A 41844-nucleotide genomic window follows, 5' to 3' on the forward strand; every position below is an offset into this window, starting at 1 on the left:
GCCTTCATAGATAGGTAGGATTCGAGCATCACGAGCATGTTGGGCAACCCCCGTCTCTTCAATAAAGCCCATGCCACCGTGCACCTGAATCGCTAATGAGGTAATTTCTTGAGCTTGCTCAGTGATCCAGCCTTTTACAATGGGCGTGTAAAGTGCGGTGCGAGCCATGGCCTTTGCTTTTACTTCATCATTAGCGAGATGAGATAAGTCATTCTCTATTGCCGCCACATAAATTAATGAACGCATGGCATCAATTTGTGACTTCATTGTCATCAGCATACGCAATACATCTGGGTGCTCAATAATGAAGGCTTTGCCCGAACCATCTGCTTTCATGCCTTGCTTGCGTTCTTTGGCATAAGCCAATGCTTGCTGATAAGCCCGCTCCGCGATGGCAAGTCCCTGTAAACCAACCCCTTGTCGAGCGTTATTCATCATAGTAAACATGGCTTTTAAGCCCTGATGCTTTTCACCCACTAGGTAACCCAACGCTCCTTCTTTTTCACCAAAACTCATCACACAGGTGGGCGATGCATGAATCCCCAGCTTGTGCTCCACAGAAACCACTTGCACATCGTTACGCTGTGAAGGCTCTCCGGCATCGTCTAATAAGAATTTTGGTGCTAGGAACAGAGAAATCCCTTTAACCCCCTCAGGCGCGTTAGGAAGACGAGCTAACACCAAATGAATGATGTTGTCACTCATTTGATGATCACCCCAGGTAATGTAGATTTTTTGCCCCTTGATACGGTAAGCATCACCATCCGGTGTGGCTTTACAAGCAATCGCAGCAAGATCAGAGCCTGCGGAAGGCTCGGTTAGGTTCATGGTGCCAGCCCATTCTCCACTGAGCATTTTGGGAAGGTATTGTGCTTTTAATTCAGTACTTGCATGATGGCTAATGGCTTCGATTGCACCATGACTTAACAAAGGGCACAGAGAAAATGCTAAGTTTGCAGATTGAACGCCTTCATTAATGGCTGTGGCAATGAAAGAAGGTAAGCCTTGGCCACCGTATTGCGGATCACCAGAAAGACCTACCCAACCACCCTCAGCGTAAGCTTTGAATGCTTCTTTAAAGCCCTTGGCTTCATGAACTTGGCCATTTTCAACCCGTGATCCTTCACTGTCACCACTGGCATTGATAGGCGCAATCACTTGCTCTGCCAATTTACCAGCTTCACCCAGAATGGCTTCTAACAGCTCCTGATCAATCGGTTCATCAAGGTAAGGCGCCAGCTTATTCATGTTAGCAACAGAAAGTAAGCTGAATAAAATATCGTTAACAGGATATTGGTAGTCGCTCATTTTTTATTCTCCGGTATAGGTTATCCGAGCGGATGTATACCTATAGAATGGAAAAAGAAAGCCAATTCCTCAATAACATTTCTAACCTATATTTCTAACAATTCCAATCAGCCGCTTTGACAACAGGATATCAGTGCCTGTTATCTGGGCGCTTCATCTCCTTACCAAACTTTAAATATTCCTCACTTTTTCGGTATTCACCGGGTGTCATTCCAGTCCATTTTTTAAACGAACGGAAAAACGCACTGGGTTCATCAAAGCCCATTAAGGCGGCAATATCATTGATACTGAGCTGCGGAGCATTCATATAAGTGATAGCAGCCTCTTTGCGACACTCGTCTTTTATTTGTTGGTAGGAGGTCTGTTCATCGTTCAAACGACGACGTAAGGTTGAGACACTCATATTTAATGCACTGGCCACTTCATCCGCACTGGGCATTTCGCGCGAAAAGTCTTTACCTAACATGGCCATGACTTGCGATTTTAAGCTGTTGTCATTCTCTACCATAACCAACAGCTGATAAGGCGCGGTTTTTAAAAAACCGCGTAAGCTGTCTTCTGTCTGTACGATTGGCATATCCAAATAGCTGGCCGGAAATACCAAGGCATTGGCATGCTGGTTAAATTTCACTTCCGATTGAAAAAGGGTTTTGTAATATTCCACATCGTCTGGTCTTTCGTTGGTAAAATACGCAGCCTTTAGATGCAAACGACGGCCAATTAACCAGCAAATAAAGTGATGCCACATAGACAAGGTGGTTCTTAGTTGTTCGTTGGATTCAGGTGTCACTAAGCTTTCAATATTTTGGTCAGACGAACTCAATGGACCAAATGTCACCAAGGCAAAACGCCCTTTTTTGATCAACACAGGTTTTATGGTAGGGCCACGACAAATTTCATAAAAGTCACTGCAACGATATAAAGCATGTGCCAAACTGCGAGCATGAATAATGGATAAGCACATCATACGAAATGCGCCATTCGGAATTTTACCACCACTTAGCATGCCAAACGACTCGTCTTGCATCAGCCACATGAGTTTTTGATACAAGATGCCAAATCGGTAAGCAGAAAAAGTATCCTTGTTCTCTAACTCGTCTGGCGTAATTTCAAGACTCTCTAAAACCGCCTCCCGATCAAGTCCTTGCTTCTCCACTGCTTTTAAAAGATAGCGGACACTCGACATAGGAACAGTAGCTTTCAATCTTATCACCTTAGTAATTTGTAAATGGTAGTCAGTGTGTTGTTAAGTATACGGACAAAACATAAAAAAAGGCTGCGCTGCAGCCTTATTTTATTTTACATGCTTTTGCTTAATTTTCTTCTGTAAATGCAGACAACAACTCATCAACGGACAAGTCCTCACTGTCAGAGTCGATGGCGGTATTAAACGCTTTGTTGTCTTGTGGCTTCTCACTATCCGGTTTTACGAAAACAAAACGACGAGGGCGAACAGTTTGTACGGCCTCTTCTTTCTCTGGCAAAAGCCCTAAACGCTCTAATTTTTTATGCGCTTGTTCTTTACGCTGCTTTGCTTTTTTGGTGGTAAATCGGCGCACAGACGATGCTTTACGAGCCTTATTTTGCTCTTTCATCATCTCTTTTGAACCCGTTTTACCCAGTTTTCCACGCATGGAGCGTGATTTTTTAACTCGAGCCATAATTTCCTCTCTTTAACGCGCGCATTGTAACAGCGAATAAAGCTTAGGTCATCCGTGGCTTAACAACTGCCTTTAAAGGCCCTATGACCCGTCTTACGATGCTGCCCCATTTCCCCCAATAACTGACGAATCGAAGAAGTGTCGTTTGCCGCTAAGGCCGCGCCTAAATCGTCTAAGGTTTTAAGGGTTTCATCAATCAAAGCAACATATTCTTGAGAGGCATCGTGAAGAGCTTGCCCTTTGAGACCTTCCATTTCAAATTGATGAGGTCGCACATCACGTGATTTTTCAAAAGCCGAAATCAAACCCTCAAGGTATTGTGAGGCCGCTTGATTATCGCCCGCTTTTACTTCACTCGACAAACCACGTAAATCGTTTTTTATGTCCTGCATATAACCATGTAATGCCGTATCATCACAGCTACCATGCGCGTATGTCGCTGAAGAAAACAAAACAGTAAAAAGTGCACCGGCCAGCAAACTTTTTTTCATGATAAATACCCTTTTATTCACTCGTTGATTAATAATATAGTTTAGCAAGGTGCGAACAAGCTCACTGATTTCAGTATTAAAGGCTGATGCGTACCTTCCTTAGATTCCCACAATGATTAACATAGCATTGATCCATTGATAGACACTAGTATTTCTATTGAGTTCAATAATGTATCTAGAGGTGAGTCTGAATACTGGTCGAAAAAAGCGTAAGCTAGAGGGAGAGTGAAAAGGTTGAAATTATTTCTAGGGTTGCTGGTTGTTTTCAGCAGTTCATTCAGTTTGGCGGAATGCACAGATCGAGATGCAAAAGCGGCCTCAGATGAAGCCGCTCAAAAATACGTTGCCGGAAAAACCTTCAAGCGCGCCATGGTACTTAAAAGGCATTTACCCAGTAAACGCAAAGAAGTCGCCAGTTACCTATACGTAAAATCTGACGATCTCTATTACACTGTTTTTTCATTGGTGAATTCTAAATGCGAAGCTCAAGTCATTAAGCGCACAAATGGTAAACATTAATGCATTAAACCTTCTCTGATAAAGGTTTCTTGCTGTCACTTTGTGACTTAGCCTCATCATCTTCTTCTTCGTCTTCGTCATCACCTAGTTTAGAAATTTCTTCTAATCGTTCGATTACCCTATAAGACAAAGTCTCTTCAGGGTAATTGCCATTTTCATCCGCCACGCCGGGTTCAATGCCGGTCAGCAAGTGCAAAGCCTGATCAGCGGTTTCAATGGCGTAAATATGGAACAAGCCCTGTTTCACAGCATCAATAATGTCATCATTCAGCATAAGATTATTGGCATTGGATTTGGGAATGATCACACCTTGTTGGCCGGTCAATTCACGGGCCCGACAAACGTTGAAAAAACCTTCGATCTTTTCGTTCACACCACCAATGGCTTGTATTTCACCATACTGATTGAGCGAGCCCGTAATGGCCAAATCTTGGCGTAAAGGCACTTGGATTAATGCTGACAGCAAGCAACATAACTCGGCAGTAGAGGCACTGTCACCATCGACATAACCATAACTTTGCTCCATAGCGATGGAAGCGGAAATTTCCAAGGGGAAGCGTTGCGCGTATTTGTTACCTAGGTAACCAGATAAGATCAGCACGCCTTTTGAGTGGATGTTTTGCCCTAGATTGGATTCCCGCTCAATATCAATAATGCCTTTTCCGCCCGGATACACAGTGGTGGAAATACGCGCAGGCGCACCAAAACTACTGTCACCAATTTGCATCACAGTCAAACCATTAATCTTACCCACAGCATAACCGTCACTTTCTAATAAGACAGTGCCTTCGATAATCTCTTCAATGATTTTTTCACTGACTCGGCCGGTACGATGTTTTTTGGCTTTCAGAGCGCGCTGTACGTGTTCTGCGGTAATAATGTCATCCTTCGCCATTTGACGAACAAAATCGGCTTCACCCAGTAATTCAAACACATCTCCAATTTTGGCTGCCATTTCCCGCTGATGTTCTGCCAAACGGCTGCTGTATTCAATCAGAGCCGCCACCCCATCACGGGTAACATTGGCGTACTCTTCCTTTTCGATGCGATCTTTCATCAGACGCGCAAAAGCCAACTCAGAATCTTTGTTGCGTTTTAAGCTGTCATCAAAATCAACCAGCACCCGGAACATCTCTTGGAAATCCGGGTCCGCATCTTGTAGCAAATAATATATATCTCGCGAGCCAATCAGCACCACTTTCACTTGTAATGGCAAATCCTGTGGAGACAAAGTGGTGGTGTTCATCAAGCCAATATCCGAATAAGGGTGCTCGATTTTTAAGGTTTTACTTTTTAACGCTCGCTTTAAGGCTTCCCATAAATAATGGTCAGTTAGTAATTTTTCAGCATCCAGTATCAAGTATCCACCGTTCGCTGCGTGCAAGCTGCCAGAGCGAATCAAGCGGTAGCTGGTAATCAGCATACCTTGATCACTACTGTGTTCTACCTGACCAAACAAATTACGATAAGTAGGATGCGACTCGTAAATGACGGGCTGACCACCATCGACTTTATGGGTGACCGCAATATTAGGCAGATACAAATCTTCGTACATCTGACGCCGCCCGACCTCATCACGATTGTCCGTTGCTTTGTCATCTGTCACTTGATCTATGATGACTTTATCCAAATCCGCACGTAACGCTGTCAAATACTCTGTAACGGCCTCATTTTGTTGGTATTTTTCCAGCAAAGGTTGCAGTAATGGATCGAGGGCTTCTTTTACCGTATCCAGATTCAATTGACGCAATAAATCATAGGTTTCACGTTTCCATTGAGGCAGGCCGAGTAGCTCTTCGTTTAGTAAGCCTTCTAAAGTGGAAACCCCTTCCTGAAAAGCATCACGTTCTTCATCGGTCAAGGCAGCGAATTCATTTTCTTCCAGCGCCTTGCCATCCTTCATAGGTGCGAAGCTAACGGATGAGGCATCACGGAACATGGCGACACCAATCTTACCAGACACTCGCTCTACTCGGTTGATAGCCGCTTCGTATCTGTCATTGAAAGCACGATCGATGACGCTTTTTTGTTGCTGGTACGATGGGTTTTCAAATGCCGCAGGAAATGTTGCCATCAAACCATCGATTAAGCCCCGTATTTCTTTTTCAAATTCAGATGCCATACCTGGCTCAAACTCAATGGCTTTGGGACGGTGGCTTTCGGTGAAATTATTTATGTAGGCCCACTCATTCGGCGCTGAGCGTCGTTTCGCTTCACTTTTCAAATAGCTCATGACATAGGATGAACGTCCTGTGCCTGAGTCACCCATGGCATAAATATTATAGCCGGGACGCTGCATGGCAACTCCGAATTGAATAGCCTCCACCGCTCGCTCTTGACCCAAAATACCACTGAGAGGCTCAATATCTTGTAAGGTGTTAAACGCTAGATGATCAGCAGGTACTTTTGCTGCTAAAGCTTCATATGGTAAAGCATTAACCAGGTTTGACATGAAGGAGTATCCTTATCAGAAAACAAGCAATGGTCAGCTTGCCAGACATTAAGTCTGTTGGTAATCAATAATTTACACTAATATTTGAGCGTTCAATCAACATTATGCACTAAGCTGCAACTGATTATCGACTGATGTTCGCTTAAAGACTCGGTGAAAGTTAGCTGCCGTTGCTTCGAGCAAAGCTTCATAGCGAATGCCTTTTAAATCGGCCACATATTGAGCCACTTCAGCAACGTATTTTGGTTCATTTTTCTTGCCACGATACGGTACTGGGGCCAAATAAGGGGAGTCCGTTTCAACAATCAAGGACTCAAGAGGCAATTTTCGAACTGTGTCTTTGAGGTCTTGCGCGGTTTTGAAGGTCACTATTCCAGAAATCGAAATTAGGTAATTTTCATCTACAGCAGCCTTTGCCATATCGTAGTCTTCAGTAAAACAGTGCAACACCCCTGCAGAGTTAGGATTGCCATGCTGACGTATCAAAGACAGGGTATCTTGCTTGGCTTCACGGGTATGTATGATCACAGGTAAGTCTAACTCACCTGCGGCAATCAAATGCTGTTTGAAGCTTTCCTGCTGAGCCAAATGAACTGCTTCTGACTTTTCATAGAAGTAATCCAGGCCGGTTTCTCCTAAGGCAATCACTTTAGGGTGTTGAGCAAGCTCAATAAGTTGTATTTTATTAGTCAGTAAGCCGTCAGTTTGTAAGGGATGCACGCCACAACTGGCGTAGACACCCGAACGCTTGGTAAAGGCCAGAATAGTCTCTATTTTTTTCAAATCCACCGAGATACTCAGCATTTGACGCACACCTTGTTGATGTGCGGCATCCATTGCGCCATCTAAGTTATTATCGTATGGCGTTAGGTCCAACATATCCAAGTGACAATGAGTGTCGATCAACATAATTTGCTTACCACTGATTTAATTCTTTTGTTAACTGCATACTGGGGTTTAAATTGGTTTTTTGAAGGTCTGCCTTTAAATTTTGTAGGGCTTGATATCTTTCCATTAAAGGGTAAATCCCCATTCTCGCCAGCAAATGACCATAAATTTCTTGCAAGGCAGGATGTAATGGCGCTCCCGCTGAATGGCATAAACATTGGTGTAAGATAGCAGCCAAACCATTGCAATAATCCATTATATTTTGTGCATCTACTCCCTTTAATAGGTCCGAAATAGAGGATCCTTGTTGCAACAATGACACCAATTTCGCTGGCATTTCAGAATACAATTCCGCCTTAGATTGTTTATCAATGGCCATCAAACGAAAAGGTTGTGTGGTTAACCAAAAGAGTTCTTTTAAGGCTTGTTTATCCGGCTGCTCATTTAACCAAGCTTCGACAATTTGCTGATTGGGAGTTGGCACACTGACCAATAAACAACGACTACGAATCGTTGCTAATAAACTGGTAGATTGTGAACTGGTTAGCAAAAAATAGGTTCTTTCGGCAGGTTCTTCAAGGGCTTTTAACACGGCATTGGCGGCATTTATGTTCATTGCTTGAGCATGACTGATAAGCACTACTTTCGTCTGCCCTACTTGCGGCTTTTGGGTGATTTTCTGGATCAAACTGCGAATTTGATCCACTTTAATCACCCCTTCTTCTCCGTCTAGCACACGAAAGTCAGGATGGGTTTCCGCCGCCATTAATTGACAAGAGTGACATTGACCACAAGCGCTGGCTTGCTGACTTTCACACATTAAATCCTTTGCCATAGCATAAGCCAAAGACTCTTGCCCTACTCCTTCAGCGCCGGTAATTAACAAAGCATGAGACAAGCTGCCAGCGAGCTTTAGCTGCTGAACCTGTTGCTGATTATCCACTAACCAAGGGGCGATGGTCATTGTACACTACCTATTTGCCAAGCAATGGCAAGTTGATCAAGCTGAGTAGCTATATCATTTTTTACAGCGTCAATAGACTGGCTCGCGTCGATGATTTTAACTCGGTTGGGTTCTTGCTTTGCACGAGCTAAAAAACCTTGGCGGACTTTTTCATGAAAGGCTAAGGATTCTTTATCCAATCTGTCTTGCTGTTGGCGTTGTACCACGCGCTGCTGACCAACTTCTACTGAGACATCCAATAGCAAGGTCACATCAGGTTGGCTTTCTGCTACCACCCATGACGCCAAAGTGTCTATCATGGTTTTATCTCCACCACGAGCATTACCTTGATAAACATAAGACGAATCCAAAAAACGATCACTAATGACCCACAATCCATTTGCTAAAGCAGGTTGTATCTTCTCTGCTATATGTTGGGCCCGTGCAGCAAAGACAAGAAGCAATTCTGTCAGGTCACTCACTCTTTCTTCACGACTATGCAAAATTAGCTGACGAATGTCTTCTGCCAAAGGTGTACCACCTGGTTCACGAGTCATTATGTAAGATATTTCGCGCGCCTCTAGCCAAGCTTGAATGGATTCTATGGCAGTTGATTTACCGCTGCCTTCGCCACCTTCTAATGTGATAAACCTGCCTTTCATTGTATCGCCTTTATTCTGCTTCTTGTGGTGTGGAACGGTAATCTTCACGGCGTTTATATTGATATTGACGCACTGCCCGATTGTGTTCTTTTAAGGTATTTGAAAAGGCGTGAGAACCATCCCCCTTAGCCACAAAATACAAAGCCTTAGTTTGACCTGGGTTTAAAGCCGCTTCAATGGCCGCACGGCCAACATTAGCGATCGGCGTCGGCGGCAAACCAAACACTCGATAGGTATTGTAGGGAGAAGATGACCTCAAGCCTTTGCGAGTTAAATTACCATCGTATTCATCACCAAGACCATAAATCACCGTAGGGTCTGTTTGTAATCGCATGCGTTTCTGTAAACGACTAATAAAGACCCTTGCAATTAACGGTCGCTCTGCAGGAACGGCTGTCTCTTTCTCAATGATAGACGCCATTATTAAGGCTTCGTAAGGCGTTTTATATGGCAAACCTTCTGCTTTGGACTGCCATAATACATCCAGGGTATTCACCAAAAGTCCATTGGCGTGTTTTAGAATGCTCACATCCGTATCACCATCATGATAACGGTAGGTATTGGCGAAAAATTGTCCTTCAGGATGAGGCACAGATAAATTCAGTTTTTGGGCTATTTCTTCGTTCGACAAGCCCAGCAAGGTCATCTTGATATTGCCTTTTTCACGCATTGTTTGAAGATAATCTTGCGTGGTTTTCCCTTCCAGTAATGTGATGTCATAAAAAATCGATTCACCAGAATCGAACAATGCCATCACTTCCATCAAAGATGAACCGGGTTGAATGGCATATTCTCCAACTTTAGGTACCCATGCAGGTTGCAGCTTGGCAGCAATCCTGGTCCAGTAGGCTTCAGGTATGATGTCAGCTTGTGCCAGTCTTTGCCCCAAACTGTGCGCGCTGTCACCCTTAACGACTTCAAATTTGGTTTCTGAGTCTATGTTGACAGGGCTGGTTACTCCCGAATACAGATAAACAGCAGCAACTGCTAGTAGAGTAACCGCTAAAAAAGCCACTCTATATAACCACTTAACGTATGCCATGCATTTCCTTAACTTGCATTAATCTTTGTAAATTCAATGTATTCACTCCAATAGCAAAATGACTTTGTTGAACTCTGATAACAGGAACAATTTTCATCAAACTGCTAGTGAGAAAAATTTCATCTGCCTTGAGTAAATCCTTTAATTCGTAACAACCTTCATTTATGACATGGAGTCCATTGGACGTAACAAGATCCAATATGCCTTGCCGAAAAGTACCTTTCACACCACTTTGCTCAATAGCAGGTGTAAAGAGCTGCCCCTCTTTAAACCAAAATACATTACTTTGAATGGCTTCAATCACCTTGCCAGTCGTATTTAACATCAAAGCCTCAAAAAAATCGCTCTGTAGATGTTGTTTTGCTAACACTTGTTCAAGTCGATTCAAATGCTTTATACCCGCAAAAAAAGCATTCTCGCTTAAAGGAACGGGCGATACGCTAATGGCTACACCTTGATTCTGTATGCTTTGGTAATCCGGAAAATCCAACACCCCAATAGCGACTGTATGTGACGCTTGCTCGGGCGGTAAATAGCCACGCCCTCCCTCACCTCTTGATACTAGTATCTTTACTACCTGATCTTGTTTTATGAGTGGTAAAATTCGCTGCTGAAGAAACCCTTCTAAACGGTTTTTATCATTGTTATCAAACGCCATACCAAGCCGTTCTAAACCAAGATATAAGCGTGCTAAATGATTGGATAGATTACAAAAATGCTTAGGCTTAGCATGAATGGTTTCAAACACACCGTCACCATAGGCCAGACCTCGATCTGCAGGTGAAATGGACATATCAGATGTGTAATTTACAAACCAAGTCATGGCTAATTAGCTCAATAATAAAGTCAGCTATGATAGCGCAAAAATAGATGGCGTCCCATAGGGGGTTCGAACCCCTGTTACCGCCGTGAAAGGGCGGTGTCCTAGGCCTCTAGACGAATGGGACACAATGCACTTTTATGAAAAAGTGACGAAATGGAGCGGGAAACGAGGCTCGAACTCGCGACCCCAACCTTGGCAAGGTTGTGCTCTACCACTGAGCTATTCCCGCAAATCAACACCCTACTCATTATAGGGTGAATAAAGTGGCGTCCCATAGGGGGTTCGAACCCCTGTTACCGCCGTGAAAGGGCGGTGTCCTAGGCCTCTAGACGAATGGGACACAAGCAGTTACACCCTACTCATTATAGGATGAGTAAAGTGGCGTCCCATAGGGGGTTCGAACCCCTGTTACCGCCGTGAAAGGGCGGTGTCCTAGGCCTCTAGACGAATGGGACACAATACACTTTTACGAAAGTGTGAAAATGGAGCGGGAAACGAGGCTCGAACTCGCGACCCCAACCTTGGCAAGGTTGTGCTCTACCACTGAGCTATTCCCGCTTATCGATTGCCTTTCAGCAATCACTGCCCTGCTCTAATGGCATTGCAGTTAAATTCAGTAATGGCGTCCCATAGGGGGTTCGAACCCCTGTTACCGCCGTGAAAGGGCGGTGTCCTAGGCCTCTAGACGAATGGGACACAATACACTTTTACAAAAGTGTGAAAATGGAGCGGGAAACGAGGCTCGAACTCGCGACCCCAACCTTGGCAAGGTTGTGCTCTACCACTGAGCTATTCCCGCTTATCGATTGCCTTTCAGCAATCACTGCCCTGCTCTAATGGCATTGCAGTTAAATTCAGTAATGGCGTCCCATAGGGGGTTCGAACCCCTGTTACCGCCGTGAAAGGGCGGTGTCCTAGGCCTCTAGACGAATGGGACACAATACACTTTTACGAAAGTGTGAAAATGGAGCGGGAAACGAGGCTCGAACTCGCGACCCCAACCTTGGCAAGGTTGTGCTCTACCACTGAGCTATTCCCGCATACTTACACTAATTTGCGTTTAACCTTCGACCGATAAACGCTAGACTATGTCACAACCTACTAAAAAGATTGGCGTCCCATAGGGGGTTCGAACCCCTGTTACCGCCGTGAAAGGGCGGTGTCCTAGGCCTCTAGACGAATGGGACAAGAATATAATCTTGCTGTGTGAGCGGGTGCGTATATTACTGTTACTAATCTTAAAATCAACAGTTTTTTTCATTAATTTAGGCCTTATAGAGAAAAACCTCTTTAAAAATCAATATTAAGGAAACATGTATGCTGACCAAATCCAATATCTTAGCTCTTTGTGTGTCGACTTTACTGTTAACTGGCTGCACCACAACACACTATATAAGTGTGGAGCCAGTCGCTGAGATCGAAGTCAACAACCTAACCAATGACCGCGTCATTAAGGTATCAACTAGCACCAAACTGACGAATTCTGTTGGATCAATTACCACAGGTTTAAATGAACGCGCGGATATATACACAACGAATGATGTTAAAGACAGCGTACAACAAAGCATTGTTAACGGTCTCAAAGAAATGGGGTTCACACCGGATCAAGGTGTTTTGCCAGCCGCCGATTTAAAAGTAAATATTACTAAGATGAGTTATCAGACCAAAGTCAAAACGTTAAAAACCATCGCCACCTTAGACTTTGAATTGAATCTCGTGCTAACCGCCAAAGGTCAGACCTATAAAGCCAACTATGGCTCACAGAAAGTGCGTGAGTATGGCACCATGCCTTATCAAGAGGACATTCAAAAGAACATGAATGAGTTGGCTAGTCAAACTGTGACCCGCCTATTAAAAGATCAAAACGTCATTACTCTACTTAAGCAGTAGCTTCTGTTTAAGTAGCTGAAAGAAAGCTTGATTAACTAAAAAATGGGCAAGCCAATGATTTGCCCATTGTATTTTGATACTAGCGAAGCAGGCAGCAAATTGGTCAGTTATAACTCGTCATCGTCCTTCTCTATAAAGGATAAGGACGCTGAATTTACACAGTAACGCAAGCCAGTTGGCTGCGGTCCATCTTCAAAGACGTGTCCCAAATGCGCATCACATTGCTGACAAACAATTTCGGTACGACGCATCATCCAAGACACATCTTCAACCTCGCCAATGTTATTTGTGTTGCCATCGTAAAAGCTTGGCCAACCTGATCCTGAATCATATTTGGTGTCTGAAGTAAAAAGCAGCGCACCACAACAACGGCAATGGTACTCCCCTTTCTCGTAAAACTTTTCATACTTACCGGTAAAAGCGCGTTCGGTGCCTTTTTTTCTTACTATGTTAAACACCTCTTCGGGTAATTCCTGCTGCCACTCTTGTTCCGTCTTTACTATTTTTTTACCTCTATCTGACTCAGTCATCTTGAATGCTCCCAAGTTAGGTGTAAAGTTATAGCCTTAGCTGTAACTAAGGACAATTTGGTGCAAATTCGTAAATCCAACAAACTCGCAAATATCTGTTATGAAATTCGTGGTCCCGTTCTCAAAGAGGCCATGCGAATGGAAGAAGAAGGCCAACGAATTTTAAAACTCAACATTGGCAACCCAGCGCCCTTTGGTTTTGAAGCACCAGATGAAATCCTAGTCGACGTCATTCGTAATTTACCGACTTCACAAGGCTACTCTGAATCAAAAGGCTTATTTTCTGCGCGCAAAGCCGTTATGCAAAAATATCAAGCCATGGGCATAAAATCCGCTGACGTTAACCAGGTATGGATGGGCAACGGTGTAAGCGAACTCATTGTCATGGCCATGCAAGCCCTGTTAAACGACGGTGATGAAATTCTCATTCCAGCCCCTGACTACCCTCTTTGGACCGCTGCCGCCACACTATCAGGCGGTTACGTTAGACACTATATGTGCGATCCTGGTTCCGGTTGGCAACCAGATATTAAAGACATACGCGCCAAGATCTCCAATAAGACCAAAGCCATTGTCATTATTAATCCTAACAACCCAACGGGCGCAGTGTATGAAAAAAGTGTCTTGCAAGCCATTGTGGATCTGGCAGATGAACACAATTTACTTATTTTCTCTGATGAAATTTATGACAAAATACTTTATGACGAAGCACAACATATCCCCACAGCAAGCTTAACCGAAGGCAGAATGCCTTGCGTTACCTTTAGTGGTCTCTCTAAAGTATATCGTACCGCTGGTTTTCGTTCTGGCTGGATGACCATCACTGGAGATTGCAGCAAAATTGGTGATTTTATCGATGGTATAGATATCTTAAGCTCAATGCGTTTGTGTGCCAACGTACCTGCGCAACATGCCGTGCAAACCGCACTGGGCGGTTATCAGAGTATTAATGAGCTCATTATACCGGGTGGCCGCCTCTATGAACAAAGGCAAGTTGCATTTGATGTTTTAGACTCAATTCCCGGTGTGAATTGTTATAAGCCACAAGGTGCCTTGTATCTGTTTCCACAACTCGACCCTAAAGTGTACGACATTAAGAATGATATGGATTTGGTGCTGCAGTTCCTCAAAGAAGAAAAGGTTCTTATTGTACAAGGCACAGGCTTTAATTGGCCGACACCGGATCATGTGCGCTTTGTGTTTCTTCCTCATATTGAAGAACTGACTCCCGCAATGGAGAGATTCGCCGCTTTCTTGCATAGATTAAGACGTTAAAATCCTTAATCTGGTGTCTTGAAATAATCCATCAAACCCCTACTATGCTCCTTACCAGTCTTTTTAGGAGCATAGTAAAATGCGTATCATTCTTTTCCTTTTGACCAACCTAGCTGTCCTAGTCGTGGCAGGCATAGTGTTAAGTCTATTAGGCGTAAATGGCTACATGAGTAGCAATGGATTAAATCTTTCGTCCTTGCTGATTTTCTGTGCAGTCTTTGGTTTTACCGGTAGTTTTATTTCACTATTTTTATCCAAATTCATGGCCAAAAGAGGCTCTGGTGCAGTGGTTATTGAACAACCACGAAACCACAAAGAAGTTTGGTTATTGGATACAGTGAAAGAACTGTCTAATACAGCTGGCATTAAGATGCCAGAAGTTGCCATCTTTCCATCTCACGATGCTAACGCTTTCGCTACCGGCTGGAATAAAAACGACGCTTTGGTCGCTGTATCCAGCGGCATGCTAGAGCGCTTTCCACCCGATGAAATCAAAGCCGTTTTAGGACATGAAATTGGTCACGTAGCAAATGGCGATATGGTGACATTATCTCTTATTCAAGGGGTGGTGAACACTTTCGTTATGTTCTTTGCCCGGATCGCAGCTTACGCGGTGGATCAATTCCTGCGCCGAAACGACAGCAGTAACTCTGTTGGTTTTGGTTACTACATTGCAACATTTGTGTTTGAGATTGTATTTGGCATCTTGGCGTCCATGATCGTTATGTGGTTCTCACGTTTCCGTGAATTTCGTGCCGATGAGGCAGGTGCTAAGTTGGCAGGCAAAGGCGCTATGATCGCTGCCTTGGCACGCTTACAGCAAGAACATGAAGAATCACACATGCCAGACTCTATGTTGGCGTTTGGCATTCGTCAGGGTAAGCGCCCAAGTTTAGGCGAGTTATTCTCAAGCCATCCGCCTATTCGTGATCGTATCCAGGCTTTGCAAGCCCTATAAAATCAAGATCCAAAAACCAAAACGCCAGCAAATTTGCTGGCGTTTTTCATGGTTATTCATCACTATTTTTTATTCTGCAATGTCTCTAATATATAGGCTATTAAAGGAATGCCACCTTCTTTAGGCGGATTGCGAAAACGTATACCGTAGACATAAAAATATTCCACTCCCATACGTGTTAAAAATTCATTATCCACCATGCTGGCCTGTACTTGCTCTAGCATTTGAATTTCCTGAGATCGAATCTCACAATCCAATTTCAACAAATGTGAATAGCTGCCAATTTTTACATTGCAAGCCATTTTCATGGTCTGATTTACCGAACCAAAATCTTCTTTGGAAATCAGCTTAGCGCCACCATAACTCAAGTCTGTAATAATGGCCGATGACACGTCATTAATAGAGGTATTACTGCCATCCCCTTCCACATTACAAATTAAGCGTGTCTCAACCCGCACTGCCTGACGCACTTCAGAAACTTCAACGTAACTTGGGTAAGCTATGTGTAAATGTGCCGCAGGTTCCAAATAGCTTTTTGCTACTTTACTGGAAAAAGCACATACATGAGTACTTAACATTAAGCGTATATTGACAACTTGGCTGTCGCGTACAAGAATGTTTTTCCCATTCAATCTTGGGCAAGAAAGAATCAAAGAAGCACCCGGTATATTACCTAACACTTTCACCATATGCCGTCCTGGCGGTGAAATAAATTCCAACTGCACACTGGTGCCAATCGGTACATCAAGGTCACCTAAATCGACCTGCATCACTCCAGCCATGTTTTACCTATTTTCTTTGATTATTTTTGATTGAAGCCAACGGCTTTTAGCATAGCTTGCTCAGAATCATGGTGCACTTGACAAGTATTAAATTCATCCCGCTCAACATAGTTCTTCCTGAGCCAATCAAATGTGGACTCTTTTGTGTTGATGCGATACTGAAATCGTAAACGAGCATCATCTCTTGCCACATCATAAATGGCATGCATACTTCTCGCCAGTATTTCTTCTTTACACAAGTGTGTATTAAGCTGAATAGATTGCAAATTTCCTGGCGTCACCGCGTCTTCCATACTGAATTGTGCGTCTAAACCAAAGCATTTGCACAAGGCCTGATAAACCATCCAGGTGCCCTTTTCACGTCCTTGCCGACTGTAGCCAGCTATGTGTGGTGTCGCAATATCCGTAATGTTTACCAGTTGTTGTGAAATATTAGGCTCGTCATGCCAGACATCCAACACTAGATTAAGGTCACCAGAAAGCTCTTTATAACGTGACAGCAAAGCGTCTTCATTGATAACACCGCCTCGGCCCGCTGAAATAATACTGCTACCCGCCTTAATCTGAGCAAGCTCATTTTCGGACAACATATTCAAGGTAGGGTATGGTCCAGACTGAGTCATTGGCGAATGCAAACAGATCACATCGCACGTCAATACGTCTGCCAATTCAACGAAATTAGCCTCTCGGCTCAGCATGGGATCATCTGCCAGTTTCAGCGGATCGTAAACGCACACCTGACAGCCCAAAGCGGCAAAACGCTTATAAACAGTGCGCCCCACATTGCCATAACCGATTACAGCTACTTTTGCAGACAACCACTTAATGCCTTTATTGAGATAAAGATGTCCTAACGCACTAAAAACATAATCCGCAACCGCTTCAGCATTACAGCCAGGAGCACTGGAAAAAGCAATATTTTGCGCACGTAAATATGCTTCATCTATGTGATCAACACCAATAGTGGCGCTGCCAACAAATTTCACTTTACTGCCCGTTAATAAATTCTCATTCACCTTAGTAACCGACCTTACCAAAAGCGCATCTGCGTCTTTCACTTGCTGGGCCGAGAGATCTCTTCCACTTACTAAGGTCACCTCTCCTAAATGGGAGAAAAGCCGTTTTACATTCGGCATATTTTCATCAGCAACGATTTTCATATTCGTGTTTTAAAAACTCATTAAAATCAACATCAGGATGGCGTTTCGCCAATAAAAATCGTGCATAAATCTCTGCCCTGTAAGGCAGGTTTTTATTCTCGATATAGGATTCTACTTGCTGCATGACTGCCTTACGAAAAGGTGAAGCATCGTAATCAGGATAAGCTAAATTATCGACACTGACATTAAAAGGCATACCAGCTGACCAGTGTAAAATGCATTCAACTGCTTGCGGTTTCACTTCAACTTGTTCAAATTCTGCCTGCTGCGTTAAGTTTCGGCTGTCGGTTTCATACCAATAACCATAATCTTCAAGCTGCCTTCGTTTCGCGCCGGCAATACACCAGTGGCTTACCTCATGCAAAGCGCTAGAAGCGTAATCAAGACGAAACAATATCTTTGCGGGCTGATCGTCCTTAGCAGGCAAATACAAAGGCTCATCAGAATTCCCAACCAAGCAGGTCTGATAGGAATGCAAAAAACACTGATTAAAAGCCAATACTATTTGGTCAACAAGAGCCAAGAGTCTAGTCTCCAAAAAGTGGCGATTATCACACAAAATAGCGCCATGTAGAATGTCTACATGGCGCTATTAAATGTCACACTGCATCTTCTAACAATAATTAACCGCGATAATAATTCGCCGCAACAAAAGGCATTTTGACTTGGGTTAATGAAATCTTTTTACCTCGCATCTGGGCAAATATAGGCTCTTCAGTGGCCAACACGCTGGCATCAACATAACCCATCAAGATAGGTTTTTCCAAACTCGGTGAGAAACCGCCACTGGTCACCTTGCCAACCAAACCTCCTGCTTGGTTTACCAGCTCAACACCTTCACGAATAGGGGCGCGTCCTTCGGCAATAAAACCAACACGTTTTTTACTTGGCTTATCAGTAAACTGCGGCAAAATCACATCCGCACCCAAGAAACCACCAGCACGCTCTCCTTCGGTACGACGAACTTTTTGAATGGCCCAGTTTAACGATGCTTCCACTGGCGTTGTTTCGGTATCTATATCATGCCCATACAAGCACAAGCCAGCCTCAAGGCGCAGAGAATCACGCGCTCCCAAACCAATCCACTCCACTTCAGATTCAGCCAACAAAGCCTTTGCCAAAGTATCCGCCTGCTCATTTGCAACAGAGATTTCGTAACCATCTTCCCCTGTATAGCCAGAGCAACTCACCCATAATTCAATCCCTTGCCAAATAAACTTACTGCTTTGCATGAAAATCATGTTGGCGGCCTCCGGCACCATGCGAGCAAATACTTCGCGAGCCTTCGGACCTTGCAAAGCAAGCAATGCCCTATCTTCTAGAACCACCACATCAGAAGTGACTAGGCTTTTCTGCAAATGCTCAATGTCTTGATCTTTACAAGCCGCATTCACCACCATGTATATTTCATCACCCCAGTTAGCGAACATCAAATCATCAGAAATACCGCCTTTTTCTGTGGTAAACATGCCGTAACGCTGCAAGCCTTGCGGCAAATCAATCACATCAACAGGTAAAATAGCCTCTAACTCTTGCTTAACTTGCTCGCCTTTTAGCAGCACTTGCCCCATATGAGACACATCAAATAAACCAGCCTGCTGACGCGTCCACAAATGTTCTTTTTTTACCCCAAGTGGGTACTGAACTGGCATTTCATAGCCGGCAAATTCAACCATTCTGGCACTGCTAGCAAGGTGCTGCTCATATAAGGCGGTACGTTTCATTTTATTACCTGCAAGATTCTTGTTTAAAAAAGTTTCCAATAGGAAACAGATTACCGAAAATATAAGTGCATTGACAAGTCTCCCTTAGATTTATTTAAACCAATTGACACACTACAACGTACGAGAAAGATAATAAATCAAACCATTTGGTCAACTTAAGTTTCACTACATTTTTTTAAAACAAGTGGGTTTTTCATGTTTCCAATTGGAAACTTTTTGATTATGATAAGCGCAAATTGACGTGAACAGGACAATGACTGACGCTCTAAGAAAGATGATCTTTTTTCATCACCTTAGACTGCCAAAGTGTTATTATAGTTAAGACTCATTGTCTTATGGGCATACATGTTTATTTAAGAGGATATTTTTCATGGCCAACACCGAAGCCTTTTTCAGCCAAGCGCTTGCTGAGCGTGATCCTGAGCTTTATGCAACCATTACTGAAGAGCAAGAACGTCAGGAGACTGGCATTGAATTGATCGCTTCTGAAAACATCACTTCTAAAGCCGTATTAGAAGCGCAAGGCTCTGTGCTGACCAACAAATACGCTGAAGGTTACCCTAATCGTCGTTACTATGGTGGCTGTGAAGCCGTTGACGTTACTGAACAATTAGCTATTGATCGCGCTAAGCAACTTTTTAACTGTGAATTCGTTAACGTACAGCCGCACTCTGGTGCTCAGGCCAATGGTGCTGTCATGTTAGCTTTACTTCAACCAGGCGACACCATTATGGGCATGTCTCTTGACGCTGGCGGTCACTTAACTCACGGAGCGCCACCAGCACAATCAGGTAAGTGGTTTAATGCCGTTCAATATCAAGTAAACCCAGACACTCTACTGATAGATTACGATGCAATCGAAGCACAAGCGTTAGAATGCAAACCTAAAATGATCATCGCCGGTGGTTCCGCTATCCCTCGCGTCATCGATTTTAAACGTTTCCGCGAAATCGCAGATAAGGTTGGGGCTTACTTGTTCGTTGACATGGCGCACATTGCCGGTTTGGTTGCGACTGGTGCCCACCCTTCTCCACTTCCATATGCGCACGTTGTGACAACGACAACGCACAAAACATTGCGTGGTCCTCGTGGTGGTATGATCTTGTCTAATGATTTGGATTTGGGTAAGAAAATCAACTCAGCAGTATTCCCTGGCTACCAAGGTGGCCCATTAATGCACGTTATTGCGGGTAAAGCTGTTGCTTTTGGCGAAGCCTTGAAGCCTGAGTTTAAAACTTACATAGATCAAGTGGTTAGTAACGCCAAAGTACTTGCTGAAGTCATGATTGAACGCGGTTGTGATGTGGTAACGGGCGGTACAGATAACCACCTAATGCTGGTTGACCTTCGTCCAAAAGGCATCAAAGGTAATATGGCTGACAAAGCCCTTGAACGTGCTGGGATTACCTGTAATAAAAATGGCATTCCATTTGATACCGAAAAACCTATGATTACCTCTGGTATTCGCCTTGGTACACCAGCGGCGACATCTCGTGGTTTTGGCGAGGAAGAATTCCGTAAAGTCGGTCACTTAATTAGTGACGTAATCGACGGTCTTGTGGAAATGCCTGAAGGCAACCCAGAAGTCGAAGCGCGCGTACTGTCTGAAGTTAAAGAGCTTTGCAAGCGTTTCCCACTTTACCGCTAATAACACCATACCCAAGTGTCTGTTCACTTGGGTATTTTTTTATGAGGCTAACAACATATGAGCACTATCCCAGAAAACTTAAAATACGCTGATTCTCATGAATGGGTTTTGGATAACGGTGATGGCACAGCAACGGTTGGCATTACTGACCATGCACAAGACTTACTTGGTGATGTTGTTTATGTTGAATTACCAGAGGTTGGTGCATCAGTAACAGCAACTGAACAGTTCTCTTTGATTGAATCCGTAAAGGCTGCGTCTGATATCTACGCGCCAATTAATGGTGAGATTATTGAAGTGAACCAAGACTTAGAAGATGCTCCAGAGTTAATCAACGAAGCGCCTTATGAAGGTGCCTGGATTGCTAAAATCAAGATGAGCGACGCAGCTGATCTTGACAAATTACTGGATGCTGCCGGCTACGCTGAATCCATCGAGTAATCTTCTCAAAACGCACTACCTGCGCTCTTTATTTACTCTAATACAGGGCGCACATTCTCTACTCTCTTCTATAACAGGTGATAGAACTATGACATCGTGCATCCGCGATTTGTTGAACCATGACGAATTTATCGCTCGCCACATTGGCCCTGACGCCAATGAAAAAGCGAAAATGCTAAATAGTATTGGCGTTGACAGTCTCGAACAATTGATTGAAAAAACGGTTCCCGAAGCGATTCGTTTGGCCAATCTAGACATGAGCGAACAAGCCATTAGCGAACAGGATGCCTTGGTTGAATTAAAAGCCATTGCCCAGCAAAACAAAATTGCCCGCTCTTTTATCGGCATGGGGTATCACGACACCTATGTTCCCTCACCTGTTTTGCGCAACTTGCTCGAAAACCCTGGTTGGTACACAGCTTATACTCCTTACCAGCCTGAAATTTCACAAGGTCGCTTGGAAGCCTTACTTAACTTCCAACAAGTCATCATCGACCTCACTGGTATGGAAATCTCTAACGCCTCCCTGTTAGACGAAGCAACCGCTGCTGCGGAAGCCATGACCTTGATGAAACGTTCTAATCGCAAGAAGAGCAATTTACTCTTTGTGGCCGATCACTGCTTACCACAAACCATTGATGTGGTGAAAACTCGTGCTGAGCTGCTGGGCATTGATTTGGTCATAGACAATGTTGACAAACTGGCTGAGCATGATGTCTTCGGTGCTATCGTCCAATATCCAGGCTTGGACGGCGAAGTAAAAGATCTTGCACCAATGATAGAAAGTGCCCATCAACAGCAAGCTTTGGTCAGTGTGGCAGTAGATCTATTGTCACTTGTGCTACTTAAATCTCCAGGTGCAATGGGTGCGGACATTGTTTTTGGTAGCGCACAGCGCTTTGGCGTACCAATGGGCTTTGGTGGACCACACGCTGCTTTCTTAGCGACAAAAGATACTTACAAACGTTCTATGCCTGGCCGAGTCATTGGTGTTTCTAAGGACAGCCATGATCAAGCTGCGTTGCGTATGGCCATGCAAACTCGCGAACAACATATTCGTCGTGAAAAGGCCACCTCCAATATCTGTACCGCTCAAGCCTTGCTGGCCATGATGGCCAGCTTTTATGCGGTTTATCACGGCCCGCAAGGTTTAAAGAAAATCGCTTCCCGGGTTGCTGGCTTAACGCATTTTCTTGCCCGTCAATTGCAAGCAAGCGGCTTTGCTGTCAATGCAAGCCACTTTGACACCCTAGTAATACAAACAGGCGATAAAACGCAATTCATCTATGATAAAGCACAAGCAAAACTAATGAATTTCTATCAAGCAAACGACAGTAGCTTGTCTATTGCCTTGAACGAAACCACCAAACCGCAAGATATTGTCGACATCCTAGCTTGTTTTGACATAGCCACAGACCTAGAAAGCATAGCCGGCATGACCATTAGCTTTGGTATTGCTGAGGATCTATTACGTCAAGACGAGATTTTGACCCATCCGGTTTTCAACAGTCACCACAGTGAAACCGAATTGATGCGCTACATGCATCAACTGGAAGTAAAAGACATAGCTTTAAACCAAAGCATGATTCCGTTGGGCTCATGTACCATGAAGCTCAATTCGGCGTCAGAGATGATTCCGGTCACTTGGCCAGAGTTCGGTCGTATCCACCCATTTGCTCCAGACGATCAGGTTTCTGGTTATCATGCGTTACTGAAAGAACTGATTGCCATGCTGTCCAAAGCCACTGGTTACGATACGGTTTCTTTACAGCCTAACTCTGGTGCACAAGGCGAATACGCAGGCTTGGTAGCGATTGATAAATACCACAAATCTCGCGGTGATCACGATCGTGATGTCTGTTTAATCCCAAGTTCTGCTCATGGCACCAACCCAGCTTCCGCAGCCCTTGCTGGTATGAAAGTGGTGATAGTCAAGTGCGATGACAACGGCAATATTGACCTTGTCGACCTTGCTGAAAAAGCCGAAAAACACGCTGATCAATTAAGCTGTATCATGGCCACTTACCCTTCAACCCATGGTGTATTTGAAGAGCACATTCGTGAAGTGTGTGACACGGTACACAAATTTGGTGGTCAAGTTTACATTGATGGCGCCAACCTAAACGCTTTGGTCGGTATTGCTCCTCCAGGTAGCTTTGGTGGCGATGTGTCTCACCTAAACTTGCACAAAACCTTCTGTATTCCGCACGGCGGTGGTGGCCCTGGTATGGGCCCCATTGGCGTGAAATCGCACCTTGCACCTTTCCTCCCGGGACACAAAGTTAGCCCGGTTTTGGACATGGAAGAACAACACGGCGCGGTATCCGCAGCCCCTTATGGCAGTGCGAGCATTCTGGTGATCACCTGGATGTACATCAAAATGATGGGGGATCAAGGCTTAAGAGACGCGACTCATAATGCCATCCTGAACGCCAATTATGTCGCCACTCGTCTAGGGGAACACTACCCTGTGCTTTATACAGGTAAGAACAATACGGTTGCTCATGAATGCATCATTGACATTCGCCCCTTGAAAGCAGAATCAGGCATCTCAGAAGAAGACATTGCTAAGCGCTTAATGGACTTTGGCTTCCATGCGCCAACCATGTCTTTTCCTGTGGCAGGCACATTAATGATTGAGCCAACAGAATCAGAAAATCTTGAAGAGCTGGATCGCTTCTGCGACGCCATGATTCAAATTCGCAAAGAAATCAGTAAGGTTCAAGCGGGAGAATGGCCTTTAGAAGACAACCCCCTTGTCAATGCTCCACATACGGCAGCAAGTCTGTTATCGGTAGAGTGGAGCCACAGCTACTCTCGCGAAGAAGCGGCTTATCCTCTTGCTTGGATAAAAGCCCGTAAATATTGGCCGCCTGTTGGTCGTATTGATAATGTTTACGGTGATCGTAACCTATTTTGTGAGTGTCCTCCGATAGACAGTTACGAATAAATAACGATAGATAGAAAATGACAAAAACCCTCAAAAAACGAGCCAAATGGCTCGTTTTTTTTAACCTTTCATTGTGTTCACATGAATGACCTTGATCCCAATTCTTGTCTGCGACTTTTTCATCGTCTTTTTACTTTAGTAGCAACACAAAACAAATTGTTACGCACAAACAACAATCATCTCACCCTTGTTTCGTAATTTTGTCTACTCTAATAAAAGGGCGACAAAGGGGAGCATGTATGAAAGGTGCGGTGTTTACAAATTTTCAAGAGATGGTTGAAGAGCAATTTGGTATGGCTTGTTGGGAGTCTCTCATTGATCAGTGCGATTTGCCAAGTGAAGGCATTTATACCAGTTCAGAAACCTATGACGATGAAGAAATACTTTCCTTGGTGGTGGCGTTATCTGAATATACTTCCACTCCAGCACCTGAATTAATAGAAGCATTTGGTCGTTATCTATATGTTGGTTTAGCGCATGGCTTACCCCCTTCCATGATGGACTTTCCAGACCTATGGAGCTTACTTGAAGCGGTAGATTCTGTTATCCATGTTGAAGTCAATAAGCTGTATCCGGATGCTCTTACGCCAAAAATCATTGTCACCGAAAAGCGAGACAATGGCGTAACCCTATATTATCAGTCACCAAGAAAATTATGTGTATTGGCCATTGGTTTGATTCATAAAGCAGCAGAAACATTCGATACTCCAATCAGCATCAAACATGAGTGTTGCATGAATGATGGAGCAGACCATTGCTCTTTAGTTATTGAAAAATTCTAAACTGGACAGAAAGTCTACTATGGATTACGAAGCCGCTTTCCAACGGGAAAGAAAAGCTCGAAAACAAGCCGAATCAATACTCGAGCAAAAGAGTCGAGAATTGCATTTTGCTAACTCTGCTTTAAAAGAAAACGTAGAGTCCCTTCATTTTGCTGTCGAAAAAAATAAGTTTCTTATTCATATAGGTGACTATGGTATCAATCGTCCTAAGCTTCGTGACTTTCTTCCCATATTGTTAAAGAACATGATGTCGTTAAGTAACATGGCTTTCTCAGCTTTCATTCACTTTCCGTTTAACAGCCAACAAAGCCATTTTCTTTCACCAATTTACCGAAAACCAAGTGCTGAATCCGATGAGCAAAATGAACTCTCTATACCGGATGGCGACCTAAAGAATATTATTTGGGAAATTGAAGCCCTCATACGTGAAGAAAAAATTTTGCTCACTAAAAACATAAAGATAGCGATAGATAATCAAGATATCGACACTGTCATCGCCATCCCCATCATTAGCTTAGAGCATTTAAGCGGGATTCTTATTTTATTTAATAACGGCATAACACAAACACAAGCACAACTATTAAAGGTATTTGAGTCAGGAACCAAACAACTTGCCATCATAATGGAACACAGATATCAAGATGATAAATTGCTTGAAAGTTATAATGAAATTTCAAAAACCAATCAGGCATTGAAAGAAGCACAAAAACAGCTAGTACAGTCCGAAAAAATGGCTACAGTGGGACAATTATCCGCAGGTATCGCCCATGAAATTAACAATCCGATGGGCTTTATCAAGAGCAATATTAACTCTTTATCGAATTATCTAGACGATTTCATTCGCTATATCAAAGTAACCCAATCCCTTTCGTACCAAGACCATCAACCCAATGATGAATTAATCAATATAATCAAAAAATTAGAAGAGATTTGGCAAGATGTAGATATGAATTTCTTGCTTGGAGATACAAAGCAGCTGTTAGAGGAATCCCAACAAGGGATAAAGCGTATCATCGACATTGTCGGAGGATTAAAACGCTTCTCTCGTCAATCTGACGACCAAAAGGAACCTTGCGATATAGTACTAATTATTGAAGAGGCATTAAAACTGGCGAGTAATGAACTAAAATACAAAGGTAACATCTCAAAAGAGTTTCAAACGGTTCAACTAATTCAAGGCAACAGCGGTGAACTCTTACAGGTTTTTTTGAATTTATTTGTGAATGCCGCGCATGCTATGGATGAACAGGGAGAATTACACATTAGGATTAATGACGCCCAAACAGGCGTTAAAATCAGCATTACTGATAACGGCTGCGGCATAGATGAAGTGCACTTAGAATCCATATTCACCCCCTTCTTTACAACAAAAGAAGTGGGTATTGGTACTGGACTCGGTTTGTCCATTTCTTATGGCATTATTGAAAATCATCAAGGCTCAATAGAGGTCACCAGTAAAGTGGGTAATGGTACTAGCTTTAACATCTTTCTGCCCTACACAACCAAAAAAGTGAATTTGAATTCAACGGAGAAGGCTGAATGACTGAGAATGATGTGGATATGGACATAAAAGAAACGGAAGAAGTGTCAAACTTACTTTTAGTAGACGATGAAGCCAATGTTTTATCCTCACTAAAGCGTTTATTTCGTAAAAGCAATTGTCATGTTATAACAGCAAGCAGTGGCCAAGAAGGGCTGGAAGTCTTAGCTGAGCATAATATTGATGTCATTATTTCAGATGCCCGTATGCCAGAAATGAGTGGTCCAGAATTTCTTGGCCTTGCCGCTGAGCAATACCCAAACACTGTCCGATTCCTGTTAACTGGACAAGCCGACATGGAATCGGTTATTGATGCAATCAACCTAGGCAAAGTTTCTCATTACATTCAAAAACCCTGGGACGATGATCAAATCAAAAAACTGGTCAGTGACGCTCTTGAAACCATAAATTTAAAGAATAAGAATGAACAACTGCACGCTCTTCTTGCCGAAAAAAATGCCAAGCTGACAGAGTTAAACGAATCCTTAGAAGCAACCGTCAAGGAACGCACTCAAAAAGTCATAGAAATTAATGCCGCTCTTCAGGAGAACTATAAGCATACCGTTGATTTATTCGCCAATCTTTTGGACATGCGAAGTGCTCCCAGCAGCAATTCAGATGTGCCAGACATTATTAATTTAGTAATGAGTATCGCTGCCAAGTTGAATGTTCCATTACGTGAACAAAGTCATTTGGAAAGAGCTGCGAAAATGCGCTATATGAGCCATGTGTGTTTTTCCGATGAGTTACTGACGATTCCCTACTCTCTATTGTCTGACAAACAAAAAAAAGAATATGAACAATACCCAATCCAAGGCGCCAATCTCATTAGGAATATACGTCCTCTGGTGCCTGTTGCACAGATCATTCTTTACCATAAAGAATACTTAAATGGTGAAGGCTACCCAAACGGAGAAAAAGCTGACAGCATCCCCAAATCAGCCAAAATACTTGCCGTCGCTAATGATTATATTGAACTGAGAGTTGGTCGCTTACTTGAAACGCCAATGTCAAACCAAGAGGCGATTGATTATCTGGTTGCAAAAGCCGACACTTTTTATGACAAGGAAGCGGTTAATGCACTAAAAGAATTGCTTTCATTGCAGAAAACCACCAAACCTATCAGTAACCAATGTGTTAACAGTTCACAACTCCAAGCAGGCATGATACTGGCTCAAGATTTAACCAATCACAATGGCGACCTACTATTACCCAAAGGCGCCACATTGGCTGAAAGTAGCATCATTATTTTAAACAATTTAGAACACAATAATGATCAAGATTTCCAATTGTTTGTCGATATTCCTGTTGGAATGGAGGTGCCTAATTCATTAATAGAATCTCAACCTAGTTAATTCAGTTGCCGTTTTCCATAAATAGTGATGCACCAAGTGTATAAAAATAGTGTCGGAATGCGTTACCAATTCGCTCTCTTTGCTCACCTTGAGGATATAACCCTCTTTGAGTATCAATAGAATACCGAGTCCCTCGCACTAAAAATGGATTCGTCGGACAGGCATCTTCCACAAAGGCTTCAAAAGATCGAGCACACAACTCTTCAGGTTTCGCATAATACAAAATGTTATATTCTTGATCGGCTTTTTGAGAAGCTCGAAAAAGCTCACTTGGCTCGCTCCCTGAAAGATTAAGCATAATGGCCTTAAAACAAGCAATCAGTGCAATATTCAAAGGGTGATGACGAAAGTTTTCTGTATCCGATGTATTAAGCCAAACATTGGAGGCAAAACTCATTGATGGTGTTTGGGGATATAACTTATCCGCCATATAATGATCAAAAGCATGAAACCACTCATGCGCTAAACTGCCAGCACCGGCGTTTTTTGCCAAGGCAAGCTGTCGAGTTGAAGGAGTATAATGTGCAGCTACGCCCGGCTGCCCTCCTTTCCCATATTGCAACCCCAGGCTTCCTCGAAGAGAAATTAAGCTTTCAGGTCCCTGTAAAACGCCCATCAAATCGACTAAAGCCCGATGAAAATGTAAGGCTGCCTGATCTCTTTCTTCAGGCGTAACCCAGCTACCAATTTCGATTCCACGAAAATCAAACTGGCGTCGTATTTCCACAAAAGAAATCTCATTATGGACAGAATAATTCATAGACTAAGCATTCTTGATAAATTCATATTTATTGGCAAACACTCATCATTTATTGATATACGCTATGGCATTAGGATAGATGAACTTTTTGTATTTTTAATACTGCCCTCAAAAAAACAATAATTTAATACTTGGCTGTCAGTGCTGAAGCCATTAAAGCATTCCATTCATCATCTAATGGCACTTCAAACACTTTTTTCTCTCCATTTAACTCAATAACTAATCGTGTGGCGTGTAAACACAAACGCTTAAAACCAAGCGCCTTGCTTGCTTTCAAGTTTTCCGCAGGAGAATATTTATCATCCCCAACAATGGGGTAGCCAGCATGCAATGTATGCACACGAATTTGGTGAGTTCTACCTGTGACTGGTTCGCATTCTATTAGACTGTAACCTTCAAATTGACGTACTAACTTAAATAAAGTCAAACTGTCTTTGCCTTCAGTGTGTACTTTTACAATACGTTCTCCTGACTTAAGCTCATTTTTCAGCAGTGGTGCATTCACTTGTTGTTTACGTTTAGGCCAGCTGCCATAAACCAAAGCCAAATAAGTTTTCTGCACGCCCTCTTTTTCCCGTAACGCCGCATGCAAATCTTTGAGAACAGAACGTTTCTTGGCAATCATGATCAATCCTGATGTATCTCGATCAAGACGATGCACCAACTCAATGAATTTTTCCTGTGGTCGCATTTGCCTTACCACTTCAACCAAACCAAAACTCAATCCACTACCACCATGTACGGCAAGCCCAGTTGGTTTATTTATCACAAGCAACCCGTTATCCTCATAAACAATACGGGACTCAATGTCATTTTTTAGTCGATCAGGTAATTCTGGCTTTTTTGACACAGGGGCAAGCACAATTGGCGCAATACGCACCACATCTTCATTTTGCAAACGATAATCTGGTTTGATTCGTTTTTTATTGACCCGAATTTCGCCCTTCCTTAATAAGTTATAAATTTTGCCTTTGGGCACACCTTTCAAAAAAGTAAGAAGGAAGTTATCAATCCTTTGTCCGTGATTGTTTTCATCTATTGTAATGTAGCGAACGGCTGGTCGTTCTGTTAATTTTTGTTCTAATTCGGACATATGCAAAGATTGGTTTCCTTTATAATTGAAGCACTTAGTTTTTACTGCTATATTCACATTCGCAAAGGGTAAGAGGTAACAAAACGCCTCGAAGATAAGATGCAAGAAATGAATGAAACTGCCAAAGCGACACTTTGGCCCTATCTTACCTCTGTAACAGTTAATCTTAAATATTAAACCGCATGATTCGGAAAAATCCGCGTCAGTGGCAGGAATTTCATTAAGTTGCTCAACCTCGCGTTTGCGTAGTTTGACCAAAAGGCAAAGAAACGAGACCAGTTAAAGAGACTATTTAGTAATTATCGAGGCAGCGACCGCTACAAGCGTTTAGTTAGAAATAAATGAGTCATTGATTCATCTCGCCGGACAAAAAACTGAATGATTTGCTCTATAATTTTGAGTCAGATTGATTAATGCTTGCCCTGACACTGCTGTGGCTATTTCGTATCAGCTAACAGAGTTCACATACACAATGATTAGAATGTTAATAAATGCAACTCAGCAAGAAGAATTGCGTGTTGCCTTGGTAGACGGTCAGCGTCTATACGATCTTGATATCGAATCCGGCTCTCGTGAGCAAAAAAAATCCAATATATACAAAGGTAAAATTACTCGTGTTGAACCGAGTTTAGAAGCTGCCTTCGTAGACTTTGGTGCAGAACGACATGGATTCCTTCCACTCAAAGAAATATCCAAAACCTACTTCTCTAAAAAAGTCAGCAATGATGGTCGCATCAATATCAAAGATGTGATCAGCGAAGGCCAAGAAGTTATTGTTCAAGTTGATAAAGAAGAACGAGGCAACAAGGGTGCGGCACTAACAACTTTCGTCAGTTTGGCTGGTCGTTACCTAGTATTGATGCCTAATAATCCGCGTGCTGGTGGTATTTCTCGCCGTATCGATGGCGATGATCGTTCACAATTAAAAGAAGCCATGTCTGGTCTTTCTACTCCAGAAAATGGCGGCTTGATCGTCCGTACTGCTGGCGTAGGGCGATCTACGGAAGAGCTACAATGGGATTTGGATTATCTAGAAACTCTTTGGGCCTCCATCACCAAAGCGGCAGCAGAAAAACCTGCACCCTTCTTAATTTATCAAGAGAGTAATATTGTTATTCGCGCCATTCGTGATTATTTACGCGAAGACATTGGTGAAGTACTTATTGATGAAAAACAAGCTTACCAAGATGCAGTCAACTTTGTGATGCAGGTGATGCCGCATTTCAAATCTCGTATCAAGCTTTATACTGATTCCACCCCTTTATTTAACCGTTTCCAAATCGAAACTCAGATAGAAACCGCCTTCCAGCGTGAAGTCCGCCTGCCTTCTGGTGGTTCCATTGTCATTGACCCAACAGAAGCCCTAGTCTCTATCGATATTAACTCAGCACGGGCAACCAAAGGTGGTGACATCGAAGAGACGGCATTGCAGACTAACTTGGAAGCAGCCGATGAGATTGCTCGTCAATTACGTCTTCGTGATATCGGTGGTTTGGTGGTTATTGACTTCATCGATATGACACCAGTACGCAATCAGAAAGAAGTTGAAAACCGTATGAAAAATGCCCTAGAGGCTGATCGTGCGCGAGTGCAATTAGGCAGGATTTCACGCTTTGGATTGTTGGAAATGTCTCGTCAGCGCTTGCGCCCTTCTCTTGGCGAAACCAGCGGTATTGTGTGTCCTCGTTGTAACGGGCAAGGCTTCATTCGTGATGTAGAGTCTTTAGCCCTATCGGTACTTCGCCTTATTGAAGAAGAATGTGCAAAAGAAAGAACCGCGCAAATACGCGCCGTATTACCTGTTTCTGTTGCCACCTTCTTGCTAAATGAAAAGCGTACCAATATTGCTAAAATTGAAAAACGTAACAGTGTTCATATCATATTGGTGCCAAACCCACACATGGAAACCCCCCACTTTGAAGTGGAACGGATTCGTGATGACAACTCAGTTATCTCTCAAAATGACACCAGCTACAATTTGGTAGAAACACCTGAACAACCCCCTTACGAGCCAAGACAAGTAAGCGAAACCCTTCATCAGCAAGCTGCGGTAACTAGCATTGCACCTAAGGCCCCTGCACCGGCACATTCTGCTTCAGCAACGAAAGCCAAATCCACAAACCCAAGCTTGCTAAAACGCATTTTAGTGGCTCTATTTGGTGATGCTTCTGGTCAAAAAACCAACAACAAGAGCAACACCTCAAAAGCCTCTGCAAATAATTCGAAGAATCGAAACAATAAGGGTAAAAACAACCGCCCTAACCGCAACAAGCGCAACCTGAAACACCAAAGCAATGAACGCGCTGATGCTATGCAAGAGAAGCCGCGCTCTACTCGCCAATCACGTCGCGAGCAAGCTGAGGCTGGTCATAATAACGCTAATAAGAATGGTCGTCGCAATAACCGCTCTAATCGTAATAACCAAGACGGCAAGGTAGAAACACAAGAGCAAGCAAAAGTGTCTCGTCCACCAAAAGAAGTGCCTGAGGTGAAGGAGCGTAAACGTGATCGCAATGAAAATCGTCGTCGCAACGGTAAAATAAAAGACGAGGCTCAAGAGGCCGCCAAGTTACAAGAAGTAGCAGAAGCAACAAAAGCGGAAGCAGTACAACAAACACAAGCTGACATTCAAGAGTCTACTAGCGAAAACACTCAAGATGACACTCAGCCTCGTCGTTCTCGTCGATCTCGCCGCTCCCGTCGTCCGCAAAACAATGAAAATACAATTATTGAAAATAGCAAGGTTGAAGACAAGCTAGTTGAAGAAACAGACGTTTCCGAAGACAAGCTTGTTGCATCGGCGACAGACGCCAGTGTAGAGATCATAGATGAATCGGTAACACCTGTAAAAAATGAGCTAAATACACGTGATACTGATACCGCTTCCGCAGCCCTCGACGCATTAGATGAAAATGCCAATCAGGATGATAATAAGCCAACCGTAGAACCCTATGCTGAAGACTCTCAGGCGACTGTAGAGCACACAGAGCAAGTACCAGCAGGAGCTGAAGTTGAAACAGAAACCGCTGAGAAAACGGAACAAAAAGCAAAAGTTAAGCCTAAAATGTCCGTTAAAGCTCAAATAAGTACTGAGGTTCCTTCAGTTCAGCAAGAAAGCGAAGTTGCAGAGCAATCAAGGACTCAATCTGATCATTCGGATGTGTCTCTAGAAGAAACGCAAACGATGACAACCTCTTCTGAAAAAGTTGAACAAGCTGAAGAAATAGATAAAATCGAAGAACAAGCTACTGATGAAAAGGCTTCTAGGGTTGAAACAAGTGCCGTAAGTGTGGAAGTAGAGGCTCAAGAAACCAATTTGACGCCAGAAACAGAAGCGCAAAAAGTAAATAATGAACCACTTGCTGAAGTTGAGCCAACTGATGTAACAACAGACGAAAACAGCGAAGTTACTACTAAGAAGGTTCGTGTTGCTCGTCGCGGTCGCGGTAAACCTGCTACCAAACCGGTAACCGAAACGGCAGCTCCGGTAGAATTGCCGGCGGCTATTTTGGCTCAACAAGAAAAATTTCGCCAAGAACAAGAAGAAAAACGCAATGCATCTGCCTCTCGACGCCGAGCATCAAAAGGCCGTGTTAAAAACGACCCAAGATTAATGCGTGAAGAGAGCCAAACGGCTGAAGAAAGTATCGAATCAAATTAGATTTATAGGATGTAATATTTTCTTCCCATAAAGAGCCCGCCTTTGCGGGCTCTTTTGCAGAGATATGTAGACTTTTATTCAACGGACTGATATTGATATAAAAACGGATAGGTAGACTGAATGATCATTGATTTTTCTCGTTTTAAGGATTGGACATTGGTAGGTGATTTATTCGGTGGCGCTACTACCGCTATCGTTTCCCTACCACTGGCATTGGCTTTTGGTGTCGCCTCTGGGGCTGGCGCGGAAGCAGGTTTATGGGGTGCTATTTTGGTTGGTTTTTTCGCCGCGGTGTTTGGTGGCTCAACCAGCTTAATCTCAGAACCCACTGGCCCCATGACGGTTATAATGACGGCCGTTCTCACCAGCATGATGGCAGCTAGCCCCGAAAGTGGTTTAGCCATGGCTTTTACAGTTGTTATGATAGCCGGACTTTTTCAAATTACCCTTGGCTATCTTAAGCTTGGAAAATACATCACCCTCATGCCTTACAGTGTCATATCAGGCTTTATGTCTGGTATCGGCGTTATCTTAATTATCTTGCAACTTGCTCCTTTTCTTGGACATCCATCCCCTCCCGGTGGTGTTGTCGGTACACTCACCGCATTACCAAACCTATTAATGAACTTGAAATTCTCAGAACTTTTTTTAGGCTTATTAACCCTAGGGGTGTTGTTTTACTTACCTAAGAAATGGCGTCGTTTCGCCCCACCTCAGCTCATTGCATTGGTGGTTATTACGTTAATTTCCATCATATTATTTGATACAGACGACGTAAGGCGTATCGGTCTCATTCCATCAGGTTTGCCATCCATTCACTGGCCAACGTTTGAATTTCCTGTGATTATGGAAATGGTCATCAATGGCTTAGTGCTTGGTACATTGGGTTGTATCGATACTTTATTAACTGCTGTGATTGCAGATAGCTTGACCCGTAAAGAGCATGATTCAAACCGAGAGCTTATTGGTCAAGGTGTGGCAAACTTTGTTTCCGGCCTGCTGGGTGGCTTACCTGGTGCAGGCGCAACAATGGGAACCGTAGTTAACATTCAAACTGGCGCTAAATCTCCTCTTGCCGGTATAACCCGCGCGCTAATATTGCTCTTAGTCGTATTAGGAGCCTCACAGTTGATTAGCCCGATTCCGATGGCAGTATTAGCTGGAATTGCTTTGTATGTGGGCATAAATATTCTTGACTGGAGTTTCTTAAAACGCGCACATAAGGTTGCTCTCTCTCCTACCATCATAATGTATGGCGTAATGACATTAACCGTCTTTGTGGATTTGATGGTTGCTGTTGGCATAGGTGTTTTCATTGCAAACATCATGACCATCGAAAAGCTTAGCCGTTTACAATCGGGTAATGTAAGAGCCATTAGTGACGCAGACGACGACATACCACTTACCGAGGCTGAAAAAGGCTTATTGGATAATGCAAATGGAAATGTTTTGTTGTTCTATCTTTCAGGACCAATGATCTTTGGTGCAAGTAAAGCTATCGCTAAACATCATAACCGTATACATAACTACAAAGCCGTAGTATTAGATCTCAGTGCCGTACCTATGATGGACCTAACCATAGGTCTTGCTCTGGAAAACGCCATTAAAGATGCGATAGACGCCAATTGCGCTGTTTATATTTACAGCCCAAATGGGCAAACGACCGAACGTCTGGAAAAACTTGGCGTCATAAGTCGTCTACCCAGCGATGCCTTCTGTGACTCTCGTCTTGAAGCATTAGAACAGGCAGTCGAATGTATATCTGCTAATCAAAACGCGTAACATTTGGTCTGATAAAACCAAGTCTTTCATATCAAGTTGTGCATTAAGGCCTGATTTCGGTAGATCATCGAATTCAGGCCTTTTACAAATACACTAAATCAACTTGTCATAGATTGATTGTTTACACTCACAGTGACTTTTCGCTGAGTATTTCGATCCACTAATTCCTGAAACGATTTTGTCTCTTCTATACGTTCCATACCGAAAGACGTAAAGTGTTCTTCGGTATAATTTTGCCTAGCCAATAATGGATTCGTATATATCTGAGTGATAGCATCATATGCAACCATTGCTGTTTGTAGCCCACCCGTCAAAGTTAACTCACTGTCCTCTGCAAACAATCCAACAGTAAATTCTAGCTTATCAATATGGCCATACAACTTCTCTAACTCCTTATTAATGGTTGAGTTATGAGAAAGCTGTTCAAAGGAATCTAACCTTTGCAAGCCAAATTTTTCTCTATAATCATTGTAAGATCTCAGCTGCCAATCTCGTCCCTTGTTAATCATAGACTGTTCCGCAGGCATCAAGAAAGCTGGAACATTATCAAGAGTGATCTGCCCAGCGGCTTGCTGAGTAGCTGCCTCTAGCAAATTACTTAAGCCTTCTTGTGTTAACAACGAAAAATTTTGTACAAAACTTTCACTTCGACCTGAAATCTCTAACGCGTCAGGAACTAAGCCATGCCATCGATATAAAAGATTAAACTCGGCAGCGATCCAAGGCTCACGATACCAATCTTTTTTCTCGACATAACTGGGATCCATAATTAACACGTCAACCCCAGCAATATGGTTTACATAATCTTCTATAACAAGCTTCATTAATACGACTGTGTTAATGATTCGTGCGGTATGAAACAGTCGATCATCATCCCAATCTGGATACAAAATCGACAAATTATCACAAATATTATTATGCTCCCTTAAAAACAAAGTGCTCATCACCATATGGCCAATAATAGAGTTGCCGCGCTCTAAACCTGTGGCAAACAACTGCGTTTTTTGCTCTGTGGTTAAATTACCAAAAATTGATTCCATCCAATCTTTATCCGCGATATAAGGCAGTCTTTCATAACACTCTTTGACTTGCCATTCTCCTTTATCATTTAGTTCGCCTAAATAATCTGGATACTCTTCGCCATCAATAATTTGACTTTTTAATTTGCCCTTGCTCCCGGAACGAAGCATTAGAGCGACCTCTTCATTTGGGCCATAAATTTGGGCAAGATCGATATTGTGGTTCGATGTCGTCTTTCTAAGATCAATATGATCTGAACGAAAAAAACCATCCGTAAACCATTGAGCAAAAAACATAAAAAATACTGAAGAGCGTCCTTCTTTCAAACCATTCTCGCGCTTAAATAATTCAGTAACTTGTCCAAATGGATATTCTTTTGTTCCATCATTGGAAGGCAAGCCCTTAATAAAGCTATCTTCGGCAGGAGATAAATGAAGGTCAAAAAAAGATTTATTAGTAACGGTATGCCAAGTTAAATAGGAACTCGGCGGCTGATTCTTTTTATCAACAGGCGACCATAGGCTATAGCTATTTGGTCTTGCTGTAGTAGCCGTAGCCAATTGATTCGAAACAATTCTATTAATTAGACGAGTAACAAGGGGGAAAAAATTCACAATCCTTAATAGTCCGATTAATAATGAGCTTTTCATATAATTTTCCTTTTAGCTAGTTTTCCTATCCATCACCTATTTAGAATAAATGTCGTTTTCAAATTCTCAAACACCAGTATTCTACTCGGTAATGCCATTATTACTGCGATCTACTTTAAAACTAGAAATAACAATACGAGATGTATATTCCAGATATAATATCTCTATCAGAGTATATTGTTAACACAAGAAAAAGGGACAGAAGTAAGATGTAAACATAACAATGCCGTAACATGTTTTGTCATAGATCCCTTATACATAACAAGTTAAAAAGTTATGTTCTCGTGCTGCGCCCCAGCATTGACTAAATATTAGGCAACAATAGGAGCGGCTCTTGCTTTATTTAAGAACAGAACATCTGATAAATAATGAATTAAGTATTCTTTGGGAGCCCAGTAGAGCTTTATTTTGCTGAATGACAGCTGTCTTAAGCTATGGATTCCTATCCATTGAGACTAGAATATTGCCCGAATTCCTTCAAGCAGCAACAAGAAAAACATGATATCTCTTTCCTTTAGACACAATAAGAAAAACCAAAAAGCGTAACTTTTAAAACACTATATTCACAAAATTCGAAGCAGCATGACTCGCTGACAACCACAGTGACACAAGGAATCTGCTTGGATCTGATTATGTGAACAAAGAAGGTTTGACTTTCTTACAAACGTAAAAAGGCCCCGACCGTTTCCGATCAGGGCTTCTTAATTAAGATCTTGATAACGACCTACTCTCACATGGGATCTCCCACATGTTTATCCCCTTGAGGGACTACCATAGACATGGCGAGCGCCTGTGGCGTATAAAGAGCCACTTCTGAGTTCGAGATGGGATTAGGTGGTTAATTCGGTAGAACACCTCTACCTCAGAAAACTACTTTACCTATCTTCATTCTGACTTTCTTCCACACGTAAAAAAGCCCCGACCGTTTCCGATCAGGGCTTTCTGTATATGAAGCTTGACGATTTTTATGCCCTTTGCGGTACGACCTACTCTCACATGAGATCTCCCACATGCTTATCCCCTTGTGGGACTACCATAGACATGGCGAGCGCCTGCGGCGTATAAAGAGCCACTTCTGAGTTCGGGATGGGATTAGGTGGTTCAATCATACCATCGCAAGAATTGCGCCTTGGAGGTTTACTCCCCCTGCTTTTATTTTGAGCTTCTTACAGACGTAAAAAAGCCCCGACCGTTTCCGATCAGGGCTTTCTGTATGAGAAGCTTGACGATTTTTATGCCCTTTGCGGTACGACCTACTCTCACATGAGATCTCCCACATGCTTATCCCCTTGAGGGACTACCATAGACATGGCGAGCGCCTGTGGCGTATAAAGAGCCACTTCTGAGTTCGGGATGGAATTAGGTGGTTCAACCATACCCTTAATTTAGATCCAATGCAGCATGAGTCGCTGACGACGTCAGTGACGCAAGGCGTCGTGCTTGTATCGGATTATGTGAACAAGGAAGCTTTAACTTTCTTATAGACGTAAAAAAGCCCCGACCGTTTCCGATCAGGGCTTCTTAATTAAGATCTTGATAACGACCTACTCTCACATGGGATCTCCCACACTACCATCGGCGATGGCGCTTTTCACTTCTGAGTTCGGGATGGGATCAGGTGGTTCAACGCCTCTATGATTATCAAGAAAACTCGGATGTGCTCAGCACAAATTCGTTTACTTGTTCACTTTAACAATCAACTTTTGAAACAGCGATAATCAAGTATCAAACCGATTTATCGTAAATTCTTTGTAGCTCACTCTGTTTTCTTCAGAGTTCTGTAAAACCACTTTGGTGTTATATGGTCAAGCCTCACGAGCAATTAGTATTGGTTAGCTCAACGCCTCACAACGCTTACACACCCAACCTATCAACGTCCTAGTCTCGAACGGCTCTTTAGGGGACTTAAAGTCCCAGTGAGATCTTATCTTGAGGGAGGCTTCCCGCTTAGATGCTTTCAGCGGTTATCCCGTCCGAACGTAGCTACCCGGCAATGCCACTGGCGTGACAACCGGAACACCAGAGGTTCGTCCACTCCGGTCCTCTCGTACTAGGAGCAGCTCCTCTCAAATCTCAAACGTCCACGGCAGATAGGGACCGAACTGTCTCACGACGTTCTAAACCCAGCTCGCGTACCACTTTAAATGGCGAACAGCCATACCCTTGGGACCGGCTTCAGCCCCAGGATGTGATGAGCCGACATCGAGGTGCCAAACACCGCCGTCGATGTGAACTCTTGGGCGGTATCAGCCTGTTATCCCCGGAGTACCTTTTATCCGTTGAGCGATGGCCCTTCCATACAGAACCACCGGATCACTAAGACCTACTTTCGTACCTGCTCGACGTGTCTGTCTCGCAGTTAAGCGTGCTTTTGCCTTTACACTCTATGCATGATTTCCGACCATGCTGAGCACACCTTCGTGCTCCTCCGTTACTCTTTGGGAGGAGACCGCCCCAGTCAAACTACCCACCACACAGTGTCCTCGATCCCGATAAGGGACCTGAGTTAGAACCTCAAACATACCAGGGTGGTATTTCAAGATCGGCTCCACTAAAACTGGCGTCTTAGTTTCAAAGCCTCCCACCTATCCTACACAAGTAGGTTCAAAGTTCACTGTGAAGCTATAGTAAAGGTTCACGGGGTCTTTCCGTCTAGCCGCGGATACACAGCATCTTCACTGCGATTTCAATTTCACTGAGTCTCGGGTGGAGACAGTGTGGCCATCGTTACGCCATTCGTGCAGGTCGGAACTTACCCGACAAGGAATTTCGCTACCTTAGGACCGTTATAGTTACGGCCGCCGTTTACTTGGGCTTCGATCAAGAGCTTCGCCTAAGCTAACCCCATCAATTAACCTTCAAGCACCGGGCAGGCGTCACACCCTATACGTCCACTTTCGTGTTTGCAGAGTGCTGTGTTTTTAATAAACAGTCGCAGCCACCTGGTATCTTCGACCGACCAGTGCTTACGGAGCAAGTCCTTCACACCGGCCGGCGTACCTTCTCCCGAAGTTACGGTACCATTTTGCCTAGTTCCTTCACCCGAGTTCTCTCAAGCGCCTTGGTATTCTCTACCTGACCACCTGTGTCGGTTTGGGGTACGGTTCACACATATCTGACGCTTAGAAGTTTTTCCTGGAAGCAGGGCATCAACCACTTCGTCCAAAAGAGGACTCGTCATCAATTCTCAGCATTCTCTATTAAAGAGTGGTCCGGATTTACCTAAACCACTTGCCTACAACCTTAAACGCGGACTACCATCGCCGCGCTGGCCTAGCCTTCTCCGTCTCTCCATCGCAATATGCATAAGTACAGGAATATTAACCTGTTTCCCATCGACTACGCTTTTCAGCCTCGCCTTAGGGGCCGACTCACCCTGCCCTGATTAACATGGGACAGGAAACCTTGGTCTTCCGGCGAGGGAGGTTTTCACTCCCTTTATCGTTACTCATGTCAACATTCGCACTTCTGATACCTCCAGGGTGCCTTACAGCTTCCCCTTCAACGGCTTACAGAACGCTCCTCTACCATACATAAACAGCAAAACCATCTACATATCCGTAGCTTCGGTGTACAGTTTGAGCCCCGTTATATCTTCCGCGCAGGCCGACTCGACTAGTGAGCTATTACGCTTTCTTTAAAGGGTGGCTGCTTCTAAGCCAACCTCCTAGCTGTCTAAGCCTTCCCACATCGTTTCCCACTTAACTGTAACTTGGGGACCTTAGCTGACGGTCTGGGTTGTTTCCCTTTCCACGACGGACGTTAGCACCCGCCGTGTGTCTCCCGTGCTCATACTCATTGGTATTCGGAGTTTGCATGGGGTTGGTAAGTCGGGATGACCCCCTAGCCCAAACAGTGCTCTACCCCCAATGGCAATACACGAGGCGCTACCTAAATAGCTTTCGAGGAGAACCAGCTATCTCCGAGCTTGATTAGCCTTTCACTCCTATCCACAAGTCATCCCCGGACTTTTCAACGTACGTGGGTTCGGTCCTCCAGTTAGTGTTACCCAACCTTCAACCTGCTCATGGATAGATCGCCCGGTTTCGGGTCTATTCCCAGCAACTATACGCCCTATTAAGACTCGGTTTCCCTACGGCTCCACTACATGCTTAACCTTGCTACTGAAAATAAGTCGTTGACCCATTATACAAAAGGTACGCAGTCACCGAACAAGTCGGCTCCCACTGCTTGTACGTACACGGATTCAGGTTCTATTTCACTCCCCTCACTGGGGTTCTTTTCGCCTTTCCCTCACGGTACTGGTTCACTATCGGTCAGTCAGGAGTATTTAGCCTTGGAGGATGGTCCCCCCATGTTCAGACAGGATAACACGTGTCCCGTCCTACTCGTTTTCATTCAAAAGGCGTTTTCGTATACGAGGCTATCACTCTCTACGGCCGCTCTTTCCAGAGCCTTCTACTAACACCAATTAAACTTAAGGGCTAATCCCCTTTCGCTCGCCGCTACTCAGGGAATCTCGGTTGATTTCTTTTCCTCCGGGTACTTAGATGTTTCAGTTCCCCGGGTTCGCCTCGTATGGCTATGGATTCACCATACGATACCCGCAAGCGGGTGGGTTTCCCCATTCGGACATGTTCGGATCACAGCGTGTTTATCCACTCCCCGAACCTTTTCGCAGATTACCACGTCCTTCATCGCCTCTGACTGCCAAGGCATCCACCGTGCACGCTTAGTCACTTGACCATATAACCCAAAATAGTTTTTTAACTTTCTAAGTGATACTTAGTCCGTCACTACTCTGAACTACATACCAACGCCGCTTTTGTCTCAGCATTGGATTTACGATCTTAGATTGTCGTCATTCTTAATCAGAAGGAAGTAAGATTAAGCACAACGCAATCCACCGGTTTGACGCTTGATTATCGTCTATTTCAAAAATTAAATTGTTAAAGAGCAAGTTTAGTGCAAAGCACTAAGTCAGATGCTTGATGATTCCATCAAACCTCTTGCTTAGAACTCTGTCTAATTCGCTTTAAGATAAGTAACCATGAGAACTCATGGCCATCAGATAATTTGTGTGAACGCTCACC

At 43.5% G+C, this 41844-nt stretch carries 30 protein-coding genes, 10 tRNA genes and 2 rRNA genes (1 of these 42 cut by a window edge); 12 read left to right on the forward strand and 30 right to left on the reverse strand.

Translation table 11 applies throughout. The features are described from left to right. From ABXS85_RS02450 to ABXS85_RS02465, 4 genes are all read right to left on the reverse strand, one after another. Positions 1 to 1308 carry the 5' portion of an acyl-CoA dehydrogenase gene (locus tag ABXS85_RS02450; RefSeq protein ID WP_353668472.1) on the reverse strand. Its footprint begins 462 nt before the window's first position, so 1308 of the gene's 1770 nt are visible here — the first part of the coding sequence; the start codon lies at positions 1306 to 1308; its stop codon lies off the left edge, out of view. Between the two features lie 130 nt (positions 1309 to 1438). Beyond that, entirely contained in the window at positions 1439 to 2512 is a 1074-nt protein-coding gene (locus tag ABXS85_RS02455; protein WP_353668473.1) for an AraC family transcriptional regulator, read from the reverse strand. Positions 2513 to 2621: 109 nt separating this feature from the next. Continuing rightward, positions 2622 to 2969 (reverse strand): hypothetical protein, encoded by a 348-nt coding sequence (locus tag ABXS85_RS02460; protein ID WP_353668474.1) that lies wholly within the window; start codon positions 2967 to 2969, stop codon positions 2622 to 2624. 59 nt (positions 2970 to 3028) lie between these two features. Then, entirely contained in the window at positions 3029 to 3460 is a 432-nt protein-coding gene (locus ABXS85_RS02465; RefSeq protein WP_353668475.1) for a cytochrome b562, read from the reverse strand. A gap of 234 nt (positions 3461 to 3694) precedes the next feature. Between ABXS85_RS02465 and ABXS85_RS02470 the strand changes: the two genes are divergently transcribed. Continuing rightward, positions 3695 to 3979 carry a hypothetical protein gene (locus tag ABXS85_RS02470; protein WP_353668476.1) on the forward strand — a complete coding sequence of 95 codons (285 nt, stop codon included), beginning with the start codon at positions 3695 to 3697 and terminating at the stop codon, positions 3977 to 3979. A 4-nt stretch (positions 3980 to 3983) separates the two neighbouring features. Here ABXS85_RS02470 and ABXS85_RS02475 read toward each other — a convergent pair whose 3' ends face one another. The 16 genes from ABXS85_RS02475 to ABXS85_RS02550 all read right to left on the reverse strand — a co-directional run bounded on the left by ABXS85_RS02475 (position 3984) and on the right by ABXS85_RS02550 (position 11976). Continuing rightward, positions 3984 to 6431: an ATP-binding protein gene (locus ABXS85_RS02475; RefSeq protein WP_353668477.1), complete on the reverse strand. Its 2448-nt coding sequence runs from the start codon at positions 6429 to 6431 to the stop codon at positions 3984 to 3986. Positions 6432 to 6533: 102 nt separating this feature from the next. After that, positions 6534 to 7340, reverse strand: coding sequence for a TatD family hydrolase (locus ABXS85_RS02480; protein ID WP_353668478.1), 807 nt, complete (start codon positions 7338 to 7340; stop codon positions 6534 to 6536). A gap of 7 nt (positions 7341 to 7347) precedes the next feature. Continuing rightward, positions 7348 to 8283, reverse strand: coding sequence for a DNA polymerase III subunit delta' (holB, locus tag ABXS85_RS02485; RefSeq protein WP_353668479.1), 936 nt, complete (start codon positions 8281 to 8283; stop codon positions 7348 to 7350). Then, positions 8280 to 8924 (reverse strand): dTMP kinase, encoded by a 645-nt coding sequence (gene tmk / locus ABXS85_RS02490; protein ID WP_353668480.1) that lies wholly within the window; start codon positions 8922 to 8924, stop codon positions 8280 to 8282. Before tmk ends, holB begins: the two co-directional genes overlap by 4 nt. Before the next feature lie 10 nt (positions 8925 to 8934). Next, positions 8935 to 9966, reverse strand: coding sequence for an endolytic transglycosylase MltG (mltG, locus tag ABXS85_RS02495; protein WP_353668481.1), 1032 nt, complete (start codon positions 9964 to 9966; stop codon positions 8935 to 8937). Beyond that, on the reverse strand, positions 9953 to 10789 hold the full coding sequence (gene pabC, locus ABXS85_RS02500; protein WP_353668482.1) for an aminodeoxychorismate lyase: 837 nt from the start codon (positions 10787 to 10789) through the stop codon (positions 9953 to 9955). The genes mltG and pabC overlap by 14 nt, the downstream gene beginning before the upstream one ends. Positions 10790 to 10837: 48 nt before the next feature. Then, positions 10838 to 10913 (reverse strand) — tRNA-Glu (locus ABXS85_RS02505). A gap of 30 nt (positions 10914 to 10943) precedes the next feature. Further along, positions 10944 to 11018: transfer RNA gene (locus ABXS85_RS02510), tRNA-Gly, on the reverse strand. A 35-nt stretch (positions 11019 to 11053) separates the two neighbouring features. Beyond that, positions 11054 to 11129 (reverse strand) — tRNA-Glu (locus tag ABXS85_RS02515). A gap of 39 nt (positions 11130 to 11168) precedes the next feature. After that, positions 11169 to 11244: transfer RNA gene (locus ABXS85_RS02520), tRNA-Glu, on the reverse strand. A gap of 28 nt (positions 11245 to 11272) precedes the next feature. Further along, positions 11273 to 11347, reverse strand: a tRNA-Gly gene (locus tag ABXS85_RS02525). A gap of 62 nt (positions 11348 to 11409) precedes the next feature. Beyond that, positions 11410 to 11485, reverse strand: a tRNA-Glu gene (locus ABXS85_RS02530). 28 nt (positions 11486 to 11513) lie between these two features. Continuing rightward, positions 11514 to 11588: transfer RNA gene (locus tag ABXS85_RS02535), tRNA-Gly, on the reverse strand. A gap of 62 nt (positions 11589 to 11650) precedes the next feature. Next, positions 11651 to 11726: transfer RNA gene (locus ABXS85_RS02540), tRNA-Glu, on the reverse strand. Positions 11727 to 11754: 28 nt separating this feature from the next. Continuing rightward, a tRNA-Gly gene (locus tag ABXS85_RS02545) sits at positions 11755 to 11829 on the reverse strand. Between the two features lie 71 nt (positions 11830 to 11900). After that, positions 11901 to 11976, reverse strand: a tRNA-Glu gene (locus ABXS85_RS02550). Between the two features lie 130 nt (positions 11977 to 12106). Here ABXS85_RS02550 and ABXS85_RS02555 point away from each other — a divergent pair. Beyond that, positions 12107 to 12679 carry a YajG family lipoprotein gene (locus ABXS85_RS02555; protein ID WP_353668483.1) on the forward strand — a complete coding sequence of 191 codons (573 nt, stop codon included), beginning with the start codon at positions 12107 to 12109 and terminating at the stop codon, positions 12677 to 12679. A gap of 107 nt (positions 12680 to 12786) precedes the next feature. On the opposite strand, the gene msrB is transcribed toward ABXS85_RS02555, so the two are convergent. Beyond that, complete coding sequence (msrB, locus tag ABXS85_RS02560; protein WP_353668484.1) at positions 12787 to 13209, reverse strand: peptide-methionine (R)-S-oxide reductase MsrB; 423 nt, start codon at positions 13207 to 13209, stop codon at positions 12787 to 12789. Between the two features lie 60 nt (positions 13210 to 13269). Here msrB and ABXS85_RS02565 point away from each other — a divergent pair, with 60 nt between their 5' ends. Then, the gene (locus tag ABXS85_RS02565; RefSeq protein ID WP_353668485.1) at positions 13270 to 14484 is read left to right on the forward strand and encodes a pyridoxal phosphate-dependent aminotransferase; all 1215 of its coding nucleotides are present in this window, start codon (positions 13270 to 13272) and stop codon (positions 14482 to 14484) included. Between the two features lie 79 nt (positions 14485 to 14563). Next, the gene (gene htpX, locus ABXS85_RS02570; protein WP_353668486.1) at positions 14564 to 15442 is read left to right on the forward strand and encodes a protease HtpX; all 879 of its coding nucleotides are present in this window, start codon (positions 14564 to 14566) and stop codon (positions 15440 to 15442) included. Between the two features lie 62 nt (positions 15443 to 15504). On the opposite strand, the gene ABXS85_RS02575 is transcribed toward htpX, so the two are convergent. From ABXS85_RS02575 to gcvT, 4 genes are all read right to left on the reverse strand, one after another. Then, positions 15505 to 16224: a flagellar brake protein gene (locus ABXS85_RS02575; protein WP_353668487.1), complete on the reverse strand. Its 720-nt coding sequence runs from the start codon at positions 16222 to 16224 to the stop codon at positions 15505 to 15507. A gap of 20 nt (positions 16225 to 16244) precedes the next feature. Further along, complete coding sequence (locus tag ABXS85_RS02580; RefSeq protein WP_353668488.1) at positions 16245 to 17384, reverse strand: 4-phosphoerythronate dehydrogenase; 1140 nt, start codon at positions 17382 to 17384, stop codon at positions 16245 to 16247. Then, entirely contained in the window at positions 17368 to 17907 is a 540-nt protein-coding gene (locus tag ABXS85_RS02585; RefSeq protein ID WP_353668489.1) for an elongation factor P hydroxylase, read from the reverse strand. Before ABXS85_RS02585 ends, ABXS85_RS02580 begins: the two co-directional genes overlap by 17 nt. Before the next feature lie 100 nt (positions 17908 to 18007). Further along, positions 18008 to 19108: a glycine cleavage system aminomethyltransferase GcvT gene (gene gcvT / locus ABXS85_RS02590; RefSeq protein WP_353668490.1), complete on the reverse strand. Its 1101-nt coding sequence runs from the start codon at positions 19106 to 19108 to the stop codon at positions 18008 to 18010. Between the two features lie 370 nt (positions 19109 to 19478). On the opposite strand from gcvT, the gene glyA reads away from it, so the two are divergent. From glyA to ABXS85_RS02620, 6 genes are all read left to right on the forward strand, one after another. Next, the gene (gene glyA / locus ABXS85_RS02595; protein WP_353668491.1) at positions 19479 to 20756 is read left to right on the forward strand and encodes a serine hydroxymethyltransferase; all 1278 of its coding nucleotides are present in this window, start codon (positions 19479 to 19481) and stop codon (positions 20754 to 20756) included. 57 nt (positions 20757 to 20813) lie between these two features. Next, a complete protein-coding gene (gene gcvH, locus ABXS85_RS02600; protein ID WP_353668492.1) occupies positions 20814 to 21197 on the forward strand; it encodes a glycine cleavage system protein GcvH in 384 nt (127 codons plus the stop codon). 88 nt (positions 21198 to 21285) lie between these two features. Next, a complete protein-coding gene (gene gcvP / locus ABXS85_RS02605) occupies positions 21286 to 24147 on the forward strand; it encodes an aminomethyl-transferring glycine dehydrogenase (RefSeq protein ID WP_353668493.1) in 2862 nt (953 codons plus the stop codon). 239 nt (positions 24148 to 24386) lie between these two features. Continuing rightward, entirely contained in the window at positions 24387 to 24929 is a 543-nt protein-coding gene (locus ABXS85_RS02610) for a heme NO-binding domain-containing protein (protein WP_353668494.1), read from the forward strand. A 19-nt stretch (positions 24930 to 24948) separates the two neighbouring features. Next, positions 24949 to 26472 carry an ATP-binding protein gene (locus ABXS85_RS02615; protein ID WP_353668495.1) on the forward strand — a complete coding sequence of 508 codons (1524 nt, stop codon included), beginning with the start codon at positions 24949 to 24951 and terminating at the stop codon, positions 26470 to 26472. Next, positions 26469 to 27824: an HD domain-containing phosphohydrolase gene (locus tag ABXS85_RS02620; RefSeq protein WP_353668496.1), complete on the forward strand. Its 1356-nt coding sequence runs from the start codon at positions 26469 to 26471 to the stop codon at positions 27822 to 27824. The genes ABXS85_RS02615 and ABXS85_RS02620 overlap by 4 nt, the downstream gene beginning before the upstream one ends. A 1-nt stretch (position 27825) precedes the next feature. On the opposite strand, the gene ABXS85_RS02625 is transcribed toward ABXS85_RS02620, so the two are convergent. Together ABXS85_RS02625 and ABXS85_RS02630 are read right to left on the reverse strand one after the other, a co-directional pair. Beyond that, positions 27826 to 28584 carry a CLCA_X family protein gene (locus ABXS85_RS02625; RefSeq protein WP_353668497.1) on the reverse strand — a complete coding sequence of 253 codons (759 nt, stop codon included), beginning with the start codon at positions 28582 to 28584 and terminating at the stop codon, positions 27826 to 27828. A 124-nt stretch (positions 28585 to 28708) separates the two neighbouring features. Then, positions 28709 to 29677: an RluA family pseudouridine synthase gene (locus tag ABXS85_RS02630; RefSeq protein ID WP_353668498.1), complete on the reverse strand. Its 969-nt coding sequence runs from the start codon at positions 29675 to 29677 to the stop codon at positions 28709 to 28711. 481 nt (positions 29678 to 30158) lie between these two features. Here ABXS85_RS02630 and rne point away from each other — a divergent pair, with 481 nt between their 5' ends. Further along, the gene (rne, locus tag ABXS85_RS02635) at positions 30159 to 33338 is read left to right on the forward strand and encodes a ribonuclease E (RefSeq protein WP_353668499.1); all 3180 of its coding nucleotides are present in this window, start codon (positions 30159 to 30161) and stop codon (positions 33336 to 33338) included. A gap of 120 nt (positions 33339 to 33458) precedes the next feature. Continuing rightward, positions 33459 to 35120 carry a SulP family inorganic anion transporter gene (locus ABXS85_RS02640; RefSeq protein ID WP_353668500.1) on the forward strand — a complete coding sequence of 554 codons (1662 nt, stop codon included), beginning with the start codon at positions 33459 to 33461 and terminating at the stop codon, positions 35118 to 35120. Between the two features lie 98 nt (positions 35121 to 35218). Here the strand turns inward: ABXS85_RS02640 and ABXS85_RS02645 are convergent, their stop codons facing one another. The 3 genes from ABXS85_RS02645 to ABXS85_RS02655 form a co-directional block, all read right to left on the reverse strand. Further along, positions 35219 to 36790, reverse strand: a complete 1572-nt coding sequence (locus tag ABXS85_RS02645; RefSeq protein ID WP_353668501.1) for a peroxidase family protein — start codon at positions 36788 to 36790, stop codon at positions 35219 to 35221. A gap of 1531 nt (positions 36791 to 38321) precedes the next feature. Next, a 5S ribosomal RNA gene (gene rrf / locus ABXS85_RS02650) occupies positions 38322 to 38436 on the reverse strand. Between the two features lie 155 nt (positions 38437 to 38591). Next, positions 38592 to 41497, reverse strand: a 23S ribosomal RNA gene (locus tag ABXS85_RS02655). Between the last annotated feature and the right edge of the window lie 347 nt (positions 41498 to 41844).

This window comes from Marinomonas sp. THO17 (assembly GCF_040436405.1).
Classification (GTDB): domain Bacteria; phylum Pseudomonadota; class Gammaproteobacteria; order Pseudomonadales; family Marinomonadaceae; genus Marinomonas.

Excerpts from the sequence above, each read along its gene's own strand:
- ABXS85_RS02610 (WP_353668494.1), top strand. The coding sequence starts at position 24,387 with ATGAAAGGTGCGGTGTTTACAAATTTTCAAGAGATGGTTGAAGAGCAA.
- ABXS85_RS02575 (WP_353668487.1), bottom strand. The coding sequence starts at position 16,224 with ATGGCTGGAGTGATGCAGGTCGATTTAGGTGACCTTGATGTACCGATT.
- glyA (WP_353668491.1), top strand. The coding sequence starts at position 19,479 with ATGGCCAACACCGAAGCCTTTTTCAGCCAAGCGCTTGCTGAGCGTGAT.
- ABXS85_RS02475 (WP_353668477.1), bottom strand. The coding sequence starts at position 6,431 with ATGTCAAACCTGGTTAATGCTTTACCATATGAAGCTTTAGCAGCAAAA.
- ABXS85_RS02640 (WP_353668500.1), top strand. The coding sequence starts at position 33,459 with ATGATCATTGATTTTTCTCGTTTTAAGGATTGGACATTGGTAGGTGAT.
- ABXS85_RS02480 (WP_353668478.1), bottom strand. The coding sequence starts at position 7,340 with ATGTTGATCGACACTCATTGTCACTTGGATATGTTGGACCTAACGCCA.
- ABXS85_RS02645 (WP_353668501.1), bottom strand. The coding sequence starts at position 36,790 with ATGAAAAGCTCATTATTAATCGGACTATTAAGGATTGTGAATTTTTTC.
- pabC (WP_353668482.1), bottom strand. The coding sequence starts at position 10,789 with ATGACTTGGTTTGTAAATTACACATCTGATATGTCCATTTCACCTGCA.
- rne (WP_353668499.1), top strand. The coding sequence starts at position 30,159 with ATGTTAATAAATGCAACTCAGCAAGAAGAATTGCGTGTTGCCTTGGTA.
- ABXS85_RS02625 (WP_353668497.1), bottom strand. The coding sequence starts at position 28,584 with ATGAATTATTCTGTCCATAATGAGATTTCTTTTGTGGAAATACGACGC.
- ABXS85_RS02630 (WP_353668498.1), bottom strand. The coding sequence starts at position 29,677 with ATGTCCGAATTAGAACAAAAATTAACAGAACGACCAGCCGTTCGCTAC.
- gcvP (WP_353668493.1), top strand. The coding sequence starts at position 21,286 with ATGACATCGTGCATCCGCGATTTGTTGAACCATGACGAATTTATCGCT.
- gcvT (WP_353668490.1), bottom strand. The coding sequence starts at position 19,108 with ATGAAACGTACCGCCTTATATGAGCAGCACCTTGCTAGCAGTGCCAGA.
- mltG (WP_353668481.1), bottom strand. The coding sequence starts at position 9,966 with ATGGCATACGTTAAGTGGTTATATAGAGTGGCTTTTTTAGCGGTTACT.
- gcvH (WP_353668492.1), top strand. The coding sequence starts at position 20,814 with ATGAGCACTATCCCAGAAAACTTAAAATACGCTGATTCTCATGAATGG.
- ABXS85_RS02615 (WP_353668495.1), top strand. The coding sequence starts at position 24,949 with ATGGATTACGAAGCCGCTTTCCAACGGGAAAGAAAAGCTCGAAAACAA.
- holB (WP_353668479.1), bottom strand. The coding sequence starts at position 8,283 with ATGACCATCGCCCCTTGGTTAGTGGATAATCAGCAACAGGTTCAGCAG.
- ABXS85_RS02555 (WP_353668483.1), top strand. The coding sequence starts at position 12,107 with ATGCTGACCAAATCCAATATCTTAGCTCTTTGTGTGTCGACTTTACTG.
- ABXS85_RS02580 (WP_353668488.1), bottom strand. The coding sequence starts at position 17,384 with ATGAAAATCGTTGCTGATGAAAATATGCCGAATGTAAAACGGCTTTTC.
- msrB (WP_353668484.1), bottom strand. The coding sequence starts at position 13,209 with ATGACTGAGTCAGATAGAGGTAAAAAAATAGTAAAGACGGAACAAGAG.
- ABXS85_RS02465 (WP_353668475.1), bottom strand. The coding sequence starts at position 3,460 with ATGAAAAAAAGTTTGCTGGCCGGTGCACTTTTTACTGTTTTGTTTTCT.
- ABXS85_RS02620 (WP_353668496.1), top strand. The coding sequence starts at position 26,469 with ATGACTGAGAATGATGTGGATATGGACATAAAAGAAACGGAAGAAGTG.
- htpX (WP_353668486.1), top strand. The coding sequence starts at position 14,564 with ATGCGTATCATTCTTTTCCTTTTGACCAACCTAGCTGTCCTAGTCGTG.
- tmk (WP_353668480.1), bottom strand. The coding sequence starts at position 8,924 with ATGAAAGGCAGGTTTATCACATTAGAAGGTGGCGAAGGCAGCGGTAAA.
- ABXS85_RS02460 (WP_353668474.1), bottom strand. The coding sequence starts at position 2,969 with ATGGCTCGAGTTAAAAAATCACGCTCCATGCGTGGAAAACTGGGTAAA.